This is a genomic window from Caulobacter sp. CCUG 60055 (assembly GCF_022750545.1).
Taxonomy (GTDB): domain Bacteria; phylum Pseudomonadota; class Alphaproteobacteria; order Caulobacterales; family Caulobacteraceae; genus PUIC01.
Map to the genome: position 1 here is coordinate 1 of NZ_PUIC01000020.1, position 41,719 is coordinate 41,719.

A 41,719-nucleotide genomic window follows, 5' to 3' on the forward strand; every position below is an offset into this window, starting at 1 on the left:
ATTTTGCAAGCCGTTTGACAGACTATGCGACGCAGGTCCCGAACCTTTCGTTCAGCGTCACCGGCGTGTCGCCGGGGCGGCAACTTGGAATGGTCATCCGGGGCATCGCGGGCGGCGCCGGATTCTATCTCGACGAGATAGCGCTGCCGGCGGGCATCGATCCCCGCATCGTGGACATAGAACGGGTCGAGGTCCTGCGCGGGCCGCAGGGCACGCTCTACGGCGCGAGCGCGATGAGCGGCACGGTTCGGCTGGTCACCAATCAGCCCAGCACCGCCGCGTTCACAGGCCAGGCCCATGTGATCGGGTCCGCCACCGAGGGCGGCGGCCTGAACGGCGCGGTCGACGGCGGGGTGAATATTCCCGTCATCGCGGACAGGCTCGCGATCAAGGTTCTCGGCTATTACGACTATGAGTCAGGGACCTACGACCGCTACGCCAGCCAGGACCCGGTCTATGGCGCTCCGGTTCCCTTCGCGCCGCACAAGAACGTCGACTCGCAATTTCGGAACGGCGGTCAGGTCGCCGCGACCCTGAAGCTCTTCGACGGCAACCTGACGATCACGCCGCGCTTCATGTTCGGCGACGCCGCGTCCCATGGCCAGTCGGTCGCCGACTTCCGGCCCGGCAACACCCGCCAGGAACGGATGTTCGACTATGACAGCGGAGGTCACGACGCCTGGCGTCTCTACACCTTGACCGCGACCTACAGCATGCCGTTCGGCGACCTCGTGTCCGCCTCGTCCCAGTTCGACCGCAGGGCCGATGAGCATGAGGACTTTTCCGAGCTTTTCGTCGCTCAGGGCTTTCCGTCCATCCTGGGGGTCAACCTTTCCCAGGCCATTCCGATCACGAGCACGTCGAAGGCCAGGATCAATTCCCAGGAACTCAGGTTCGTGTCCCGCCTCAAGGCGCCGATCCAGTTCACGGTCGGGGCCTACTACCGGAAATCGAACACGTCTTCGAACTATCCGCCGATCATGTTCGACGGGTTCAACATCTACAGCGCCGGGATTGCGGCTTCGACGACGGAGCAGGCGCTGTTCGGGGAGGCGACCTGGCAGGTGACGGACGCGCTCAGCGTCACGGGGGGGCTGCGGTATTTCGACACCCGCACGGCCAATGGCGGCTTCGAGAACGGCGACTTCACCGGGCTGTCCAATTTTTCCGGCAAGTCGCACGAAACGGGACTCAATCCGAAGTATGTCGCTGAATACCGGCTGACCCGCGACGCCCAGATCTACGCCATGGCGGCCAAGGGGTTTCGAACGGGGGGCGGGAATACGTTCTCCAAACCGGGCTGCGCCGCCGACATCGCCCGCGCGGGCCTGACGGGAGCCGACCTGGATTCCTACAAGTCCGACACCCTCTGGAACTACGAAGGCGGCGCGAAGACGACCTGGCTGGACGGCCGGCTCCAGGTCAACGGGGCGCTCTTCCACATCGTGCAGACCGGACTCCAGCAGAGCATCGAATTTCCGACCTGCGGCCAGAACGCCGTCGTCAATGTCGGCGAGGCCCAGAGCGACGGCGGCGAACTGGAAGTCAACGCGGTGGTCAGTCAGGGGCTGAGGCTGTCCTTCGGGACCGGCTACACCGACGCCCGCATCACCGCCGGCGGGAAGATCGGAAACTATGTGGTTCCGGTGCCCGTCGGTCAGAGAACCCAGCAGGTGCCCAGGTGGAACGTCTCCGCCGGGCTCGACTACAACTTCCAGGTCGGCAGGTTTCCGAGCTTCGCCCATGCGGACTACGCCTATGTGGGCAGCAGCAGGGGCGTCACCGCCGAGCGCGACGCCTACCACATGGTGAACCTGCGCGCCGGGACCGACCTGGGCCGCGTTCAACTCGCCTTCTTCGTCAAGAACGCCTTCGACGTCTCGGCCAACCTCTCCGACGTGCTTGGCGTCGCGCCCACGTTCCGGACCCAGTTCTCGGTCTCGCGGCCCCGCACCATCGGGATCGACGCCACGGCCAAATTCTAACCGGCCAGGATCGCTCGCGAGCGCCAGCGCCCGCCAGAACCGACGACCGCCGCGCCCAGCCGGGCGCGGTCCTGGGCGGAAGGCGAGGCGAGCGTCGCGGCACGGGGCGCCCGCCGCCCGCCACATGGAACAAGGAGCTTCGTCATTCTCCGGTTCGACCTGCTTATGATCGTCCTTCTCGCCCTGGCGCTGCTCGCCGCGTCGCTGCGGCTCTCCAGCTGGATATGCCGGCTCCTGCTAGGCGCCGCCATCCTGGCCGCGGCGGCTCACCTGGCCTTCGAGGGCGCTCGCTGGCAGATGGTCCCGGTCTATACGGTTCTGGCCTGCTGGGGCGGGGGAGCCCTCGGGCTGAGAATCTCGCCCCTGCGGGCCTGGGCGCAGGCGCGAGGCTCCTGGTTCGCCTGGACCGCGCGGGCGGGCGCGGCCGGACTGCTGCTGACCGCGGGCGTCGCGGCCTACCTGTTTCCGATGTTCCAGCTTCCCGAGCCCAGCGGCCCCTACGCCATCGGCACGCGGACCTTCGATCTGGTCGACGCCAACCGCCTGGAGCCGCACACGGTCGAGCCCTTCGATCATCGGGAGCTGATGGTCCGGGTCTGGTATCCGGCGCAGCCGGCCAGGCGGGCCAGGCCCGTATCCTACATGGACGACGCCGACCGGCTGGGCCCCGCGATCGCCAAAGGCTACGGCCTGCCGTTTCCGTTCGTCTTCTCCCACCTGAAGGCGATCCCGAGCCACGCCTATCCGGACGCGCCGATATCCGCGCGGCGGGCCACCTATCCTGTCCTGGTCTTCTCCCACGGACGCGACGTCTACGGCGCCGCCAACACGGTCCTGATGGAGGAGATGGCCAGCCGCGGCTATGTCGTCGTGGGTGTCGACCATGCCTATGGGAGCACCGCAACGGTGTTTTCCGACGGCCGGATCGCCCGGTTCGTCGCCGGCGTATATGAGGCGACGGGCCGGCGCGCGCCGCCAAGCGCGCATCGCATCGCGGTGATGGAGCGGGCGCAAAGGGCGATCGTGGGTTTCGACGTCCCCGAAATCCGGGCCGCCGTCGCGGAGCTGGATCGAGGCGATCCCCAAGCCTTGGCGTTGAACCACTATGGTCTGGCCATCTGGTCGGCCGACCAGAGGTTCGTCATCGATCAGCTCGAACGGTGGCAGTCCGGCGGGGCCGGCGGTCTGTTCGCGGGACGCCTGGATCTCTCGCGCCTCGGCGTCTTCGGCATGTCCTTCGGCGGGAGCGCCACGGTGGAGACCTGCGCCCTCGATTCTCGGTGCAAGGCCGGACTCGATCTCGATGGCTTCACCAGCCTGCTTCTGGACCTGCCGCCGCCTGCGCAGCCCTTCCTGTACGCGAGCGGCGGCGAACAGAATCTCAACCTGGCCCAGGCCGACCGCGCGCTCGGCCCGGCCTATTGGATGAAGGTGGGGACGAGCAAGCATGGCGACTTCACCGATCTGCCCATGGTCACCCGGCTCTGGAGACTTGTCGGCCTCTCCGGCTCGATCGCGCCCCGCCGGATGCTCGCCCTCACCAACGACTATGTCGGGGCGTTCTTCGACAAGCACCTCATGGGAGTTCCCGAGCCGCTGCTCGACGGGCCGTCGGCGCAATATCCCGAGGTGCGTCTGCGCGTTCAGCGCCCTGCGGCGCCGGCGCCCTAACCGGCGAGGGCGGCGCTTCGGCCCTCAGCTTGATGTCAGAAAGTTAAGTTGAGCTCACTTTCACAAAATGGTTTGAATCGATCATGAGCCAGTTGCATCGCTTCGGAAGAGCCGCGCGCCTTGCGCTGATCCTGGCTGCGGCCGCCTTTCCGGCTGCGGCGGCCATTTCCCCGCATCACGCCGGGGAACTGACCAAAGAGGTCCGTTCGGTCCGAACGGCGGGCGGCGAAGACGTCGCCTACGAGACCGGCACGATCTTCGTCCCGGAGAACCGCGGGGTCGCCGACAGCCGTCTGATCGGGATCGGCTACGCTCGAATTCGCGGGAGCGCCGCGGCTCAGAACGGTCCGCCGCTGTTTCTGCTCTCCGGCGGGCCAGGATCAAGCTATCTGGACCTGCTCACGGGAAGCGCCGGAAACAGCCCGGTGAAGCTGAGCGACCTGCTGGCCTTCCGCCCCGCCGGCGACATCGTGCTCATCGACCAGCGCGGCTATTCAGCCCGAGGCGACAGGCTCACCTACGCCCATCCGCCCTGGGATCTCCCCTTGGACCGCCCGGCGTCGCTGGCGGCCGAAGCGAAGGCGGCGATCGCATCGGCGAACATCGCTGTCGCCGCGAATCCCGGCAAGGACCTGTCCGGCTACACGATCGTCCAATGCGCCGAGGATGTGAACGATCTGCGGCGAGCCCTGGGCTACGAGAAGCTCACCCTCGTCGGCCAGAGCTTCGGGTCCCAGTGGGCCTTCGCGATCATGCGTCTCCACCCGGAGATCGTCGAGCGCGCCCTGCTGTCGGGCGTGGAGCCGCTCGACAACGGGTACGACATGCCGTCGCACGTGTTCGCCGCCCTGCAGCGGATCGCATGGTCGGCGGACCGGGACCCCGGCCTGCAGCCCTATCTGCCGAAGGGCGGGCTCATGGCCGCCCTGCAGGCGGTGCGGGACCGCCTGGCGCGCTCGCCCGTCACGGTCAAGGTCCGCGATCCCCGTTCGGGGGGCGCCGCCTCCGTCACCCTGGGCCTCTCCGACTTCCAGCGGGACGTCGTCGGCCCGGCCGAAGCCTGGCCCGCCTGGGTCCTGTCGCTCTACCACCGGCGCTACGAGGACTGGGCGAGCGAGGTGATCGCCGAGCGCCATAAGGGCGGCGAGACGGATGCGCTCATCGCGCCGCTGATCGATACGAGCCTGGGGGTGAGCCCCGAGCGCGAGCACCTGCTGCGGACGGACCCCGCCGGCGCCTTCCTGGGAGCGTGGGGGTTCGCGCCCGACATCGCCGCCGCGCCGACCTGGCCGACCCCTGACATGGGCGACGGGCTGCGTCGGGTCGCCCGGAGCGAGATCCCCGTGCTGTTCGTCCATGGGGACTGGGACACCGAGACCCCCGTCGAGAACACCCTGAGCATGCTGCCGTACTTCCCTCATGGCCGGGCGATTCTCGTCCACCAAGCGGGACACGGCGCGCGCTTCCTGCTGATGGCGCAACGCCCGGAGCTGCGCGACCAGATCCTGCGGTTCCTGGGAACCGGGGACGCCGACGGCCTGCCTTCGGAGACCTCGTTGCCGCCGCCGCCCTTCGAGCGGCCGGCCTTCCCGCCGCCGGAACGTCGTGGGGCGGGATCGTGAACTGGCGGCCCGCCGTCGCCGTCCTGGCCGCCGTCCTGGGCCTGGCCATGCCGGCGAACGCCCCGGCCGACACGCCGCCGGCGCAATCGCTCCTGCGCAAGGGCCAGCCCATACCCGCCCAGGACCTGGAGCGGTTCGTGGACGGCGCAGTCCGGGATGCGATGGCGGCGGAACACATCGCCGGCGTCTCGGTGGCGATCGTTCAGTCGGGACGCCCCGTGCTTCTCAAGGGGTACGGACTGGCCGACAAGACCCGGCCGATGGACCCCGATCGCACCCTCGTGCGCATCGGCTCGGTGTCGAAGACCTTCGTGTGGGTCGCCCTGCTCAAGGAGGTGGAGCGGGGCCGGGTGAGGCTCGCCGACCCGGTGAACGACTATCTTCCGCCCGCGCTGAAAATACCGGACCAGGGGTTCAAGGCCCCCATCCGCGTGATCGACCTGATGAGCCACGCGGCGGGCTTCGAGGACACCGCCCGCGGCCATCTGTTCGTCTATCGGGACGAGGACGTCACGCCCCTGGCCGACTATCTGGCGCGGCGTCGACCCCGCCGGGTCCGCGAGCCCGGCCAGTTCGCCACCTATTCCAACTACGGGGCCGCCCTGGCCGGCTATATCGTCGCCCGGCTCAACGGCCAGGATTTCGAGACCGTCATGGAGCGCGAGGTGTTCGCGCCCCTCGGGATGGCCAGCACGACCTATCGCGAGCCCTATGCGCCTCGCCGCGGCTTGCCCGAGCCCATGCCTCGCGCGCTGTCCGCCCGCCTGTCGGACGGCTTCGCCTGGCGTGACGCCCGCTTTCAGGTCCAGCCCTTCGAGCACATCAGCCAGATCGCGCCGGCCGGCTCGGCGTCCACCACCGCGGCCGACATGGCCCGCTACATGCTGGCCCTGCAGAACGGCGGACGTCTGGGCGGGACGGAGCTCTACGGCCCCTTCACCGCCCAGGCCTTGCGGACGCCGATCCTGGCGACCCCAAGCGGGGTCAACGGCTGGGCCCATGGCCTGATGGTGCGCGACCTGCCGGGGGGCTTCAGGACCTACGGCCACGGCGGGGCCACCGGCGTCTTCTTCACCAACATGGCCCTGATCCCCGACCTGGACCTGGGGGTTTTCGCCAACAGCAACTCCACCGGCGGCCGGGCCCTGGTCGAGCGCCTGCCCGAGTTGATCGTCGAGCACTTCTACCTGCCGCCCCGGGGTTCGCCCCTGCCGGGGGACCCGGCCCTGGCCAGGAGAGGCGGCCTCTATGCGGGCGACTACATACCCACCCGGCGCGCCTATTTCGGGCTCGAGAAGTTCGCGGACCTCCTGGGCGCGGAGGACCGGGTCTGGGTCACGCGGGACGGCTACCTGATCGCCAAGACCGGGAGCGTCACCCGCGCCTGGGTTCCCGACGGCGACCCGTCGCGTTTCCGGGCCGCGGACGGGGGATCAGATCGCCTCGTCTTCAAGCTCGACGCGCAGGGGCGCGCGGTCAGCTTTCCCATCGCGCGGGGAAGCTACACCCTGGAACGGGCCGGCCCGATGCTGGACCGGACCCTGTTCGGAAGGGCCGCGACCGCCACCCTGGCCGTCGCCTTGCTCGTCCTGGCGCAACGGGTGTTCGCCGGCCGGCGAGCCAGCCCGGCGCCCACATGGACCGGTCGGGTCAGAGCGGCGTCGTTGATCGCCGCGGGACTTTGGGTCGTCGTCTTCGCGGCCTTCAAGGGCTTTGGCCTCGAGGATCAGGGCGGAACGGCCTGGCCCGGCCCCGAGGTGCTCGCCACCTCGATCGCCGCCCTCGCCGCCGCCGCAGCTTCCGTCGCCCTGCTGGCCGCGACGCCCCCGGCCTGGATGGAGGCGAACGGCGAGGCTTGGTGGCTCAAAGGCCTGCAGGCCTCGGCGGCGGCCCTGTTCGTCATCTTCTCGGTGCTGGTGGCCGTCCGAGGGGGGCTGTCCCCATGGGCCTGACCCTTCCCCGCGACCGCGCCTTCCCGCGAACCGAGGAGTATGGACGATGATCCTGGGCCTCTTCGCCAGCGCCCTGGCCGGCCTTGCGGTCGGCCTCACCCCCTACGCGCCGCCGCCGGCGAGCCAGGTGGTCGTGTATCGCGACGCCGGCTTGATCGACGGCCTGGGCGGCGGCGTGAAGCCTCATATGGCCGTCATCGTCGAAGGCGCCGTCATCAAGGCCGTCCTGCCGGACCAGCAGCTGAGCAAGGCCGATCTCAAGGGGGCGGAGGTCGTCGACCTGTCGGGACGCTACCTCCTGCCCGGGCTGGTCGACTCCCACGTCCATCTGGCCACCTCGCCCAACCGCAAGAGAGCGGAGGCGCTGATGCGGCGCGAGGTCTACGGGGGCGTCACTGCGGTCCGGGACATGGCCGGGGACGGCCGCGCCCTCGCGGACCTGGCGCGAGCCTCCCGGGTGGGCGAGATTCCCGGCCCGGACATCTTCTACGCCGCCCTGATGGCCGGCCCCGGATTCTTCGCCGACCAACGCACGGTCTCGGCGACGCAGGGCGCCACGGCCGGCGCGGTTCCCTGGATGCAGGCGGTGACCAGCCAGACCGATCTGCCCTTGGCCGTCGCCCTCGCCCGGGGGACTTCCGCCAGCGGGATCAAGACCTATGCGGACATTTCCGGTCGCCTTCTGGCCCGGATCACGGCCGAGGCCCATCGCCAGGGGATGCGGGTCTGGTCGCACGGCATCCTGTTTCCCGCGACGCCCGAGGAGGTGGTCGCGGCGGGGGTCGATGTGATCTCCCACGCCTGCCAGGCGGGGTTCCAGGCCGCCGCGCCGCCGCCTGTGTCCATGTCGCCGCCGCCCGTCCTGCCCTATGCGCAGCTGGCGGACCCCGACAATCCCCGGATGGCGGCGTTGTTCGGGGAGATGCGGCGACGGGGCCAGATCCTCGACGCCACCAACTACGTGTACGTGGTGGGGGAACAGGAACGCCGGGCCGCCGGGAAGCCGGTATCCTGTTCCGCGGACCTCTCCGCCCGCCTGACGGCCCAGGCCCATCGCGACGGCGTCATGATCTCGGCGGGGACGGATTCGTTCTCTCCGCCGGAGGACCCGTTCCCGGCCCTTCACCAGGAGATCGTCTTCCTCGGCGAAAAGGCCGGCCTCTCGCCGGTCGAGGCCATCAGATCCGCCACCCTGACCGGGGCCATGGCCATCGGCCAGCAGGCTCAGATGGGCACGATCGAGCCGGGGAAGCTCGCCAACATGGTGGTCCTCGCCGCCAACCCCCTCGACGACCTGCGCCAACTTCGCAGCGTCGTCCTGACGATCAAGCGCGGCGTCCGCTTCGCGCGCTCCGCCTATCCGCCGCTCACCCGCGAGGAGCTGGATGAGGAAGACAACTGACCGCCCGCGCCTGACGTGCGCGGCTTCCGAGCAGGACATGAGATGCTGATTTTCGACACCCTCACCCTGGGCCTGCTGACCCTCTGGCTGCTGTCGGGCCTGGTCGGCGCCCTCAAGAAGACCCCGTGGCCCACGGCCCTGGCGATCCTGGCGCTGGCCGCCTGCGCGACGCACCTCCTCGTGGAGGGCCCCCGCTGGCAGATGGGGCCGGCCTATGTCGTTCTGCTCGTCCTGGCGGTTCTACAGCTTGGCGCGGTCTGGCCCCCGCTGGGCGGGCGGTTCAACGGGGCGGGCGGGCGCACGAGGGGCGCCGCCCGCTGGATCGCGGCCCTGCTGCTGGTCCTGACCGTGGTCGCGTCGTTCCTGTTTCCGATGTTCCGCCTGCCGAAGCCGTCCGGCGCCTATGCGGTCGGGACCACGACCCTGCACTTCGTCGATCCGTCCCGCTACGAACTCCACACGGTCGAGCCCTTCGATCGGCGCGAGCTCATGGCGCACGTCTGGTATCCGGCCACGGCGGCGGCGGGCGCGAAACCCGTTCCCTATCTGACGGACCCCGACGTCATGGCCCAGGCGACGGCGGGCTCGCTGCCGCTGGCGCCCTTCTTCACCCACCTCGGCGCGATCCCGACCCATTCCTTCCAGGACGCGCCGATCTCGCCGGCCCGGCGCACCTACCCCGTCGTGGTCTTCTCCCATGGCCGGAACGCGTTCTGGGGCCAGAACCTGACCCTGATGGAGGACCTGGCGAGCCGCGGCTACGTGGTCGTCGCCATCGATCACGTCTATGGCGCGGGACAGTCGGACCTGCCCGGGGGCCGCGTCGCGCGGTTCGTGCCCGAGGTCTATGAAAACCGCGGCCCCGAGCCTCATCGGGGAACCCCGCCCTCCGAGGCCGATCTCAAGGCGATCGCCACGAGCCTGAAGGGCGACGAAGTCCGGTCCGCCATCCAGAAGCTGATGGCCTATTCGCCCCGGGCCGACGCCAAGAACCGGTATGGGCTCAACATCTGGATCGCCGACCAGCGCTTCATTCTGGATCAGATCGAGAGCCTTCAGACGGGACGCACGCCGAGCCCGTTCGCCGGCCGGCTGGACCTGTCGCGGCTGGGCATGATGGGCATGTCCTTCGGAGGCGCGGCGACCATCGCCACCTGCGCCACGGACGACCGGTGCAAGGCCGGGGTGTCCCTGGACGGCTTCGCCCTCCACCTGACGGAGCTTCCGCCGCGACAACACCCGTTCATGACCCTGAACAGCGGCGACTACGGGGTCAATCTGGCGATCTTCGGCCGGGGCCCGAGCTGGGACTACTGGATGCAGGTGCGGGGCGCGAACCACAGCAACTTCACCGACCTGCCGATGGTGACCCGTCTATGGCGGCTCGCCGGCCTGGCGGGCGACGTCAAGGGTGGGGCGGGGCCCATCGATCCCGGCCACATGCAGGCGCTCCTGCGGGCCTACGTCTCGGCGTTCTTCGACAAACACTTGATGGGCGCGCCGGCGCCGCTCCTGGACGGCCCCTCGCCGGACTTCCCGGAAGTGCGGCACTTCACGGTCAAGCGCCCCTCGTGCGCCGCGACCGAACCGGGATGCCGGCCATGAGCGGCATGACGCGCGGACGCCTGCGCCGCCTGTGGCTCAACGTCCACCTTTGGATCGGGGTCGGCCTCCTGGCCGCCATCGTTCCGCTCACCGTGAGCGGAGCGGCGATCATGTGGCGCGCCGAGCTGGACCGGGTCCTCGCCCCTCAACGCTTCGCCTTCGCGCCTTCGGCCGCCATCGCGCCTGTCTCGGCCTATGTCTCGGCGGCCGAACGCGCGTTCGACGGACGCCTGGCGCCGATGCAGGTGGTGTTTCCCGAACATGCCGGCGACCCGGTCCAGGTGATGGGCGCGCCGGCGGGCGTCGCCCGAAAGTCCGCCAAGCTGCTGGCGGCCTGGCTCGACCCGGCGACCGCGGTGGTCATCGACAAGGGCGATCCCCAGGCCGGCGTGCTGGGCGCTCTCAACGCCGTGCACAAGACGCTGTTGCTCCCGGTCGTCGGCCATGACGCGGTGGGCTGGGCGGGGCTCGCCCTGCTGGCTTCCTGCGTGTCCGGCCTCTGGCTCTGGTGGCCGCGGAAGGGCGGGCCGCTGAAGGGGCTGCGCTGGACGCGGGGCGCCTCCCAACTCTTCAATCTCCACCACATGGTGGGGATCTGCGCCGGCCTGCCGCTCGCGCTCGCGGCGCTGACCGGCGTCTACCTCGCCTTTCCCGGCGTCGTGGCGACGCTGTTCGGGGCCGCGGCGCCGCCCCAGCCGGCGCCCCGCATGCTCCACGTGGGGCCGATCGCCACCGCCGACGACGCCCTGGCCGCGGCGCGCGGCGCGGCGGGCGGGGCCTCTCCCACCTGGATGGCGTTGCCCACGGATTCCAGCGCGCCGACCTGGACCATCCAGATGGCGCAGGCCGGCGGTCGCGATCACCTGGAAGTAGAGGTCCGGGGCCGAACCGGCGAGGTTCAGGTCACGCCGGCCACGGACGACGTCGTCTCTTACTGGACGGCCAGGCTCCACGAAGGCGTCGACATGCCCGTCGCGTGGCGGCTGGCCCAGACCCTCGCGGGCCTCGCCCCGCTTCTTCTCGCCGGCACCGGCGTCGTCATGTGGCTGCGGCGCAGAACTCGTCGATTGGAGCTGTCATGAAACCGCCATCGGCTACCCTTCGCCCGACCCCCGAGGCGGCGCCGGACGCGGCCTCGGCCCGCGAAATCGGTCTCGCGGAGATCCGGTCGACCGCCGATCTCGTGGCCCCCTATGTCCTGCGCACGCCTGTCCATACCTGGCGGAGCCGCGAGATCGAGGAACGGCTCGGGACCACCGAGCTCGTCCTGAAGCTCGAGCTCTTCCAGCGCAGCGGCTCGTTCAAGCTGCGCGGCGCGCTCTCCAACATGCTGCGCCTTTCTTCGGATCAACTGAAACGCGGCGTCACGGCGGTGAGCTCGGGCAACCACGCCATCGCCGTCGCGTGCGCGGCGTCCATCCTGAAGACCAGCGCCAAGGTGATCATGCTGTCGACGGCGAGCCCGGATCGCATCGCCGCGGCGCGGGCCTATGGCGCGGAGGTGCTGATCGTCGAGGGCGGGGCGGCCGCCTTCGCCGCCGTCGATCAGGTGGCGGCCGAGGAGGGGCGCGTCCAGATCCATCCCTTCGAGGGCCGGCGAACCGCGCTTGGCGCGGCGACGCTCGGACTTGAGTTCGCCGAACAGTGCGGGCCGCTGGACGCCCTGATCGTCGCCGTCGGCGGCGGCGGCCTGGCCGCGGGCGTGGCGTCGGCGTTCAAGCGGGTTCAACCCGGCTGCCGCGTGATCGGCGTGGAGCCCGAGGGCGCGCCGACCATGCACCTCAGCTTCGCCGCGGGCTCCCCGCAATCGGTCGCCACGGTCTCCACCATCGCCACCAGCCTGGCCCCGCCCATGGCCCTTCCGCTCAGTTTCGAGCTCTGTCGCAGCAACGTGGATGCGCTGGTCGCGGTGGACGACGACCAGCTCTGCGCGGCCATGGCGCTCCTGTTTCGAGACATGAAGCTCGCCGTGGAGCCCGCGGCGGCGGCGGCCGTCGCCGCGCTTCTCGGCCCCCTGCGGGACGACCTGCGGGGCCGCCGCGTCGGACTGGTGATCTGCGGCGCCAACATCGATCTGGAGTCCTTCGCGACCTACGTCCGCCGCGGCCAGGCCGTCGACGCGGGGCCGTGACGGCCAGATCGATCCCGACCCATTCGCCGTGAAACCCGGTCCCCTCTTGCGTCCCATGGGAGCTCGAACTTGTCCGACCTGCCCGTAACCTTCTCCGACATCGAGGCCGCCGCGGCGCGCATCGCCCCCTTCGTGCGCCGCACGCCCGTCCTCACCTCCCGCCGGCTGAACGAGCTCGTGGGGGCCGAGGTGTTCTTCAAGTGCGAGAACTTCCAGCGCATCGGCGCTTTCAAGGCGCGCGGGGCCCACAACGCCGTCCTCTCGCTCGGCCCCGAGGCGGTCGCCAGAGGCGTCGTCACGCATTCCTCCGGCAATCACGCCGCCGCCCTCAGCCTGGCGGCGCGAAACAGGGGGACTTCCGCCTTCATCGTCATGCCGTCGAACGCGCCCAAGGCCAAGGTGGAGTCGGTGCTCCGCCTGGGCGGAGAGATCACCTTCTGCGAGCCGACGATCCTGGCCCGCGAAGCGGCGGCGGCGGCGATCGTCGCCGATCGCGGCGCCACGCTGGTGCACCCCTACGACGATCCCCTGGTCATCGCGGGGCAGGGAACCGCCGCCCTGGAGCTGCTGTCGCAGGCGCCGGATCTCGACGCCGTCATCGCTCCGGTCGGGGGCGGCGGCCTGATGGCGGGAACGGCCGTCGCGGTGCGGGGCCATGGTCCGAACGTGGCGATATGGGCCAGCGAACCCGCCCAGGCCGACGACGCCTGGCGCTCCTGGCGGCAGGGCGTCCGCACCGCCGGAGATCCCCCCGACACGATCGCCGACGGCCTGCGGACGACGCTCGGCGAAAACGGCTTCGTCATCCTTCGGGCCTTGCTCGACGAATTCGTCACCGTCCCGGAGGCCTCCATCGCCACGGCGATGCGGCTGGTCTGGGAGATCCTCAAGATCGTCATCGAGTCCAGCAGCGCGGTGCCCGTCGCCGCTCTGCTCGGGGGCGGGCTGCCGGTTCGCGGCCAAAGGATCGGCGTCATCCTCACCGGCGGCAACGTCGATCTGGATCGGCCGCCCTGGGCTTCCGCCGCCGCATGACCGGCAGGTCGACCGCTCCTGCCCCGGCCGCAGGCCCACGGGGGCTCCGGTGATGTCGGGACCGCAAAGGCCGCCGCCGGCGGGGAGGACCCTGTTCGGTCACCCCCGCGGCCTGACGGTGCTGTTCCTGACCGAGATGTGGGAGATCTTCTCGCTTCACGGCATGAGAGCCTTGCTCGTCTATTACATGACGAAGCAGCTGATGATTCATCAGGGCAAGGCGTCTCTGATCTATGGCGTCTATACGGCGGCGCTCTACCTTACGCCGATATTCGGCGGGATGATCTCCGACCGCTGGCTGGGTCGGCACCGCGCCGTCCTCCTCGGCGGATCGATCATGGCGCTGGGCCATTTCATGATGGCGTCCGAGGCGCTGCTGTTTCCGGCCCTGGCCGTGATCGCCCTGGGCAACGGCTTCTTCCTTCCGAATCTGCCCAGCCAGATTCCAGGGCTCTACGGCCCCGGCGACCCCCGCGCCGGCGCGGCGTTCAATGTCTATTATGTCGGCGCCAACCTTGGGGCGTGCCTGGCGCCCCTGGTCTGCGGCACGCTGGGGGAAACCCTGGGGTGGCACTGGGGCTTCGCCGCCGCCGGCGTCGGCATGCTGGGCGGCCTGACGATCTATGTGCTGGGCGCGGGCGAGCTGCCCGCTGACGTCGTTCCGGCCCGGGCGCCCCCTCCAGGTCCCGGGCCGACCGAAAGCCGGTGGCGCGCGCAGTTGCTGGTCCTGGCCGGCGTTTCCGCGGCCGTGGTCGTCTTTCGCATCGCCTATGAGCAGGTGGGCAACACGCTGCCCCTCTGGATCGACGCCGCCGTCGACCGCCAGCTGACGCCGGGCGGCTGGAAGATCCCGATGACCTGGTTCCAGTCGGTCAATCCGCTGCTGGTGATCTCGCTCTCGCCCCTGCTGGCCGTCGCCTGGACCCGCGCCGCGGAACGTGGGCGCGATCGCACCCCCCTACAGAAGATGGTCATCGGAGCCGCCTTGTTGTCGCTGGCCTTCCTCATGCTGGCCGGCCTCAGCGCCTGGTCGGACGGAGGTCGGGTCGGCTGGCCTTGGCTGGCGGCGTTCTTCGCGGTGTTCACCGTCGCCGAGCTCTTTGTCTTCCCGGTCGGGATGAGCCTGTTCGGCCGCCTGTCCCCCCCGGGCGTGCTCGCCAGCGTGATCGCCGTCTGGTTCCTCTCGGCGTTCGTCGGAAACCTTCTCGCGGGAACCGTCGGCGCGCTGTGGAGCATCGTGGGGGCGCCCCTGTTCTTCTGTCTCCTGGCCGCCGCCGCGGCGGCCTCGGGCGCGCTGTTCCGGCTGCTGGATCAGCACGTCCGCCGGATCGACCGCCAGGCGCCCGATCGCGCCGCCACGCCCTTCGTTCCCGTCCATGAGGCGCCCCGATGATCCATGCCGTCAGCGAAGCCGTCGCCGCGCGGCTCGTCACCCTCGACGAAGCCGTCGCCGCCCCCGATCGTGGCGAGTCGAGGCTGTTTCCCGCCGCCATGGGCGAGGGCGGGGAGGGCGGGACGCGGTTTGGCGCCAGGGACATCCGGCTTGGCGCGCGCATCTCGGCCATGGGCGCCGGCGGGCGTCGTCTTCATGGGAGCGCCTAGGGTGGGAAAGAGGCTCCTCGATCCGGATTGGTTCAATCGCTTCCTGCTGCCAGGACTGGCGTTCAAGGCCGTCGTGATCGGCGGCGGATACGCCACGGGACGCGAGCTGGCCGAGTTCTTCCTGCCTCACGGCCCCTGGGGCGGCCTGGCGGCGATGGCCCTGGCCATGGCGCTCTGGAGCGCGATCAGCGCCGTGACGTTCGCCCTCGCCTTCGCCCTCAAGGCGTTCGACTACCGCAGCTTTTTCAAGCACCTGCTCGGGCCGGGATGGATCGCGTTCGAGGCCGCCTATCTGCTGACGGTCATCGTCATGCTGGCGGTTTTCGGCGCGTCGGCGAGCGCCATCGGGGTGGCGATTTTCGCCTGGCCTCCCATCGCCGGGTCCCTCCTGCTCGGGGCCGCGATCATGTTGTTCGCCGCGTTCGGCGCCGCCGCGATCGAGCGGCTGTTCAAGTATGTCTCGCTGCTCCTTTACGGGGTCTACGCCCTCTTCGTCGTCTTCTCGCTCACCAGCTTTGGAGACTTGATCGTCGCCAACTTCCACGTCGCGCCGCCCCCGACGGGCGGCTGGCCGATCGGCGGCGTCACCTACGCCGGCTACAACATCATCGGCGCGGTCATCGTGCTGCCGGTCCTGCGTCACCTGACCCGGCCCCGCGACGCGGTCGTCGCCGGCGCCTTGGCGGGGCCGCTCGCCATGCTTCCGGCGGCGATGTTCTTCACCTGCATGGTCGCCTTCTATCCGGGGATCGCACGGGAGACGCTGCCGTCCGACTTCCTGCTTCGCCATCTCGATCGGCCCGCCTTTCACCTGCTCTTTCAGGTGATGATCTTCGCCGCCCTGCTGGAGAGCGGAGCTGGATCGGTTCACGCGATCAACGAGCGGGTGTCCGCCGCCATGAAGGCAGGCTACGGGCGCGAACTTCCGACCTTGGCGCGCGCCGGGCTCTCGGGACTGATCCTCGTCCTGTGCATCTTCATCGCCGACCGGATCGGGCTCGTCGGCCTCATCGCCAACGGATATCGCCTGCTCGCCTATGCATTCCTCCTCATCTATGTCGCGCCGGTGCTCGTCATCGGCCTGGCGCGGCTGCGGGGCCTGGCGACGAGGCCCGGGCGCATGCGCGGCGATCACGCAGGGGCGGGCCCCTTGCCGCCAGCCCTGTAATATGTAAATGAGCTCATATTTATTTTTAGAGGCTGATCCAGAATGATGGCCGGACGCAAACTTCTCCTGTGCCTTGTCTCCGTTCTGGCCCTGGGCGCGGCGCAGCGCGCCGCCGCCGAGACCGTTCACCGGGCCGGCGACGTCATCATGGAAACGCGTTCGGTGACGGCGGCGGACGGAGAGGTGGTGCCGTTCGAACTCGGCACCCTGTTCGTCCCCGAGAACCGCGCCGTTCCCGGCAGCCGCATCATCGGTGTCGGCTTCGCGCGCATCCGGTCGAACCGGTCCGGCGACAGCACGCCTACGGTGCACCTGCCGGGCGGCCCCGGCGAAACCGACATGGAGCCGCTGTTCAAGACCGATCCGGAATCGCAGCGCGACCTGACCCAGCTCCTGCAGTACCGGGCGATCGGCGACGTGCTGGTGATCGACCAGCGGGGCTATTCCGAACGCGGAGAGGTCCTGAACTTCGCCTACCATCCCATCGCACGTCCCCTGGATCGTCCTGGCTCCCGCGCCGGCGAAACGGAGACCTTCATCGAGGTCGCCAAGGCGGCGGTCGCCGCCAATTCAGGACGGGACCTGTCCGGCTACACGGTTATCCAGTGCGCCGAGGACGTGAACGATCTGCGGCGAGCCCTGGGCTACGAGAAGATCAGGCTGGTCGGGCAGAGCTTCGGGTCCCAATGGGGTTTCGCGGTCCTGCGCACCCACCCCGAGATCGTCCAGCGGGCGCTGCTGTCCGGCGTGGAGCCCCTCGACTACGCCTACGACATGCCCTCCCAGGTGTTCGGCGCGCTCCAGCGCATCTCGTGGGACGCCGAGCACGACGCCGGGCTCGCCCCCTACATGCCCCCGGGCGGGCTGGTGGGGGCCATAAGGTCGGTGCGCGAACGTCTCCTGCGGGCGCCGGTGAAGGTCACGCTCAAGGACCCCAAGACGGGCCGCGTCGACGTCATCACCCTGGGGGCGGAGGATTTCCAGCGGGCGGTGATCCGGCCCGAGGGGACCCGGCCGCCGCGCGCCTGGCCGGCCTTCATCCTGTCGATCTATTACGGCCGCTATGACGACTGGGCCCGGGAGGTGATGCAGGACCGCGCCGGCTCCAAGGACGAGATGGGGCTGATCGGTCCCCTGATCGACACCAGCCTGGGGGTCACGCCCGCCCGGGAGCATCTCCTGCGAACCGATCCGGCGGCCGACCTGCTCGGCTGGTGGAACTTCGATTTCTACATCGCGACCGCGTCCATCTGGCCGAGTCCCGACGTCGGCGACGACTTCCGCACCCCCGTCCTCAACCCCGTCCCGGTGCTGTTCGTCGAGGGCGATTGGGACATCTCGACCCCCTACGAAAACATGCTGAACATGCTCCCCTACTTCCCCAACAGCCGGGCCATCCTTGTTCACCGGGGGAGCCACGGCGCGCGCTACGCGATCTTCGCGCGCCAGCCTCAGGTGATGGAGGCCGCGCTGAGGTTTCTGAAAACCGGCGAGACCCAGGCCCTACCGGTCTCCGTGTCGCTGGACGTTCCGAAATTCCAGGTCCCGGCCTTCGCGCCCCCGGCCCGCCAGCCCTGACGTCCCGCTCACCTCCAGGACCCGCTGCATCATGGGCATTCCCAAAAACGTCGCTCGGACCGCCTGCCTCCTGGCGCTGCTGCTCGCGCCCGCGAACGCCGCCTCGGCCAAGGACGGCTACAGGGTGTTCGTCTCCGTCGACATGGAGGGCGTGACCGGGGTGGTGGGACCCGGCCAGCTATCTTCGGCCGGCGCCGAGTACCAGCGCTTCCGGAAGTTCATGACCGATGAGGTCCTCGCGGCGATCGCCGGCGCGCGGGCGGCGGGCGCCACCGACTTCGTGGTCGCCGATGGGCATGGCGACATGCAGAACCTTCTCATCGAGGACTTGCCCGCCGATGTCGTCGTGGTGCGCGGCGGCCCACGGCCTCTCGGGATGATGGAAGGCGTCGAGCGGGGCCGGTTCGACGGCGCCATGCTCATCGGCTATCACGCCAGCGCCTCCAGCCTGACGGGCGTCCGCGCCCACACCTTCTCCAGCGCCAGGCTGTCGGAGGTCAGGCTGAACGGAGCTCCCGCCTCGGAAGGCCTGGTCAATGCGGCCATCGCGGCGCAGTTCGGCGTCCCGATCATCCTGGCGAGCGGCGACGACGCGGCCATGGACGAACTGCGTCCCGCGCTGGGCGGCGCGGAAACGGTGACGGTCAAGCGCGCCGCCGGGTACCAGGCGACGGAGACCCTGACGCCGCAACAGGGCCAGGCCCTGATCCGCGCCGCGGCGGCCCGGGCGGTGGCGGCCATCCCGACCCGCGCGGCGCCCAAGGCCAAGGGGCCCGTGACGATCGACCTGACCTTCCATGCCTACCGGCCCGCCGAGATCCTCTCATGGCTGCCGATGGTCGAGCGCACCGGTGCCCGATCCGTCCGCTTCAAGGCGTCGGACCCCGCCGCCGCGATGAAGTTCGTCGATTTCGCCCTGTCCTACTCCGTCGAACTGGAACCCTAGGCGCCGCGGCCCGGCGCTCAACCGCTTTCGGAGTGAACAATGCTGCTGGCTTTCTCCACCTGGTCCGAAATTGAAGCCGTTCTGCGCTCGTCGCAGACCATCGTCATCCCCATCGGGTCCTGCGAGCAGCATGGCCCGACCGGCCTGCTGGGAACCGACTGGCTTTGCCCCGAGATCATCGCGCACGCCGCCGCCACGGCTGGAAACGCCCTAGTCGCGCCGACCTTCAACATCGGAATGGCCCAGCATCATCTGGGCTTCGCCGGGACGATCTCGCTGCGGCCGTCGACCTTCCAGGCGGCGATCTGCGACTGGTCGCGCTCACTGGCGCGCCACGGCTTCCGGCGCCTCTACTTCCTCAATGGGCATGGCGGGAACATCGCCTCGATCGAGGCCGCCTTTTCGGAATTCTATGCGGACGCCTCGTTCGCGGGTTCGTCCTCGCAGGTTCTGCTGAAACTTCGCAACTGGTGGGACCTTCCTGGCGTCGGCGACCTGGCGGAGATGATGTTCCCCGTGGGCCATGGCCACCACGCCACGCCGTCGGAGATCGCAATAACGCAGGCGGCCTATCCGGCCTCGATCAAGGCCGTCAGCTACGCTCCCCGGATCGCGCCCGTGGGCCCAATCCACGATGCGGCAGATTTTCGCAGCCGGTTCGCGGACGGCCGCGTCGGCTCCGATCCCGGCTTGGCGACGCCCGAGCTTGGGCGCAGGCTGATCGATGCGGCGACGGCGTCCCTGCTCGACGACCTGTCGGCCTTCGAAAACGAGAGGTCGGGCCCGCGAGGCGCCCGCGATTGACAAGGTCGGTGCTCGGAATAAAGTGAGCATGAATTCATATTCATTTACGTCAGCTTCGGCCTGACCGGGCTGCCGCCAATTCGGGGTTCCACCATGAGTAAGAACGCTTGGGTCCTTGGCGCGGCCCTGGGTGCGATGATGTCGTCCATCGCGCTGTCCCCGGTCGAGGCCCAATCCCAGCTCCAAGCCCCGCCCCAAGCCAAGGCCGCCGCGAAGCCCAGGGGCTGGAGCGATCAATCCTACTATCTGACGATGCGCGACGGCGTGCGGCTGGCCGTCAGCCTCTATTTTCCCGACGGGGTCGCGCCCGCCAAACCCGCGCCGGTGATGTTCGCCCAGACCCGGTACGGCCGCGCCAAGGGGGTCGGGCCCGGGCCGGGCGCGCAGCGCGATTTCTGGCTGAAGGCCGGGTATGTGATCGCGGTCGTGGACACCCGCGGCTCCACCGCCTCGTTCGGCGGCCGGCCGGTGGATATCGGCCCCGACGAGGTGCGCGACGCCGACGAGATCATCGCGCACCTGGCCTCGCGCCCCTGGTCCAACGGCAAGGTGATCTCCTGGGGCTTTTCGTACCTGGCGGACACGGCCGACTTCGCCACCAGCCGCCCCGCGCCCGGCCTCGTCGCGGGCGTGCCGCGTGAAACCGACTTCGACGCCTATCTCGGCCTGTTCTTTCCGGGCGGCGTCGCCAACGACGCGTTTCTCAACGCCTGGTCGGAGGGCGCCCGCCAGGACGATCTGGGCCGGGACCCCGACGCCCAGCTCGATTGCCTGGCGCGCGTGGGCGACTGCGCGAAGATGTTCCCGACCCTGCAGCCGGTCGACGGCGACGAAGACTACAAGCTTTTGCGCCAGGCCCTCGCCCAGCGCGGAAAGCACTGGGGTCCTGAAGACTATGCCGGCGTCACCTTCCGCGACGAGCCCGGCCGCAACGGCTACACCATGTTCGCGTCGTCGCCGGCGTCGGCCCTGGCCGGCATTCGCCGGGAGCGGAAGCCCGTGCAGTACTGGGGGTCCTGGATGGACGGGGGAACCGCCGAGGCGGCCCTCGCCCGGTTCCGTTCAGCGCCCGAGGCGCCGGCGGAAGTCTGGATCACGGCCCACGATCACGGACAGAGGAAGAATAGCGATCCCTTCGACCTGGCCCGGTCGGCGCCCTTCCCAAGCGTCGACGAGCAGTTGAAGAGCCAGGCGGACTTCCAGGCTCGCGTCCTCGGGGGCGCCAAGATCGAGCGGACGATCAACTACTACGTCATGGGCGCCGGGGTCATGCGGCGAACCGCCGTTTGGCCGCCGGCCGACGCCGCCACGGTTCGGTTGCATCTCGCCGCGGACGCGTCCCTGACCCAGGCCGCCGACGCCCCCGCGGGCGTCGATCGCTACGAGGTCGATTTCACGGCTTCGACCGGGGGGACCACGCGGTGGACGGCTCAAGGCGGACCGCCGGCGGCCTATGCCGACCGACGCGGGGCCGACGCCAAGCTCCTGGTCTATACCGGCCCCGCCATGACCGAGGACATGGAGCTGGTGGGCAATCCGGTCATCGATCTCAGGCTGGCGAGCAGCTCGAACGACCCCGCGATCTTCGTCTATCTCGAGGACGTCGCGCCGGATGGTCGGGTCACCTACCTCACCGAAGGCCAACTTCGCGCCCTTCACCGCAAGCTCGCGGACCCCGCAAGCCTGCCCTACGACCAGGGATTGGCGCCTCATAGCTTCGCGCGCGCCGACGCTCTGCCCGTCACGCCGGGAAAGGTGATGCAGGTGAAGTTCAGCCTGTCCCCGACGGCGGCGCTGATCCGGAAGGGACATCGGCTGCGCGTCGCCATCGCGGGCGCGGACAGCAGCATGTTCCGCCGGTATCCGGCCGCCGGTCCGGAGACGTTTCTCGTTCACCGCGGCGGCGGCGACGGCAGCTCGCTCGATCTGCCCATGCGCCGCTGGACGCCCGACGCGCCGAGCGATGGAAGCCGTTCCGCGAACGGCGTCGGCGAGCCCCGACACTAGCCGGGACGCTCCGGCCGGGCTTCGCGGGTCTGGGCGCTCGTTCCGGATCGCCTGATCGCGGCTCCGGGCGCCGGGCCCGGCGGGGCGGGCCGATCCGTCACGCCCCGGATGGTCGGCGCCGGGCGGCCAGCACGCGCGCGGCGTCGGCGACCAGCCGATAGGCGGGGCCGCCTTCGTCCTCGAGCACGCGGGCGGCGACGGCGAGCTTGCCGGCCGCGCCGTCGAGATCGCGCGCTTCCAGCGCGGCCAGGGCTTCGAACCGCCGCACGCGCTCCTCCGACAGCCGGTCCAGGCGCGCGTCGATCTCGAACATCTCGACGCCCAGGGGCAGGGCGCGGCGCTGGGCGAGGCTCAGCTTGAACCAGTCGAACTCGCGGGCGGCCCGCGTCTCCAGCGCCGACCAGCGCAGGCTCAGGCGGTTGATCCGCAGGTCCAGCGAAAGCCATTCGGCGCAGCGGGCGACAAGGTCGTCGGTGGGCGCGATGCGGAAAGTCCCGCTCGTTGCAGCCGCCGCCGGAGCGGACGCCGCGACGCCGAGGATGTCCCGGCGCGAGGGGGCGGGCAGGCATGCGTTGTCGCTCGCCCTTCGGTGCGAACCCATGGCGTAGTCTCTGATTCAGCGGTTATCGTGACCCTATCTCACCCATACCTCGCGTCAATCAAAAAGATCCATGTGGCTCAAAAAGTTTAATCCATGCTGACGGGCGCGCAAATCCGGGCCGGAAGGGCCCTTGTCGATTGGACGGGCGCCGAGCTTGCCAAGGCTTCCAGCGTATCCCTCCAGACGATCCGCCGTATGGAGGGAGAGGTCGGGGCCGAGCGTAGTTCGGCGGCCAACATTCAGGCCGTCCGTCGCGCGCTCGAAGAAGCGGGCGTGGTTTTTCTGGACGCCGATCCGATGGCCGGCGTCGGGCCAGGCGTCCGCTTACGGGGGTAGTTAGAGTCCGAGCGGCGGAAATTCGCTTCGCCGTTGGTCGGGGAGGATTGGATGCAGCGTGCGCGGCAATAGGCGCCTCGCTCCGGCCGCACCTGGGTGTAGCGCGGTGATTCAAGCACGAGGTGTCGATGGTCACGCCCATGCAGATCAAGCTTGCGCGAACGGCTCTAGGTTTGGGCGTTCGCGAGCTCGCCTAGGCCTGCGGCGACCTTGCGCGACGCGCGTCGCCGCAAACAGACGGACGCCCGCGGCCGGTCCCTGGGGAGCGGCCGCGGGCGCTGGGTCGGGGCGGGCGGAGGTCAGTTCGCCGGCTTGCCGGCGGCCTCGGCCGCTTCCTCGATCAGCTTGGCGACGGCGTCGGGCCGCGAGACATAGACGGCGTGGCTGCCGGCGACCTCGACGACCTTGGCCTTGGCCCGGGCGGCCATGGCGCGCTGGGCCGGCGGCGGGATCATGCGGTCGTCCTTGGCGACCAGGTACCAGACCGGCTTGGCCTTCCAGGCCGGGGCCGTGACCGCGCCCTGCAGGGCGGTGACGCCCCACGGAACCTGGGAGTCGGCCATGAACGCCGCCTCGGCCGGGTCGACGTCGGCGGCGAAGGACGCCGCGAACTTGGCCTTGTCGAGGAAGAGGTAGCCGTCCTGCGGCGGCAGGGTCGGCGGGACCGGCGCGCCGGGGGGCGGGTTGGCGATCAGCGAGGACACCGATTCACCCGTGTCGGGCGCGAAGGCCGTCACATAGACGAGGCCCTTCACCTTGGGGTCGCCGCCGGCTTCGCTGATCACCACGCCGCCGTAGGAGTGGCCGACCAGGATCGCCGGGCCGTCCTGGGCGGCCAGGGCGCGGCGGGTGACCGCCACGTCGTCGGCGAGCGAGGCGGTGGGGTTCTGGACGATCGTCACCTTGTAGCCGTCGGCGGTCAGGATCTTGTGGACGCCGGCCCAGCCGGAGCCGTCGACGAAGCCGCCATGGACCAGGACGATGTTCTTCACCGCGCCGGGGCGAGTTTGGGCGGGCGCGGCATGGGCGGCCGCGGGGGCGGCCAGGGGCGCGCCGCCGGCGATCAGCAGGCCGGCGAGGGGAGCCAGGAAAGAGCGGAGCTTGGTCATGGGACGTTCCTTTCGTTTGATTCTGCGATAATGTTTATCGCGATAAATTATGGATGCGCCATACCGGGCGCCTTGTCAAACAGAAATTTATCGCGATATCTATTTTTGTGAGAATGACACCGCGAGACGAACGATGAAAGCGACTGACACCGTGCCCCTGGACGGCCAGCTCTGCTTCACCCTGTACGGGACGACGCTGGCCATCAACCGGACCTACAAGCCCATGCTGGACGAACTCGGGCTGACCTATCCCCAATACCTGGTGCTGAGCGTGCTTTGGGAAGCCGACGGCCAGACGATCGGCGGGATCGCCGAGCGGCTGGACCTGGAGCCTAGCACGGTCACGCCGCTGGTGAAGCGGCTGGAGCAGGCGGGCTTGGTGACGCGCGAGCGCAACCCCGCCGACGAGCGGCAGGTGCGGGCGCGGCTCACCGCGGCGGGCGCGGCTCTGCAGGCGCGCACCGGCTGCCTGACCGAGGCCCTGCTCGAACGCTCGGGCCTCACCGTCGCCGAGATCATCGACCTGAACGCCAAGGTCCAGCGCGTGCGCGACGCGCTCGTCGAACGGCTCTGAGGCCGCGCGGCGGCCGTCGGGATCGATCGACGGCGTCGTGATGTTGCAATTTTTGCAAATTTACCTCCCTATGCGCCGACAAGAAAACGGGAGGACGTCATGAAGGTGCGAATGAGGGGGATCGTCGCGGCCCTGATGGGCGGGGTCTGCGCCCTGGCGGCGGCCGGCGGGGCCGGCGCGGCGGGGCCGGCGACGCTGAGCGCCCGGCAGATCGACGAGGTGGTGGAATCCGCCCGCAAGGCGTTCGACGTGCCCGGCGTCGCCGTGGCGGTGATCCAGCCGGGCCAGGCGCCCTATCTGAAGGGCTACGGGACGAGGGACGGGGCGGGCTCGCCCCCGGTCGACGCCGACACGCTGTTCGGCATCGGCTCGATCAGCAAGGCCTTCACCACCATCGCCATCGCCATGCTGGCCCAGGAGGGCAAGCTCGACTGGAACGACCCGGTGATCAAGCACATCCCGGAGTTCCGCATGGCCGACCCGTGGGTGACGCGGGAGTTCACCATCCGCGACCTGGTCACCCACCGCTCGGGCCTTGGGCCCTACGCCGGCGACCTGATCATCCTGACCGACAGCAAGGCCAACCGCAAACAGGTGTACCAGGCCCTGGCCAACCTGCCGGCCGCCACCAGCTTCCGCACCACCTACGCCTATGACAACCTGCTCTACATCGTCGCCGGCGATCTGGTCGAGCGGGTCTCGGGACAGTCCTGGCAGGACTTCGTCACCGCCCGCATCCTGAAGCCGCTCGACATGTCGGGCTGCGTCGCCGACCAGCTGCGGCTGGGCAAGGACGCGCCCAAGGCCGTGGCGCACGACTACGCCGACGGCAAGCTGGAGGCGGTGGACTTCCCGCTGCCCCAGGTGACCGTCCCGGCCGGCGGCATCTTCTGCAACGCCCAGGGCATGGCCAAGTGGATGGCCTTCAACCTCGGCGCGCCCTCGGCGGTGAAGCTGGACAAGGCCCGGGCCGAGGAGCTGTTCCGCCCGGTCACCCCGACCCCGACCAATCCGGCGGCGGCCCAGTACGCCGGCGCCAGCTTCTCGGCCTACGGCCTGGGCTGGTTCCTGCAGGACAGCTACGGCCGGCGCGAGGCCCAGCACGGCGGCGGCCTGCCCGGCATGGTCAGCCAGATCAGCATCTTCCCCGGCTCGGGCTTCGGGGTGATGGTGATGAGCAACAAGAGCACCCGCGCCTCCAGCGCCATCGCCATGCGCCTGGCCAACCTGGCGTTCAGCGACCATCCGCAGGACTTCATCCCCAAGATGGGCGCGGGCGAGCTGCAGGCGGTCGCCCAGGCGGCCAAGACCGTCACCGACGTCAAGGCCGCTCCCCGCGCCGGCTCCGCCGCGCGGGCCGCCCTGCCGCCGGCCAGCTATGTCGGCCGCTACCGCGACCCCTGGTTCGGCGAGGTCGAGGTGCGCGTCGACAACGGCGCCCTGGTCATGGACCTGGGTTCGAAGTCGCTCACCGGCCCGTTGAACCACGTCGACGGCGACCTGTTCGTCGCCGCCTGGCGCGACCGCGGCCTGAACGCCGACGCCTACGCCAACTTCCGGCAGGACGAACAGGGGCGCATCGTCGCCATCAGCATGCAGGCGGTGTCGCCGCGCACCGACCCGTCGTTCAACTTCCACGATCTGCATCTGGTCAGGGAGGACGCGCAGAGATAGTGGAGCGCATGAGCCGAACCACCGCCAACCTCGACCAGGAAGCGCCCGCGGAGTCCGTCGGGGCCCGCGTGCGCCAGATCCGCAAGAGCCGCAAGCTCACCCTGGAGCAGCTCTCGGGCCTCACCGGCATTCCGGTGTCGTCCCTGTCGCGCATCGAGAACACCCGCCTCGGCCTGACCGTCGAGAAGGTGCGCACGCTGGCCAAGGCCCTGGAGGTCACGCCGGAGACCCTGCTGACGCTCGCCGCCGAAGATGACCTGGCCCCCCGCAAGGCCTCGCCGTCGCCGGTGGCGACGCCGGGGAGCGTGTCGGTCGACCGGGCGCGGGGGCGCGAGGTCGACCGGTTCGGCGACGCGGCGGTCCACTACATGTTCGACCGCAACGAGCCGCGCGCGCTGGACTGCCTGTATTTCCAGCTGCAGCCGATCAGCATCTGGGACTCGGAGTTCGTCCGCCATCCGGGGGAGAAGGTGCTCTATCTGGTGACGGGCGAGATCCTCGCCTATATCGAGGGCCGCTCGCCGATCATCCTTGAGACGGGCGATTCCCTGCACATGGACGGCAGCGTCTGGCACAGCGTGGTGGCGATCAACGGCCGCGCCGCCGAGCTGTTCGTGGCCTATCATCATGGCGGCCGCCACGGCTCGGACGCCTTCGAGGCGCAGGCCTTCACCCCGGAAAGCTGGGCGGCCCTGTCCCAGCGTTCGAAGCGGCCTTAAGGCCGCGCGCGCGCACCGCCGCGCCGGCCCCCAGGCGTCGTCGCCAGGGCCCCGGCCGGAACCCCGCCCTCGGCTCCATCATCCGGCGAGCCTGTTTCGCATCCTCCATATTTTGCTTGAATTGCAAATTTTCTTTGCGATAAATGCAAAGAAAAGCGTGCGAGGGGATGGCGTCATGAAGGTTTCAGTCGAGCGGCGGCATATCGGGCTGCAGCGCCCGTTCCGCGTTTCGTTCGGCGCCATCTCGGGCATGGACGTCGTCGGGGTCGAGATCGAAAGCGGCGGCGTCCGCGGCCTGGGCGAATGCTGCCCGATGCAGATCTTCGACCAGACGCCGGAATCGGTCCTGAGCGACATCGCCGCCATGGCGCCGCGCATCGAGCGCGGCGAGATCAACCGCGAGCGCCTGCAGGCCGCCATGCCGGCCGGGGCCGCGCGCAACGCGCTGGACTGCGCGCTGTGGGACTACGAGGCCAAGCGTTCGGAAAGCTCGGTCTGGGACCTGACGGGCCTGCGCCCGGTCGACAGCGTCCCGGCGGACATCTCCATCGGCATCGAGACCCCGGAAGAGACCGCCCGCATCGCCGCCGCCTGCCGCGACGCGGGGATGATCAAGCTGAAGCTCGGCGGCGAGGACGACCTGGCCTGCGCCCGCGCGGTCCGCGAGACCCTGCCGCAGACGGCGCTGTTCGTCGACGTCAACGGCGGCTGGACCCTGGAGCGCCTGAACGCGCTGGCCCCGCGCCTGGCCGAGCTGGGCGTGTTCATGATCGAACAGCCGCTGCCCCGGGGCCAGGACGCCGTCCTCGACGGCTACAACAAGGCCATCCCTCTGTGTGCGGATGAATCCTGCCACACCCGCGCCGACCTCGACCGGCTGGCCGGCCGCTACGACTACGTCAACATCAAGCTCGACAAGACCGGCGGCCTGACCGAGGCCCTGGCCCTGGCCCGCGCCGCCGAGGCGCGCGGCATGCGGCTGATGGTCGGCTGCATGATGGGCTCGGGGGTGGCCATCGCCCCGGCCTATGTCGTGGCCACCCTCTGCGAAATCGTCGACCTCGACGTGCCCCTGATCGTCAAGGACCCCGCCGACGCGCGGGTCGTCCACGACGGACGGCGCCTGCATCGGTTCGCCGGCGACCTGTGGGGCTGAAACAACAAAAAAACTCTCGGGAGGAATTCAAATGACAAGGCTGAACAGCAGGCTCTTCGCGACCAGCGGCCTCGTGCTCGGCTGCGCGCTCATCGCCGCCCCGGCGGCGGCGCAGACCGCCCCGCCGCCGGCGACGGCCGAGGTCGAGACCATCGTGGTCACGGCCCAGAAGCGCGCCGAACGGCTGCAGGACGTGTCGGCCTCGATCGCCGCCGTTTCGGGGAGCGACATCGCCGAGACCGGCAAGAACGGCTTCGCCGACGTGATGGCCTCGGTGCCCAGCCTGTCGATGGTGTCGCAGGGGCCGGGCCTTTCCACCCTGGCCCTGCGCGGGATCACCACCGGCGGCGTCCGCAACGACGAGCCGCAGAACAAGGAGACCGTCGGCGTCTATATCGACGAGACGCCGATCTCGGTGAACGGGTTCAACCCCGACCTCGGCCTCTACGACATCTCGCGCATCGAAGTGCTGCGCGGGCCGCAGGGCACGCTCTACGGCTCCGGCTCGATGGGCGGCACCATCCGCATCATCACCAACAAGCCCAGGTTCGGCAGCTTCGAGGGATCGGCCGAGGCCACGCTGTCGCAGACCGAGCACGGCGGTACCAACTCCGGCGTCAAGGGCATGGTCAACATCCCGCTGGCCGAGGACGGCCTGGCCCTGCGCGCCATCGCCTACCGCACCTACACCAGCGGCTACATCGACAACGACCTGACCGGCCAGCACAACATCAACGACGCCGAGACCACCGGGGCGCGGGTCGAGCTGGGCGCGCGGATCGGCGAGAACCTCCGCGCCAACTTCAGCTACATGATCCACGACCTGGAGACGGGCGGGCGCTCGGAACAGACCTCGCCCTACCACCGGCTGACCCGCGGCTTCGACGGCCTGACCGACCGGATCAACATCTTCAACGCCACCCTGGACTACGACCTGGGCTGGGCGGGGGTGACCTCGTCGACCTCGTACATGAAGAAGCGGAACACCAACCGCAATTCGCTGGAGTTCCTGCTCAACACCGCCTTCGGCTTCAACTCGACCGCGCCGCTGGTCGATACCACCGCCATCGAGGACTTCTCGCAGGAGTTCCGCATCACCTCGTCCGGCGACGGGCGGCTGAACTACGTCGTCGGAGCCTTCTACCAGGACCGCAAGCGCGACTACACCCAGGCGGCCGACGTGGCCGGCATCGACGCCTTCACCGGGACGTCCTCGACGGGGCTGGGTGCGCAGCACGCCGATCAGGCCTTCTATGGCGTGCAGGATATCCACCAGAAGCAGAAGTCGCTGTTCGGCGAAGTGTCCTACAAGCTGACGGACAAGCTCACCGCCACCGCCGGCCTGCGCTACTTCGATTTCAACGAGGCCTATCGCACCTATTCCTCGGGCCTGTTGAACGGCGGCGCCGACAGCGGCCGGGGGAACTTCTCCGAGAGCGGCTTCACTCCCAAGTTCAACCTCTCGCTGGCGGCGACCAAGGACAACCTGATCTATCTGCAGGTGGCCAAGGGCTTCCGGCTGGGCGGGGTCAACACCACCGTGCCCGTCGACCTGTGCCGCGCCGACCTCGAGCGGCTGGGCCGCACCAACGCCGCCGGCAGCTTCGGGTCGGACTCGGTGTGGAACTACGAGATCGGCTCGAAGAACCAGCTGATGGACCGCCGGCTGACCCTGAACGCCAGCGCCTATCTGATCGACTGGAGCAACATCCAGACCACGCTCAACCTGCCCTCCTGCTCGTTCTCGTTCCGCACCAACGCCGGCACGGCCCGCAGCCTGGGGACGGAGATCGAGGCCCGCTACGCCTTCACCAAGACCCTGGAGGTCTACGGCAACCTCGGCTTCACCGACTCGACGCTGACCGAGGACGTGCCGTTCACGCCGTGGAAGAAGGGCGACCGCGTGCCCGGCGTGGCCAAGTATCAGGTCAGCGCCGGGGCCCGGCAGGCTCTGACGTGGTTTAAGGAGGACGACTCCTATGTCCGCCTCGACTACAGCTACGTCAGCAGCATGAACACCAACTTCGACACCAACGGGGTCAACAGCCGGCGCTACGGCGACTACCACATCGTCAACCTGCAGGCGGGCGTGCGCGTGCCGGGGCGGCCGCTGGAGGTGTCGCTGTTCGCGCGCAACCTGCTGGACGGCGACGGCCGGGTGCTGTCCATAGCCGGCGGCCTCGTCGGTCCGGAACGCTTCATCACGGTGCAGCCCCGCACCGTCGGGGTGACGCTGCAGGCGACCTTCTAACCGGCGCGCGCCTGTTCATCCGCCCGCGGCGGCGCCAGTCCGCGACGGCCAAGTCATGGAGCCATGGCAGTGATCATCAGTCCGTCGTCCGCCGATCGGGGCGAAGCAGGGGCGGCCGCGGGCCAGGGGGAGGCCCCCTGGCCGTCGCCGGCGCGCGGCTGGACGGCGGTGGCCATCTTCTGCGTCGCCGCCATCCTTTCGTATACGGATCGCCAGATCCTCAGCCTGCTGGTCGACCCGATCCGCGCCGACCTGAAGATCACCGACACCCAGATCGGCCTGCTGCAGGGCGTCGCCTTCGCCCTGGTCTATTCGGTGGCGGGCCTGCCCTTCGGCCGGCTGGCCGACCTCGTGGCGCGGCGCACGGTGATCCTGAGCGGCGTGGTCATCTGGAGCCTCGGCACGCTGCTGTGCGGCCTGTCCGATTCGTTCTGGATGATGTTCGCCGGGCGCTTCGTGGTCGGGATCGGCGAGGCCGCCCTGGCTCCGGCGGCGGTGTCGATGATCGGCGACCTCTTCGCGCCGCGGCGGCGGGGCCTGGCCACCGGGACCTTCATGATGGGCATGGTGGTCGGCGGCGGGGCGGCCATCGCCATCGGCGGGGTGATCCTGACCGTCGCCGCCACCGGCGCCTTCGCCGGCCTGCCGCTGCTGGGCGGCCTCGCGCCATGGCGGATCGCGCTGGTGCTGCTCAGCCTGTCGGGCGCGCCCATGCTGGTCATGCTGTCCCTGGTGCGCGAGCCCGAACGGCGCGGCGCCGACGGCTCGGGCGCGGCGATCTCGGGCTCGGCGTTCGGCCAGCTCCGCCGCTACCGCAAATCGTTGGCGCCGTTGGTCCTGGGCTGCGCCCTGATGTCGGTGGGCGACTTCGCCCTGGTCGCCTGGGCGCCGTCGCTGCTGTCGCGCAACTACGGCATGGCGCCGGGCCAGATCGGGGCCTGGCTGGGGATCATCCTGGCCGTCACCGGCGTGGCCGGCGCGGTCGGCGGCGGCTTCCTCAGCGACTGGTTCGCCCAGAGGCGGGGGCCGTCCGCCCGCGCCAGCCTGGCCGTGGGGCTGGCGGTGATCGCCGCGCCCTGGTCCCTGGTCTGGGCGACCGGCGCGCCCTGGTCGCTGCTGGCCCTGATCAGCCTGTGGTCGCTGTTCTCGTCGATGACCGCCATAGCCGGCGTCGCGGCGGTCCAGGAGATCGTCCCCAACACCCTGCGCGGGCTCAGCATCTCGCTGATCGCCTTCGGCAACATCATGATGGGCCTGGGCGTCGGCACCACGGCCGCCGGCGTCCTGGCCGACAAGGTGTTCGGCGACCCGCACGCCCTGGGCCAGGCCCTGACGCTGTGCGTCACGCCTGCGGCGCTGGGCGCCGTGCTCTGCTTCTTCCTGGCCGCCCGCGCCCGTCGGCGCACCGGCGTGGAGGCCTGAACACGGCCGGCGTCAGGATTGCAGGATCTGGTGTTCGACGGCGGCGCGGTCGACGCCGGGCAGGGCGGCCAGCCGGTCGCACAGGGCGCGGGCCTGGCGGGGGCGCAGGCCCACCACCTTCAGGCGGTGGTCGTGGCTGTCGCCCCGGCGGGCCAGGTGCAGGGCCTCCAGCCGTCCGCCGGCCTCGCCGATCAGCTCCAGCGCGGCGATGGCCACGGCCAGCCGGTCGCGGGTGACGACCTCCAGCACATGGGTGAGGACCGAGCCGGGGAAGGCCTGCTCGATCTCGTCGTCGGCCGAGCGATGGCCGGGGAGGTCCGGGACGGGGCGAAGGGCGGATTGCGGCATGGTCATGCGCTCCATGTCGAACGAGTTGACGAAAGGGCGCAGGTCCGTCCCGTTTCGTTGCCGATCATCGGCCGCATCGTCTCTGGAGAGACCGCCACCTTGCCCGGGAAGGCAGGTTGGCGTTGGGCCGGGCCCAACTCTTGATGCCCGGCCTGCATAGCCGGTTCGGCCGCGTCTTTCAACGCCCCGCCGGGCTGGCTAGGTTGGCCGTCCCCATAAGCCGGTAAGCGGAAGCGAAGACGATGAGCCAACCGAAGGCCTTCCTGGGCCCCGACGTGCGCGACCTGGGCGCGACGTGGATCGATCCGTCGGCGCGGCTGTTCGGGGCGGTCGAGATCGGCGCCGGCGCCTCGATCTGGTGCAACGTCGTGGCGCGGGCCGAGAGCGACGCCGTGGTCATCGGCGAGAACAGCAACATCCAGGACTTCGTGATGATCCACGTCGGCTCGCGAACCGGAACGACCATCGGCCGCAACTGCTCGATCACCCACCATTGCACCCTGCACGGCTGCGTCATCGAGGACGACGTGCTGGTCGGGATCGGGGCGACGATCATGGACGGCTGCGTGATCGGCCGCGGGTCGATCGTCGCGGGCGGCGCCTTCCTGACCGAGGGCACGGTGATCCCGCCGTTCTCGATCGTCATGGGCGCGCCGGCCAAGGCGGCCAAGACCCGCGACAACACCTTCGCCAACCGCATGAACGCCTTCCTCTACCGCCGCAACGGCGAGGCCTATGCGGCGGGGGATTACAGGCTGTGGTCGCGCGAGGACTTCCGCGCCGAGATGGCCGCCGAGGCCGGGCGCCTGCACGCCGAGATCGCCGCCGCCGCGGCGGCGCAATGATCGTTGCGGTTGAACCGGCGGCCGATTAGCGTGAAGCCTCCGTTCCGAGGGGGAAGGTCATGCCCAAGCTCGCCGTCGCCGCGTTCGTCCTGATGTCGGCGGCGGTCGCCGTCGCCCCGATGGCGGTCGCCCAGACCCCGGCCGCCGAACTGGCCAAGCCGCCGCCCGACGCCCAGGTGTTCACCATCATGTCCAGCGCCGGCCAGCACGGCCAGTCGCGCTACTGGACCGCGCCGGACGGCGCGCTGATGGGCCGGCTCAGCCTGCTGCTGCGCGGCCAGGCCTGGGAGGAGGACGAGACCATCCGCCTGGGCCCGGACGGCGCCATCGCCGACTACCGCCTGCGCGGGTCGAGCCCCAACGGCGACGTCGGCGAGACCTTCCGCGTCGACAAGGGCCAGGCCAGCTGGAAGTCGCCGTTCGACGCCGGCTCGGCCCGCTACGACAGCCCCGCCTTCTATCTGGCGGCCGGCAACAGCATCCGGGCGGGCGACTTGCCGGTGGAGCGGATGATCGCCACCGGCCGCGAGGTCGCCCTGCTGCCCGGCGGCAAGGGCCGGGCCGAGAAGCTGACCGAGGCGACCGTGGGCCAGGGCGCCTCGGCCCTGCATGTGACGGCCTGGACCATCACCGGGATCGTCGGCACGCCGTTCGCCGTCTGGACCGACGACAAGGGCAAGGTGTTCGCCAACATCGGCGGCCTCAGCACCATCCGCGCCGGCTACGAGAGCGCTCAGCCGCTGCTGGAGAAGGCCCAGGACGACGCCATGGCCCGGCAGTCGCCGGTGCTGGCGCGCCGGCTGGCGACCACGCCGGCGGGGCCGGTCGCCTTCGTCGACGTGCGCGCCTTCCTCGACGGCGGCCGCTTCGCCGAGCACCAGACGGTGGTGGTCGACGGCGGCAAGATCGTCGCCGTCGGACCGGCGGCCCAGGTCAAGGTCCCGGCCGGGGCCAAGGTGATCGAGGGCGCGGGCCGCACCCTGACGCCGGGCCTGTGGGACAGCCACATGCATGTGGGCGACGACTACACCGGCCCCTCGGAGCTGTCGCTCGGCGTCACCTCGGTGCGCGACCCGGGCAACAACGACGCCCTGACCATCGCCCGGCGCCAGCGCCGCGCCGCCGGCGAGCTGTTGTCGCCGCACGTCTACGCCTCGTCGCTGATCGACGGGAAAGGCCCCAACACCGCCCAGGTGGCCAACGTGGTCACCTCCCGCGACGAGGCGGTCAAGGCGGTCGACGAGGCCAAGGCCAAGGGCCAGACCGGGGTCAAGTTCTACGGCACCTTCAATCCCGACTGGGTGGCGCCGGCCGCGGCCGAGGCGCACAGGCTCGGCCTGCACGTCCACGGCCACCTGCCGGCCGGCATGCGCACCGACCAGGCCGTCGACGCCGGCTATGACGAGATCACCCACATCTACTTCGTGGCCATGCAGGCCATGCCGGACGATGTGGTGGCCCATTCCAACGGCATGCAGCGCTTCGAGGGCGTCGGCCGCTACTTCAAGGACGTCGACCTCGACGCCGAGCCGATGAAGTCGCTGATCGCCAAGATGGCGGCGCGCAAGATCGCGGTCGACCCGACCCTGGTGGTGGTCGAGGGCCTGTACATGCCCGAGAACGGCGACATGTCGCCGTCCTACGCGCCGTTCGTCGGCACGCTGCCGGCGGCGGTGGAGCGCGGCTTCCGCCAGGGCGGCTTCGCCCCGCCGGCCGGCGTCACCCGCGCCGACTACCGGGCCAGCTTCCGCAAGCTGGTCGAGCTGGTCGGCCGCCTGCACAAGGCCGGCGCGCCGGTGGTGGCCGGCACCGACGGCTCGGGCCTGGAGCTGGTGCGCGAGCTGGAGCTCTATGTCGAGGCGGGCTTCACCCCGGCCGAGGCGCTGGAGGCGGCGACCATCGTTCCCGCCCGGCTGGTCGGCGTCGGCGGGCGCACCGGCTCGATCGCGGTGGGCAAGGACGCCGACCTGGTGCTGGTCGAGGGCGACCCGTCGCGGACCATCGGCGACCTGCGGCACACGCGGGTGGTGATGATGGACGGCAAGCTGATGGACGCCGACCAGCTGCGCGGCGCCGTCGGCGTCGGCGGCCGGCCGAAGTTCGACCTGGCCGACTGAAGGCCGGGCTTCAGCCGGCGAACATCCGGGCGAAGCCCTGGCCGGCGACGCGGGTCAGGGCGGCGCGATAGGCCGCGTGCCGGGGCTCGCCCGGGGCGATGCGGCCGAAGACGGCGTCCGGCGCGCGGCGCAGGGGAACCAGGGCGATGGGCGCGGCGGCGGGGGTCAGCTGGCTGCCGACGCCGGCGTGCAGAGTGGTCAGCAGGCCGTACATCTCGCCGTCTATGGTCGGCCGGCCGAGGATGGCCAGCCGGAACTGCCCCTGCTCGTTGGTGACCAGATAGATGTGGCCCGACTGGTTCGACAGCGACACCGCGCCCTTCTGGGTGAAGGCGGCGTCCAGCCGGGCGGCCTCGCGGAAGGTCAGGCTGGACGAGGCCTCGTCCCACAGGATCTCGGTGCGGTAGGCGTAGACCGCCTCGGGCGTCTCGAACGACGGCCGCAGGGTCAGGTAGTCGCCTTCCAGCCAGGCGACCGCCGGGCGGGAATAGGCTCCCAGCGCCTCGGGCGCGAGGCCCAGGGCCGGCGGCGCCCCCGCAGGCGCCGTCCTGGGCCGCAGGGCCGCGCCTAGGGCCTCCTCCAGCCGCACGGTGGTCGCCAGGGTGAACGGACGGCGCCCGGCCAGGGCCTTCTCCAGGGTCGAGATGCTGATCCTGGCGTCGTCGGCCAGCTGCTGGCGCGAGATGCGGCGACGGGCCAGCTCCTCGCGCACGCGGGCGGCGATGGCCTGGCTCTGTTCGGTGGAAAGATCGACTTCGGCGCTCAGCCCCATGCAGTCGGCTCCCGACAAATCCGCACAAATCCTCACATAGCCGGACAGGCCGGGCGGCGGCAAGGCGACGGCGGCCGAACGCGGCGGCGGCGGCCGGAACAAGGCGGAACTTGAGGCTCGTCCCGGCGGCCGCGTGTGAAGACAAGGGAGATCCCTCTTCCTCGGGATGATGGAGATCGTCATGTCCCTTCCGACCGCCGCCCGGCTGCTTCGCCCGGCCGCTTCCCGCCCGCTTCAGGCGACGTTCCGCCCCGACCGCGGCGGCGTGATCGCCCTGGCGATGCTGGCCGCCCTGTTCGCCGTCTTGGCCCTCTACGGGCGCGCCTGGGCGGCCGACCCGGCCCGCATGACCTCGGGCTCGCTGCTGCTGCGCGCCAAGGGCGGCGACTATGTCGAGGCCGTGCGCCTCGGCACCGACGTCGACATGACGGTCAGCGGCATGACCGTCCGCACCCGCGTCACCCAGGCCTTCCGCAACGTCTCGGACCACTGGGTCGAGGCGGTCTACGTCTATCCGCTGCCGGAGGACGGCGGCGTCGACACGCTGAAGATGACGGTTGGCGACCGGGTGATCGTCGGCGAGGTCAAGAAGAAGGCCGACGCCAAGGCCCTCTACGAGCGCGCCAAGGCCGAGGGCCGCGTCGCCGGCCTGGTCGAGCAGGACCGCCCGAACCTGTTCACCAACTCGGTCGCCAACATCGGTCCGGGCGAGACCGTGGTAGTGCAGATCGAATACCAAGCCCCCGTCGCCCTGTCGGACGGCGAATACAGCCTGCGCGTCCCCCTGGTCGCCGCGCCGCGCTACACCCGGGCGGGCGGCGCGCCCTCGGCCGAGGGCCGCGCCCCGCTGCTCGACCCGCGCCGCCATCGTCCGGTCAATCCGGTGTCGATCACCGTGCGCCTGCGCCCGGGCTTCGCCCTGACGGGCCTGTCCAGCCGCAACCACGCCGTCTCGACGCGCAACGACCCGGCCGGCGGCAAGATCGTCAGCCTGGTCGGCGGCGAGGTTCCCGCCGACCGCGACTTCGAGCTGATCTGGCGGGCGGCCCCGTCGTCCGCCCCGACGGTCGGCCTGTTCCGCGAGCATGTCGCCGGCGGCGACTACGTGCTGGCCCAGGTGACGCCGCCGATCGCGCCCCGCAAGGGACCGCCCGTCCCGCGCGAGATCGTCTTCGTCATCGACAATTCCGGCTCGATGGGCGGGACCTCGATCCGCCAGGCCAAGGCCGGGCTCGCCTACGGCCTGTCGCGGCTGAAGCCGGGCGACCGCTTCAACGTCGTGCGCTTCGACCACACCCTGACCGTGCTGTTCCCCGACTCGGTTCCCGCCGACGCCGCCCACCTTGGCCAGGCCCAGAAGTTCGTCGCCGGGCTGGACGCGGCCGGCGGCACCGAGATGGTCCCGGCCATGCGCGCGGCCCTGGCCGATCCGCGCCCCTACGACGCCAGCCACGTCCGCCAGGTGGTGTTCCTGACCGACGGCGAGATCAGCAACGAACAGCAGCTGTTCGACGCCATCACCGCCGGCCGCGGCCGCTCGCGGGTGTTCATGGCCGGCATCGGCTCGGCGCCCAACACCTTCCTGATGACCCGCGCCGCCGAGCTCGGGCGGGGAACCTACACCCACATCGGTTCGGTCGACGCGGTGGAGAACCAGATGCGCCAGCTGTTCGAGAAGCTGGAGAGCCCGGCGGCCACCAACCTGACCGCGACGGTCGAGGGGACCTCCGCCGACCTCGCCCCGGCCGTGCTGCCCGACCTCTATCGCGGCGAGCCGGTGATGATCGCCGCCAAGGTGGGAGCGACGCGCGGCGTGTTGCGCGTCGCCGGAATGGTCGACGGCAAGCCGTGGGAAGCTCGGCTGCCGCTGCAGGACGCCGCGCCGGGCGAGGGGATCTCCAAGCTGTGGGCCCGCCGCCGGATCGCCGACGCCGAGGTCGCCCGCAGCCTGGGCCGCATCACCGCCGAGGAGGCCGACGCCCGCGTCCTGGCCCTGGGCCTGGACCACCATCTGGTCACCAGCCAGACCAGCCTGGTGGCGGTGGACGAGACCCCCTCGCGCCCGGTCGGGACGCCCCTGGTCCGCAGCGACCTGCCGCTGAACCTGCCGGCGGGCTGGGACTTCGACGCCCTGTTCGGCGGCGTGCGCCACGGCGCCCAGCGGCCGCCGGCCGGCGCCGAGGCCGGCCAGGGCGTCGAGGGGGTGGACCTGCCGCAGACCGCCACCGACGCGCCGCTGCTGATGCTGCTGGGGCTCGGCGGGCTGGCGGCCGGCGCGGCCGTGGCCGGCGGGACCTGGGTCGCCCAGCGGAGGCGGGCGGCGTGAGCCCCCGCCGGATCACGACGGGAGCCGCCGCGCGGCGGCTCCCCCTCCCGATGCTGGCCGGCGCCGCGCTGGCCCTCGCGGGGCTGATCCTCTGCGGCCAGGGGGCGTGGATCTACGCCAAGGCCGCCTTGGCCCAGGTGCTGCTGGACCGCGCCTTCGCCCAGTCCGTGCACGATGGACGGCCGGTGCGGCCCTGGCCCTGGGCCGACACCTGGCCCGCCGCCCGCATCGAGGTTCCGCGCCTCGGCCGCAGCGAGGTGGTGCTGGCCGGGGCCAGCGGCCAGGCCCTGGCCTTCGGGCCGGGCCACGTCACCGGCACGCCGCAGGCCGGCGAGGCGGGCACCGCCGTCTACGCCGCCCACCGCGACACCCACTTCGCCTTCCTGGGCCAGGTGCGGCCGGGCGACGAGATCCGGGTGGAGCGGGCCGACGGCCGCATCGCCCGCTTCCGGGTCGAGGGCGCGCGGGTGGCCCGCTGGGACGCCTCGGGCGTCGATCCGCGCGCGCCGGGCCGCAATCTGGTCCTGGCGACCTGCTGGCCGCTGGACGGCCGCGTCCACGGGCCGCTGCGCTATGTCGTCGAGGCCCGCGCGCTGGAGGAGGACGGGCCTCAGGCCTTGAGCCGGTAACCCGTCTTGAAGATCCAGGCGATCACCGCCAGGCACGCGGCCATGAACGCCACGGTCATGCCCAGGCTGACCCCGACCCCGACGTCCGACACCCCGTAGAAGCTCCAGCGGAAACCGCTGACCAGATAGACGACGGGGTTGAACAGGGTGATCTGGCGCCAGACCGGCGGCAGCATGCTGATCGAATAGAAGCTGCCGCCCAGGAAGGTGAGCGGCGTGACGATCAGCATCGGCACGATCTGCAGCCGCTCGAAGCCGTCGGCCCAGACGCCGATGATGAAGCCGAACAGGCTGAAGGTCACGGCGGTGAGCACCAGGAAGGCGGCCATCCACAGCGGATGGGCGATCTCGAACGGCACGAACAGCCGCGCCGTGATCAGAATGATCAGTCCAAGGATTATCGACTTGGTGGCGGCGGCGCCGACGTAGCCGGCGACGATCTCCATCGCCGAGATCGGCGCCGAGAGGATCTCGTAGATGGTGCCGGTGAAACGCGGAAAATAGATGCCGAACGAGGCGTTGGAGATGCTCTCGGTCAGCAGCGACAGCATGATCAGGCCCGGTACGATGAAGGCGGCGTAGGACACGCCGTCCACCTGGGCCATGCGCGAGCCGATGGCCGAGCCGAACACCACGAAATAGAGCGAGGTCGACAGCACCGGCGATACGATGGACTGCAGCAGGGTGCGCCAGGTGCGCGCCAGCTCGAACAGATAGATCGCGCGGATCGCGTGGAGGTTCATGGCCGCGCCCTCACCAGGCTGACGAAGATGTCCTCCAGCGAGCTCTCGCTGGTCTGGAGGTCCTTGAAATCGATCCCGAGGTCGTTGAGCCGCCGCATCAATCCGCCGATGCCGGTCCGCTCGCCCTGGGCGTCGAAGGTGTAGACCAGGCTCTCGCCGTCGGTCCCCAGTTCGAGGTCGTAGTCCGACAGGCCCTCCGGCACGGCGGCCAGCGGCGATTGCAGGTGCAGGGTCAACTGCTTCTTGCCGAGCTTGCGCATCAGCACGGCCTTGTCCTCGACCAGGACCAGCCGGCCCTTGTCGATCACCCCGATGCGGTCGGCCATCTCCTCGGCCTCTTCGATGTAGTGGGTGGTCAGGATGATGGTGACGCCGGTCTCGCGCAGGGCGCGGACCATCTCCCACATGTCGCGGCGCAGTTCGACGTCGACCCCGGCGGTCGGCTCGTCGAGGAACAGGATGGCCGGCTCGTGCGACAGCGCCTTGGCGATCATCACCCGGCGCTTCATGCCGCCGGACAACGTCATGATCTTGTTGTCCTTCTTGTCCCACAGGGACAGGTCGCGCAGCACCTTCTCGACATGGGCCGGGTTGGGCGCCTTGCCGAACAGGCCGCGGCTGAAGCTGACCGTCGCCCACACCGTTTCGAAGGCGTCGGTGGTCAGCTCCTGCGGGACCAGGCCGATCTTGGCGCGGGCGGCGCGGTAGTCGGTGACCACGTTGGCCCCGTCGGCCAGGATGACGCCCTCGGTCGGGTTGACGATGCCGCACACCGCCCCGATCAGCGTCGTCTTGCCGGCGCCGTTGGGACCAAGCAGGGCGAAGATCTCGCCCTTGCGGATGTCGAGGTCGACGCCCTTCAGCGCCTGGAAACCGCCGGCGTAGGTCTTGGAAAGGCCGGCGATGGAAATGATCGGCTGCACGCAACCTCCTGAACGCTGGGGCGGCCGCATATGTCGCAGGATTCGCCGCCGGAATTTAGGGGCGGCGAACCCGGTCGGCGCGGGGGCGCGCCGCGAGCCGCCGCCCGGACGGCCCGCGGCGGCGGCCTCATCCCTTGGGCGGCGGGGCGGCGGGGCCCGGCTGGGTGAACTCGGTCTCGATCACCACCTCGATCGCGTCGCCGACGCCCATGGTGGTGCCCGGCGCGGGCAGGCCGAAGGCGATGCCGAAGTCGGAGCGCTTGAACGTTCCGTGCGCCGAGAAGCCGATGCGCGCGCCGCTCGGGTCCATGCCGCCGGCCGGATAGCCGCCGTTGAACTTGGCGTTCAGCGTCACCGGCCGGGTCACGCCGTGCAGCGTCAGATCGCCGGTCACCGTCGCCGTCGCCGGTCCGGTCGGCTCGACCTTGGTGGAGCGGAAGGCGAGGTCGGCGAAGCGGGCGACGTCGAGGAACTGCCGCTGCACCTGGGCGTCGAAATCGAGCTTCTTGGGCTCGGGGTAGTCGGTCTGCAGCGAGCGCGGGTCGATGGTCACGCTCACCGCCATGGTCTCCGGCTTGGCCGGATCGAACTGCAGGCGGCCGTCCACCTTGGTGAAGCGGCCGGTGTAGCGCGACAGCCCCAGGTGATCGACGCGGAAGATGACGCTGGTGTGGGCGGGGTCGAGCGTATAGGCGCCGGCCGGGGCCTTGGTCTGGGCCGCGGCCGGCGCGCTCTGGGCGGCCGGCGCGGTCGTGGCCGAAGGCTGGTCGGATTTGACGGCGGCCGGCTTCTGCGGCGAGCAGGCCGTAAGGGCGACGACGGCCATGGCGGCCGGGAACAGGCGTTTCATTCGGCGTCTCCTTTGGTGAACAGCGCGTCGAGACGGGCCAGGCTCTGCGTCCAGCCGATCTCCATGCCTTGCAGTTTGGCGTCCGCCCCCGGCGCGAGGCCGGCGGCGCGGGCGTGCACGCGAACCTCGACGCCGCCGTCCCGCTCGGCGAAGAGGGCGATGGTCAGGGCCTCCAGCACCGGGCCGCCGTCCTCTTCCCCGGCGACGGCGACGAAGGCGATACGCTCCGGGGCGGCCAGTTCGCGGAAGGTGGCGCTCATCGGATGGTCGACCCCGTCGGGCCCGTGCATGACCAGGCGCAGCGCGCCGCCGGGACAGGGAGACAGTTCAGCGACGGTGCTGCTGAAGCCCGCCGGACCCCACCACGCCGCCAGGCGGGCGGGCTCGATCCAGGCCTTGAACACCTGGTCGCGCGGCGCGGCGATGAAGCGGCTGACCTCGATCTCGCAGGCCGGGAGCGGCTTGGGGAAAGGGGTTCTGGTCATGGCGGCTCCGGGGTGGAACGCCCGGCCGCGACGCAGATGCGCCGGCGGCCGGGCCGCGTCGCGCGGTCAGGCCGGCGAGACCATCGCCCACAGCACGCCGAAGGGGTCGCGCAGCTGGCCGTAGCGTTCGCCCCAGAACATCAGCTCCACCGGCATCACCACCTCGGCCCCGGCGTCGACGGCCTGCTTGAACCGCCGGTCGATCTGGTCGACGCGCAGGGTCAGGCTGAAGCCCTGGTGCGGCGTCACGGGATGGCCTTGTTCGGGATAGCCGTCGCTGAGCATCAGCGAGCCGCCGTTGATATAGAGGTGCAGATGTGGACGGCCCCCC

Annotated in this window: 36 protein-coding genes and 1 riboswitch; of the genes, 27 read left to right on the forward strand and 9 right to left on the reverse strand. The window is 70.3% G+C overall.

Annotated elements, in window-relative coordinates:
- The 16 genes from C5708_RS19085 to C5708_RS19160 form a co-directional block, all read left to right on the forward strand.
- Positions 1-1,985: TonB-dependent receptor (locus tag C5708_RS19085; protein ID WP_242923578.1), on the forward strand; the 1,985-nt coding region annotated here is incomplete at its 5' end.
- Positions 1,986-2,150: 165 nt separating this feature from the next.
- On the forward strand, positions 2,151-3,656 hold the full coding sequence (locus tag C5708_RS19090; RefSeq protein WP_242923579.1) for a hypothetical protein: 1,506 nt from the start codon (positions 2,151-2,153) through the stop codon (positions 3,654-3,656).
- Between the two features lie 83 nt (positions 3,657-3,739).
- Positions 3,740-5,278, forward strand: a complete 1,539-nt coding sequence (locus C5708_RS19095) for an alpha/beta fold hydrolase (RefSeq protein ID WP_242923580.1) — start codon at positions 3,740-3,742, stop codon at positions 5,276-5,278.
- Complete coding sequence (locus C5708_RS19100; RefSeq protein ID WP_242923581.1) at positions 5,275-7,230, forward strand: serine hydrolase domain-containing protein; 1,956 nt, start codon at positions 5,275-5,277, stop codon at positions 7,228-7,230. Before C5708_RS19095 ends, C5708_RS19100 begins: the two co-directional genes overlap by 4 nt.
- A gap of 46 nt (positions 7,231-7,276) precedes the next feature.
- Complete coding sequence (locus C5708_RS19105; protein WP_242923582.1) at positions 7,277-8,632, forward strand: amidohydrolase family protein; 1,356 nt, start codon at positions 7,277-7,279, stop codon at positions 8,630-8,632.
- A 42-nt stretch (positions 8,633-8,674) separates the two neighbouring features.
- Positions 8,675-10,237 (forward strand): hypothetical protein, encoded by a 1,563-nt coding sequence (locus tag C5708_RS19110; RefSeq protein WP_242923583.1) that lies wholly within the window; start codon positions 8,675-8,677, stop codon positions 10,235-10,237.
- A complete protein-coding gene (locus C5708_RS19115) occupies positions 10,234-11,319 on the forward strand; it encodes a PepSY domain-containing protein (protein WP_242923584.1) in 1,086 nt (361 codons plus the stop codon). The genes C5708_RS19110 and C5708_RS19115 overlap by 4 nt, the downstream gene beginning before the upstream one ends.
- Positions 11,280-12,368, forward strand: coding sequence for a pyridoxal-phosphate dependent enzyme (locus C5708_RS19120; RefSeq protein WP_242923585.1), 1,089 nt, complete (start codon positions 11,280-11,282; stop codon positions 12,366-12,368). Before C5708_RS19115 ends, C5708_RS19120 begins: the two co-directional genes overlap by 40 nt.
- A 69-nt stretch (positions 12,369-12,437) precedes the next feature.
- The gene (locus C5708_RS19125) at positions 12,438-13,403 is read left to right on the forward strand and encodes a pyridoxal-phosphate dependent enzyme (protein WP_242923587.1); all 966 of its coding nucleotides are present in this window, start codon (positions 12,438-12,440) and stop codon (positions 13,401-13,403) included.
- Positions 13,404-13,455: 52 nt separating this feature from the next.
- Positions 13,456-14,796 carry a peptide MFS transporter gene (locus tag C5708_RS19130; RefSeq protein ID WP_242923589.1) on the forward strand — a complete coding sequence of 447 codons (1,341 nt, stop codon included), beginning with the start codon at positions 13,456-13,458 and terminating at the stop codon, positions 14,794-14,796.
- Positions 14,793-15,005: a hypothetical protein gene (locus tag C5708_RS19135; RefSeq protein ID WP_242923590.1), complete on the forward strand. Its 213-nt coding sequence runs from the start codon at positions 14,793-14,795 to the stop codon at positions 15,003-15,005. The genes C5708_RS19130 and C5708_RS19135 overlap by 4 nt, the downstream gene beginning before the upstream one ends.
- 154 nt (positions 15,006-15,159) lie before the next feature.
- On the forward strand, positions 15,160-16,173 hold the full coding sequence (locus C5708_RS19140) for a hypothetical protein (RefSeq protein ID WP_242923591.1): 1,014 nt from the start codon (positions 15,160-15,162) through the stop codon (positions 16,171-16,173).
- A gap of 45 nt (positions 16,174-16,218) precedes the next feature.
- Positions 16,219-17,751 (forward strand): alpha/beta hydrolase, encoded by a 1,533-nt coding sequence (locus tag C5708_RS19145; RefSeq protein WP_242923592.1) that lies wholly within the window; start codon positions 16,219-16,221, stop codon positions 17,749-17,751.
- Between the two features lie 31 nt (positions 17,752-17,782).
- Positions 17,783-18,697: a M55 family metallopeptidase gene (locus C5708_RS19150; RefSeq protein ID WP_242923597.1), complete on the forward strand. Its 915-nt coding sequence runs from the start codon at positions 17,783-17,785 to the stop codon at positions 18,695-18,697.
- 39 nt (positions 18,698-18,736) lie between these two features.
- On the forward strand, positions 18,737-19,501 hold the full coding sequence (locus C5708_RS19155) for a creatininase family protein (protein WP_242923598.1): 765 nt from the start codon (positions 18,737-18,739) through the stop codon (positions 19,499-19,501).
- Between the two features lie 93 nt (positions 19,502-19,594).
- The gene (locus tag C5708_RS19160) at positions 19,595-21,508 is read left to right on the forward strand and encodes a CocE/NonD family hydrolase (RefSeq protein WP_242923599.1); all 1,914 of its coding nucleotides are present in this window, start codon (positions 19,595-19,597) and stop codon (positions 21,506-21,508) included.
- 97 nt (positions 21,509-21,605) lie between these two features.
- Here C5708_RS19160 and C5708_RS19165 read toward each other — a convergent pair whose 3' ends face one another.
- Positions 21,606-22,109 carry a hypothetical protein gene (locus tag C5708_RS19165; protein ID WP_242923600.1) on the reverse strand — a complete coding sequence of 168 codons (504 nt, stop codon included), beginning with the start codon at positions 22,107-22,109 and terminating at the stop codon, positions 21,606-21,608.
- A gap of 93 nt (positions 22,110-22,202) precedes the next feature.
- On the opposite strand from C5708_RS19165, the gene C5708_RS19170 reads away from it, so the two are divergent.
- Positions 22,203-22,445 (forward strand): transcriptional regulator, encoded by a 243-nt coding sequence (locus C5708_RS19170; protein ID WP_242923601.1) that lies wholly within the window; start codon positions 22,203-22,205, stop codon positions 22,443-22,445.
- 299 nt (positions 22,446-22,744) lie between these two features.
- On the opposite strand, the gene C5708_RS19175 is transcribed toward C5708_RS19170, so the two are convergent.
- Positions 22,745-23,554, reverse strand: a complete 810-nt coding sequence (locus C5708_RS19175; RefSeq protein WP_242923602.1) for an alpha/beta hydrolase — start codon at positions 23,552-23,554, stop codon at positions 22,745-22,747.
- Positions 23,555-23,687: 133 nt separating this feature from the next.
- Here C5708_RS19175 and C5708_RS19180 point away from each other — a divergent pair, with 133 nt between their 5' ends.
- The 6 genes from C5708_RS19180 to C5708_RS19205 all read left to right on the forward strand — a co-directional run bounded on the left by C5708_RS19180 (position 23,688) and on the right by C5708_RS19205 (position 31,350).
- Positions 23,688-24,128: a MarR family transcriptional regulator gene (locus C5708_RS19180; protein ID WP_242923603.1), complete on the forward strand. Its 441-nt coding sequence runs from the start codon at positions 23,688-23,690 to the stop codon at positions 24,126-24,128.
- A 99-nt stretch (positions 24,129-24,227) separates the two neighbouring features.
- A complete protein-coding gene (locus tag C5708_RS19185; protein WP_242923604.1) occupies positions 24,228-25,802 on the forward strand; it encodes a serine hydrolase in 1,575 nt (524 codons plus the stop codon).
- Between the two features lie 8 nt (positions 25,803-25,810).
- Positions 25,811-26,521 carry an XRE family transcriptional regulator gene (locus C5708_RS19190; RefSeq protein WP_242923605.1) on the forward strand — a complete coding sequence of 237 codons (711 nt, stop codon included), beginning with the start codon at positions 25,811-25,813 and terminating at the stop codon, positions 26,519-26,521.
- A gap of 175 nt (positions 26,522-26,696) precedes the next feature.
- Positions 26,697-27,677, forward strand: coding sequence for a dipeptide epimerase (locus C5708_RS19195; protein ID WP_242923607.1), 981 nt, complete (start codon positions 26,697-26,699; stop codon positions 27,675-27,677).
- Between the two features lie 31 nt (positions 27,678-27,708).
- The gene (locus C5708_RS19200; RefSeq protein ID WP_242923608.1) at positions 27,709-29,928 is read left to right on the forward strand and encodes a TonB-dependent receptor; all 2,220 of its coding nucleotides are present in this window, start codon (positions 27,709-27,711) and stop codon (positions 29,926-29,928) included.
- Positions 29,929-29,991: 63 nt separating this feature from the next.
- Entirely contained in the window at positions 29,992-31,350 is a 1,359-nt protein-coding gene (locus tag C5708_RS19205; protein ID WP_242923610.1) for an MFS transporter, read from the forward strand.
- A 12-nt stretch (positions 31,351-31,362) separates the two neighbouring features.
- Here the strand turns inward: C5708_RS19205 and C5708_RS19210 are convergent, their stop codons facing one another.
- On the reverse strand, positions 31,363-31,698 hold the full coding sequence (locus C5708_RS19210) for a hypothetical protein (protein ID WP_242923611.1): 336 nt from the start codon (positions 31,696-31,698) through the stop codon (positions 31,363-31,365).
- A 43-nt stretch (positions 31,699-31,741) separates the two neighbouring features.
- A riboswitch (SAM-I-IV-variant riboswitch) is annotated at positions 31,742-31,850 on the reverse strand.
- 90 nt (positions 31,851-31,940) lie between these two features.
- On the opposite strand from C5708_RS19210, the gene C5708_RS19215 reads away from it, so the two are divergent.
- Positions 31,941-32,543 (forward strand): gamma carbonic anhydrase family protein, encoded by a 603-nt coding sequence (locus C5708_RS19215; RefSeq protein ID WP_242923613.1) that lies wholly within the window; start codon positions 31,941-31,943, stop codon positions 32,541-32,543.
- Positions 32,544-32,602: 59 nt separating this feature from the next.
- Positions 32,603-34,660: an amidohydrolase family protein gene (locus C5708_RS19220; protein WP_242923614.1), complete on the forward strand. Its 2,058-nt coding sequence runs from the start codon at positions 32,603-32,605 to the stop codon at positions 34,658-34,660.
- 10 nt (positions 34,661-34,670) lie between these two features.
- Here the strand turns inward: C5708_RS19220 and C5708_RS19225 are convergent, their stop codons facing one another.
- Positions 34,671-35,432, reverse strand: a complete 762-nt coding sequence (locus C5708_RS19225; protein ID WP_242923615.1) for a helix-turn-helix transcriptional regulator — start codon at positions 35,430-35,432, stop codon at positions 34,671-34,673.
- 181 nt (positions 35,433-35,613) lie between these two features.
- Between C5708_RS19225 and C5708_RS19230 the strand changes: the two genes are divergently transcribed.
- On the forward strand, positions 35,614-37,758 hold the full coding sequence (locus tag C5708_RS19230; RefSeq protein WP_242923616.1) for a marine proteobacterial sortase target protein: 2,145 nt from the start codon (positions 35,614-35,616) through the stop codon (positions 37,756-37,758).
- Between the two features lie 50 nt (positions 37,759-37,808).
- The gene (locus tag C5708_RS19235) at positions 37,809-38,387 is read left to right on the forward strand and encodes a class GN sortase (protein WP_242923617.1); all 579 of its coding nucleotides are present in this window, start codon (positions 37,809-37,811) and stop codon (positions 38,385-38,387) included.
- Here C5708_RS19235 and C5708_RS19240 read toward each other — a convergent pair.
- The 5 genes from C5708_RS19240 to C5708_RS19260 form a co-directional block, all read right to left on the reverse strand.
- The gene (locus C5708_RS19240; protein WP_242923618.1) at positions 38,369-39,130 is read right to left on the reverse strand and encodes an ABC transporter permease; all 762 of its coding nucleotides are present in this window, start codon (positions 39,128-39,130) and stop codon (positions 38,369-38,371) included. The two genes, C5708_RS19235 and C5708_RS19240, sit on opposite strands and share 19 nt — an antisense overlap.
- Positions 39,127-40,053: an ABC transporter ATP-binding protein gene (locus tag C5708_RS19245; protein ID WP_242923619.1), complete on the reverse strand. Its 927-nt coding sequence runs from the start codon at positions 40,051-40,053 to the stop codon at positions 39,127-39,129. The genes C5708_RS19240 and C5708_RS19245 overlap by 4 nt, the downstream gene beginning before the upstream one ends.
- Before the next feature lie 127 nt (positions 40,054-40,180).
- A complete protein-coding gene (locus C5708_RS19250; RefSeq protein WP_242923620.1) occupies positions 40,181-40,903 on the reverse strand; it encodes a YceI family protein in 723 nt (240 codons plus the stop codon).
- Entirely contained in the window at positions 40,900-41,388 is a 489-nt protein-coding gene (locus C5708_RS19255; RefSeq protein ID WP_242923621.1) for an SRPBCC domain-containing protein, read from the reverse strand. Before C5708_RS19255 ends, C5708_RS19250 begins: the two co-directional genes overlap by 4 nt.
- 66 nt (positions 41,389-41,454) lie before the next feature.
- A partial coding sequence (locus C5708_RS19260; RefSeq protein WP_242923622.1) for a glyoxalase/bleomycin resistance/extradiol dioxygenase family protein occupies positions 41,455-41,719 on the reverse strand: 265 nt, incomplete at its 5' end.

Bases quoted from the DNA above. Each gene is read 5' to 3' on its own strand.
- C5708_RS19090 (WP_242923579.1), top strand. From the start codon at position 2,151: ATGATCGTCCTTCTCGCCCTGGCGCTGCTCGCCGCGTCGCTGCGGCTC.
- C5708_RS19095 (WP_242923580.1), top strand. From the start codon at position 3,740: ATGAGCCAGTTGCATCGCTTCGGAAGAGCCGCGCGCCTTGCGCTGATC.
- C5708_RS19105 (WP_242923582.1), top strand. From the start codon at position 7,277: ATGATCCTGGGCCTCTTCGCCAGCGCCCTGGCCGGCCTTGCGGTCGGC.
- C5708_RS19110 (WP_242923583.1), top strand. From the start codon at position 8,675: ATGCTGATTTTCGACACCCTCACCCTGGGCCTGCTGACCCTCTGGCTG.
- C5708_RS19115 (WP_242923584.1), top strand. From the start codon at position 10,234: ATGAGCGGCATGACGCGCGGACGCCTGCGCCGCCTGTGGCTCAACGTC.
- C5708_RS19130 (WP_242923589.1), top strand. From the start codon at position 13,456: ATGTCGGGACCGCAAAGGCCGCCGCCGGCGGGGAGGACCCTGTTCGGT.
- C5708_RS19135 (WP_242923590.1), top strand. From the start codon at position 14,793: ATGATCCATGCCGTCAGCGAAGCCGTCGCCGCGCGGCTCGTCACCCTC.
- C5708_RS19140 (WP_242923591.1), top strand. From the start codon at position 15,160: ATGGCCCTGGCCATGGCGCTCTGGAGCGCGATCAGCGCCGTGACGTTC.
- C5708_RS19145 (WP_242923592.1), top strand. From the start codon at position 16,219: ATGGCCGGACGCAAACTTCTCCTGTGCCTTGTCTCCGTTCTGGCCCTG.
- C5708_RS19150 (WP_242923597.1), top strand. From the start codon at position 17,783: ATGGGCATTCCCAAAAACGTCGCTCGGACCGCCTGCCTCCTGGCGCTG.
- C5708_RS19155 (WP_242923598.1), top strand. From the start codon at position 18,737: ATGCTGCTGGCTTTCTCCACCTGGTCCGAAATTGAAGCCGTTCTGCGC.
- C5708_RS19160 (WP_242923599.1), top strand. From the start codon at position 19,595: ATGAGTAAGAACGCTTGGGTCCTTGGCGCGGCCCTGGGTGCGATGATG.
- C5708_RS19165 (WP_242923600.1), bottom strand. From the start codon at position 22,109: ATGGGTTCGCACCGAAGGGCGAGCGACAACGCATGCCTGCCCGCCCCC.
- C5708_RS19170 (WP_242923601.1), top strand. From the start codon at position 22,203: ATGCTGACGGGCGCGCAAATCCGGGCCGGAAGGGCCCTTGTCGATTGG.
- C5708_RS19175 (WP_242923602.1), bottom strand. From the start codon at position 23,554: ATGACCAAGCTCCGCTCTTTCCTGGCTCCCCTCGCCGGCCTGCTGATC.
- C5708_RS19180 (WP_242923603.1), top strand. From the start codon at position 23,688: ATGAAAGCGACTGACACCGTGCCCCTGGACGGCCAGCTCTGCTTCACC.
- C5708_RS19185 (WP_242923604.1), top strand. From the start codon at position 24,228: ATGAAGGTGCGAATGAGGGGGATCGTCGCGGCCCTGATGGGCGGGGTC.
- C5708_RS19190 (WP_242923605.1), top strand. From the start codon at position 25,811: ATGAGCCGAACCACCGCCAACCTCGACCAGGAAGCGCCCGCGGAGTCC.
- C5708_RS19195 (WP_242923607.1), top strand. From the start codon at position 26,697: ATGAAGGTTTCAGTCGAGCGGCGGCATATCGGGCTGCAGCGCCCGTTC.
- C5708_RS19200 (WP_242923608.1), top strand. From the start codon at position 27,709: ATGACAAGGCTGAACAGCAGGCTCTTCGCGACCAGCGGCCTCGTGCTC.
- C5708_RS19205 (WP_242923610.1), top strand. From the start codon at position 29,992: ATGGCAGTGATCATCAGTCCGTCGTCCGCCGATCGGGGCGAAGCAGGG.
- C5708_RS19210 (WP_242923611.1), bottom strand. From the start codon at position 31,698: ATGCCGCAATCCGCCCTTCGCCCCGTCCCGGACCTCCCCGGCCATCGC.
- C5708_RS19215 (WP_242923613.1), top strand. From the start codon at position 31,941: ATGAGCCAACCGAAGGCCTTCCTGGGCCCCGACGTGCGCGACCTGGGC.
- C5708_RS19220 (WP_242923614.1), top strand. From the start codon at position 32,603: ATGCCCAAGCTCGCCGTCGCCGCGTTCGTCCTGATGTCGGCGGCGGTC.
- C5708_RS19225 (WP_242923615.1), bottom strand. From the start codon at position 35,432: ATGGGGCTGAGCGCCGAAGTCGATCTTTCCACCGAACAGAGCCAGGCC.
- C5708_RS19230 (WP_242923616.1), top strand. From the start codon at position 35,614: ATGTCCCTTCCGACCGCCGCCCGGCTGCTTCGCCCGGCCGCTTCCCGC.
- C5708_RS19235 (WP_242923617.1), top strand. From the start codon at position 37,809: ATGCTGGCCGGCGCCGCGCTGGCCCTCGCGGGGCTGATCCTCTGCGGC.
- C5708_RS19240 (WP_242923618.1), bottom strand. From the start codon at position 39,130: ATGAACCTCCACGCGATCCGCGCGATCTATCTGTTCGAGCTGGCGCGC.
- C5708_RS19250 (WP_242923620.1), bottom strand. From the start codon at position 40,903: ATGAAACGCCTGTTCCCGGCCGCCATGGCCGTCGTCGCCCTTACGGCC.
- C5708_RS19255 (WP_242923621.1), bottom strand. From the start codon at position 41,388: ATGACCAGAACCCCTTTCCCCAAGCCGCTCCCGGCCTGCGAGATCGAG.